At 67.6% G+C, this 41012-nt stretch carries 34 protein-coding genes (1 of these 34 cut by a window edge); 17 read left to right on the top strand and 17 right to left on the bottom strand.

Annotated features, from left to right (window positions below):
* On the bottom strand, positions 1-262 hold a 262-nt coding region (locus BMZ38_RS09050), incomplete at its 3' end, for a transposase family protein (RefSeq protein ID WP_175484749.1).
* A gap of 188 nt (positions 263-450) precedes the next feature.
* On the opposite strand from BMZ38_RS09050, the gene BMZ38_RS09045 reads away from it, so the two are divergent.
* The 5 genes from BMZ38_RS09045 to gyrA all read left to right on the top strand — a co-directional run bounded on the left by BMZ38_RS09045 (position 451) and on the right by gyrA (position 6689).
* Entirely contained in the window at positions 451-1296 is an 846-nt protein-coding gene (locus tag BMZ38_RS09045; RefSeq protein ID WP_091336517.1) for a poly(R)-hydroxyalkanoic acid synthase subunit PhaE, read from the top strand.
* A gap of 8 nt (positions 1297-1304) precedes the next feature.
* Positions 1305-2372 (top strand): class III poly(R)-hydroxyalkanoic acid synthase subunit PhaC, encoded by a 1068-nt coding sequence (phaC, locus tag BMZ38_RS09040; RefSeq protein ID WP_091336515.1) that lies wholly within the window; start codon positions 1305-1307, stop codon positions 2370-2372.
* Between the two features lie 125 nt (positions 2373-2497).
* Complete coding sequence (mtnA, locus tag BMZ38_RS09035) at positions 2498-3526, top strand: S-methyl-5-thioribose-1-phosphate isomerase (RefSeq protein ID WP_091336513.1); 1029 nt, start codon at positions 2498-2500, stop codon at positions 3524-3526.
* 20 nt (positions 3527-3546) lie between these two features.
* Positions 3547-3933 carry a GtrA family protein gene (locus tag BMZ38_RS09030; RefSeq protein ID WP_091336578.1) on the top strand — a complete coding sequence of 129 codons (387 nt, stop codon included), beginning with the start codon at positions 3547-3549 and terminating at the stop codon, positions 3931-3933.
* Positions 3934-4082: 149 nt separating this feature from the next.
* On the top strand, positions 4083-6689 hold the full coding sequence (gene gyrA, locus BMZ38_RS09025; protein WP_091336511.1) for a DNA gyrase subunit A: 2607 nt from the start codon (positions 4083-4085) through the stop codon (positions 6687-6689).
* A 71-nt stretch (positions 6690-6760) separates the two neighbouring features.
* Here gyrA and BMZ38_RS09020 read toward each other — a convergent pair whose 3' ends face one another.
* Both BMZ38_RS09020 and BMZ38_RS09015 read right to left on the bottom strand, forming a co-directional pair.
* The gene (locus tag BMZ38_RS09020) at positions 6761-7174 is read right to left on the bottom strand and encodes a DoxX family protein (protein ID WP_091336509.1); all 414 of its coding nucleotides are present in this window, start codon (positions 7172-7174) and stop codon (positions 6761-6763) included.
* A gap of 117 nt (positions 7175-7291) precedes the next feature.
* Positions 7292-7807: a peroxiredoxin gene (locus BMZ38_RS09015; protein ID WP_091336506.1), complete on the bottom strand. Its 516-nt coding sequence runs from the start codon at positions 7805-7807 to the stop codon at positions 7292-7294.
* A 127-nt stretch (positions 7808-7934) separates the two neighbouring features.
* Between BMZ38_RS09015 and BMZ38_RS09010 the strand changes: the two genes are divergently transcribed.
* Both BMZ38_RS09010 and BMZ38_RS09005 read left to right on the top strand, forming a co-directional pair.
* Complete coding sequence (locus BMZ38_RS09010; RefSeq protein ID WP_091336504.1) at positions 7935-8438, top strand: Hsp20/alpha crystallin family protein; 504 nt, start codon at positions 7935-7937, stop codon at positions 8436-8438.
* A gap of 88 nt (positions 8439-8526) precedes the next feature.
* Positions 8527-9426: a DnaJ C-terminal domain-containing protein gene (locus BMZ38_RS09005; RefSeq protein WP_091336502.1), complete on the top strand. Its 900-nt coding sequence runs from the start codon at positions 8527-8529 to the stop codon at positions 9424-9426.
* Positions 9427-9563: 137 nt separating this feature from the next.
* Here BMZ38_RS09005 and pilH read toward each other — a convergent pair whose 3' ends face one another.
* The 8 genes from pilH to BMZ38_RS08965 form a co-directional block, all read right to left on the bottom strand.
* A complete protein-coding gene (gene pilH / locus BMZ38_RS09000; RefSeq protein WP_091336500.1) occupies positions 9564-9929 on the bottom strand; it encodes a twitching motility response regulator PilH in 366 nt (121 codons plus the stop codon).
* Positions 9930-9996: 67 nt separating this feature from the next.
* Positions 9997-11001, bottom strand: a complete 1005-nt coding sequence (locus tag BMZ38_RS08995) for a YhdH/YhfP family quinone oxidoreductase (protein ID WP_091336498.1) — start codon at positions 10999-11001, stop codon at positions 9997-9999.
* 20 nt (positions 11002-11021) lie between these two features.
* Complete coding sequence (locus BMZ38_RS08990) at positions 11022-11618, bottom strand: LOG family protein (protein ID WP_091336496.1); 597 nt, start codon at positions 11616-11618, stop codon at positions 11022-11024.
* Between the two features lie 125 nt (positions 11619-11743).
* On the bottom strand, positions 11744-13171 hold the full coding sequence (gene lpdA / locus BMZ38_RS08985; RefSeq protein ID WP_091336494.1) for a dihydrolipoyl dehydrogenase: 1428 nt from the start codon (positions 13169-13171) through the stop codon (positions 11744-11746).
* Positions 13172-13315: 144 nt separating this feature from the next.
* The gene (gene odhB / locus BMZ38_RS08980) at positions 13316-14518 is read right to left on the bottom strand and encodes a 2-oxoglutarate dehydrogenase complex dihydrolipoyllysine-residue succinyltransferase (protein ID WP_091336493.1); all 1203 of its coding nucleotides are present in this window, start codon (positions 14516-14518) and stop codon (positions 13316-13318) included.
* Positions 14519-14594: 76 nt separating this feature from the next.
* A complete protein-coding gene (locus tag BMZ38_RS08975; RefSeq protein ID WP_091336491.1) occupies positions 14595-17429 on the bottom strand; it encodes a 2-oxoglutarate dehydrogenase E1 component in 2835 nt (944 codons plus the stop codon).
* A 325-nt stretch (positions 17430-17754) separates the two neighbouring features.
* Positions 17755-19809: a response regulator gene (locus BMZ38_RS08970; protein ID WP_091336489.1), complete on the bottom strand. Its 2055-nt coding sequence runs from the start codon at positions 19807-19809 to the stop codon at positions 17755-17757.
* Positions 19810-19824: 15 nt separating this feature from the next.
* Complete coding sequence (locus BMZ38_RS08965) at positions 19825-25176, bottom strand: hybrid sensor histidine kinase/response regulator (RefSeq protein ID WP_217638731.1); 5352 nt, start codon at positions 25174-25176, stop codon at positions 19825-19827.
* A 439-nt stretch (positions 25177-25615) separates the two neighbouring features.
* Between BMZ38_RS08965 and BMZ38_RS08960 the strand changes: the two genes are divergently transcribed.
* The 3 genes from BMZ38_RS08960 to BMZ38_RS08950 are packed head-to-tail and all read left to right on the top strand — an operon-like array spanning position 25616 to position 26502.
* A complete protein-coding gene (locus tag BMZ38_RS08960; RefSeq protein ID WP_139202399.1) occupies positions 25616-25957 on the top strand; it encodes a hypothetical protein in 342 nt (113 codons plus the stop codon).
* Positions 25958-25960: 3 nt separating this feature from the next.
* On the top strand, positions 25961-26239 hold the full coding sequence (locus tag BMZ38_RS08955) for a DUF5985 family protein (protein ID WP_175483697.1): 279 nt from the start codon (positions 25961-25963) through the stop codon (positions 26237-26239).
* On the top strand, positions 26236-26502 hold the full coding sequence (locus BMZ38_RS08950; protein WP_091336482.1) for a DUF5985 family protein: 267 nt from the start codon (positions 26236-26238) through the stop codon (positions 26500-26502). The genes BMZ38_RS08955 and BMZ38_RS08950 overlap by 4 nt, the downstream gene beginning before the upstream one ends.
* Before the next feature lie 17 nt (positions 26503-26519).
* On the opposite strand, the gene BMZ38_RS08945 is transcribed toward BMZ38_RS08950, so the two are convergent.
* Genes BMZ38_RS08945 through BMZ38_RS08935 form a run of 3 tightly spaced genes read right to left on the bottom strand, consistent with a single transcriptional unit; the run spans position 26520 to position 28994 of the window.
* Positions 26520-27023, bottom strand: coding sequence for a DUF7931 domain-containing protein (locus tag BMZ38_RS08945; protein ID WP_091336481.1), 504 nt, complete (start codon positions 27021-27023; stop codon positions 26520-26522).
* On the bottom strand, positions 27020-28207 hold the full coding sequence (locus BMZ38_RS08940; protein ID WP_091336479.1) for a ribosomal protein uL16 3-hydroxylase: 1188 nt from the start codon (positions 28205-28207) through the stop codon (positions 27020-27022). The genes BMZ38_RS08945 and BMZ38_RS08940 overlap by 4 nt, the downstream gene beginning before the upstream one ends.
* 37 nt (positions 28208-28244) lie before the next feature.
* Positions 28245-28994: a sulfite exporter TauE/SafE family protein gene (locus BMZ38_RS08935; protein WP_091336477.1), complete on the bottom strand. Its 750-nt coding sequence runs from the start codon at positions 28992-28994 to the stop codon at positions 28245-28247.
* Between the two features lie 158 nt (positions 28995-29152).
* On the opposite strand from BMZ38_RS08935, the gene BMZ38_RS08930 reads away from it, so the two are divergent.
* From BMZ38_RS08930 to sat, 4 genes are read left to right on the top strand one after another with little or no spacing between them, the layout of a single operon-like run.
* Entirely contained in the window at positions 29153-30970 is a 1818-nt protein-coding gene (locus BMZ38_RS08930) for an assimilatory sulfite reductase (NADPH) flavoprotein subunit (RefSeq protein ID WP_425431865.1), read from the top strand.
* A gap of 1 nt (position 30971) precedes the next feature.
* On the top strand, positions 30972-32666 hold the full coding sequence (gene cysI / locus BMZ38_RS08925) for an assimilatory sulfite reductase (NADPH) hemoprotein subunit (protein ID WP_091336472.1): 1695 nt from the start codon (positions 30972-30974) through the stop codon (positions 32664-32666).
* On the top strand, positions 32663-33385 hold the full coding sequence (locus tag BMZ38_RS08920) for a phosphoadenylyl-sulfate reductase (protein WP_091336470.1): 723 nt from the start codon (positions 32663-32665) through the stop codon (positions 33383-33385). The genes cysI and BMZ38_RS08920 overlap by 4 nt, the downstream gene beginning before the upstream one ends.
* 47 nt (positions 33386-33432) lie before the next feature.
* The gene (gene sat / locus BMZ38_RS08915) at positions 33433-34650 is read left to right on the top strand and encodes a sulfate adenylyltransferase (protein WP_091336467.1); all 1218 of its coding nucleotides are present in this window, start codon (positions 33433-33435) and stop codon (positions 34648-34650) included.
* Positions 34651-34696: 46 nt separating this feature from the next.
* Here the strand turns inward: sat and BMZ38_RS08910 are convergent, their stop codons facing one another.
* Complete coding sequence (locus BMZ38_RS08910) at positions 34697-35689, bottom strand: LysR substrate-binding domain-containing protein (RefSeq protein WP_091336465.1); 993 nt, start codon at positions 35687-35689, stop codon at positions 34697-34699.
* Between the two features lie 254 nt (positions 35690-35943).
* Here BMZ38_RS08910 and cysG point away from each other — a divergent pair, with 254 nt between their 5' ends.
* Both cysG and cysK read left to right on the top strand, forming a co-directional pair.
* Complete coding sequence (gene cysG, locus BMZ38_RS08905) at positions 35944-37443, top strand: siroheme synthase CysG (protein WP_217638732.1); 1500 nt, start codon at positions 35944-35946, stop codon at positions 37441-37443.
* Positions 37444-37492: 49 nt separating this feature from the next.
* Entirely contained in the window at positions 37493-38476 is a 984-nt protein-coding gene (gene cysK, locus BMZ38_RS08900; RefSeq protein WP_091336463.1) for a cysteine synthase A, read from the top strand.
* 162 nt (positions 38477-38638) lie between these two features.
* Here cysK and BMZ38_RS08895 read toward each other — a convergent pair whose 3' ends face one another.
* Positions 38639-39034 (bottom strand): winged helix-turn-helix transcriptional regulator, encoded by a 396-nt coding sequence (locus BMZ38_RS08895; protein ID WP_091336461.1) that lies wholly within the window; start codon positions 39032-39034, stop codon positions 38639-38641.
* Positions 39035-39181: 147 nt separating this feature from the next.
* Here BMZ38_RS08895 and gstA point away from each other — a divergent pair, with 147 nt between their 5' ends.
* A complete protein-coding gene (gstA, locus tag BMZ38_RS08890) occupies positions 39182-39808 on the top strand; it encodes a glutathione transferase GstA (protein ID WP_091336459.1) in 627 nt (208 codons plus the stop codon).
* Between the two features lie 201 nt (positions 39809-40009).
* On the opposite strand, the gene purB is transcribed toward gstA, so the two are convergent.
* Positions 40010-41012 carry the 3' portion of an adenylosuccinate lyase gene (gene purB / locus BMZ38_RS08885; protein WP_091336458.1) on the bottom strand. Its footprint extends 365 nt past the window's final position, so 1003 of the gene's 1368 nt are visible here — the last part of the coding sequence; the start codon falls outside the window, past its right edge — the gene reads right to left on this strand; the stop codon is at positions 40010-40012.

Raw genomic sequence — 41012 nt, 5'->3', positions numbered from 1 at the left:
CGCCGCAGCGATCGCACCATACCCGTCGGCGCGGCACCACGAGCACGACCCGAAGCGCAAACAGCGGAAGGTCACGCACCCGGCGAACGGTCGTCTCATGGACCTGCCGGCATCGGTTGCCGCAATGCGCGCAATGCATCGTTTTGGCGGACGGCTTCAGGTGGATCATCACCGTGCGGCTCTCGCCCTCCGGCCACACGACCCGCTCCACCCGGTATCCCTTCCAGCCACCCAGCGCCTCGATCGTCTTCCGATCCAGCATGGAACGTCCCTTAGACCTCTCTCGAAAGGTCTAAGTTATCGATGCTAGGGAAAACGCTCCACGGAAACCTGCGAAGAACCTTTTTTTTGCGTCGCACTGCTTCGACCAGTGACGGGCTGCGACGACAGGGCTGAAGCCGAAGCTGCGGGTTTTGCTACGATCCCACCGATCCCCCGCAAGGCACGCCCGTGACCGCGCAAAACCCCTTCACCGACTTCGAGACCCTGGGCCGCCAGGTTTGGGAGGCATGGAGCCGCCAGTGGGCCGGACCCGCCGCGCCGCCGGCGGCCAACGCATCCTTGCCGGGCGTCGAGGGCCTCAAGAGCTATCTCGACTGGATGCAGCAGACCGCCGCCATGGCCGGGCAGGGCGGCCACGTTTCCCCGCCATCGCCTTTCGCCGGTTGGACCATGCCTGGCATGGGTACGCCACCGATGGGCCTCGACGCCCTGCGCAGCCTGCTCGGCACGCCGGCCTTCGGCCCTGGCCGCGAGCAGCAGGCCCAGCAGCAGGCGCTCATGCGCGCGCTGCTGGATCACCAGCAGGCGAACGCGCGCTACCAGGAACTGCTCGCCCGTGCGCAGGCCCAGGGTACGCAGCGCGTGCAACGCAAGCTGGCCGAGCCCGGCTTCCAGGTCGATTCGCTCAAGGCCATGTACGACCTGTGGGTCGACGCGCTGGAAGATGCCTACGCAGAGATCGCCCTGTCGGACGAGTTCCGCGAAGCCTACGCTGCGCAGGGCAACACGCAGATGCGCGTGCGCCAGTTGCAGCAGCAGCAGGTGGAACAGTGGTGCCGCGACGCTGGCCTTCCGACCCGCAGCGAAGTGGCCACACTTGGCCAGCGGCTGCAGGAACTGCGCCGCGACGTGCGCCGCATGCAAGCTGCGAAAGAAGCGGTTGCCGCCACATCCGCCGCGGCAAAGGCCGTAAAGACGGCCAAGCGCCGTGCTTCCGCCAAGCCTGCCGGCAGCACCATGGACAGGCCTGCCACCAGGGCAGCCACCCGCCGCGCACCGCGCAAGCCGCGCTGAGGACCATCATGCACACCCCGTGGCCCGCGGACCCTACCCGGATCCTCGAAGAAGTCGCCGCCTTCCAGCGCAAGCTCGCCGCCGGTGCGGTGAACCTGCAAAGCCTGGCGGAACCCGGCTATGCCGGTACCCCGCGGGAACTGGTCTACCGCGAGGACAAGCTCACGCTCTGGCGCATGCGCGCAGAGCATCCGCCGACCTCCAGGACACCCTTGCTGATCGTCTACGCGCTGGTCAATACGGTATGGATGACAGACCTTCAGACCGACCGCTCGCTGGTGCGAAACCTGCTCGCCCAGGGCGAGGACGTGTACCTGATCGACTGGGGCTACCCGGACGGTGCCGACCGCTGGCTCACGCTGGAGGACTATATCGACGGCTATCTCGACCGCTGCGTCGACGTGGTGCGCGCGCAGGCGGGCGTGGCGGCGATCGACCTGCTCGGTATCTGCCAGGGCGGCGCGTTCTCCCTGTGCTACGCGGCGCTGCACCGGGAAAAGGTCCGCAACCTGATAACCATGGTCACGCCGGTCGACTACCACACGCCGGACAACATGCTCTCGCACTGGGCACGCGACATCGATGTGGACCTGTTCGTCGACACGCTGGGCAACATCCCGGCGGCGCTGATGAACTGGGTCTACCTCACCCTCAAACCCGTGCGCCTGCTGCAACAGAAATACGTGAACCTGGTTCAGATCCTGGACAATCCGCGGGAGCTGGAGAACTTCCTGCGCATGGAACGCTGGATCTTCGACTCGCCCGACCAGGCCGGCGAGGCGTTCCGCGAGTTCGTCAAGGCATTCTTCCAGGCCAACAAACTGGTCAGGGGCGGGCTCTCGATCGGCGGCAAACCCGTCGAACTGGCGAACATCACCCAGCCGGTGCTCAACATCTACGCCGAGCAGGATCATCTGGTGCCGCCGGATGCATCGCGCGCACTGGGCCACCACATCGGCAGCGGCGACTATACGGAACTGGCGTTCAAGGGCGGCCATATCGGCATCTACGTCTCTGGCCGCGCCCAGCGCGAAGTACCGCCCGCCATCCACCGCTGGCTGCGCGAGCACGGGTGACCGCAGGGCGGGTCGGGCCTGCCAGGTCATCATCGCAAGCCCAATGGTCGGCTGAAGCCCACCCTACGCAGCGTGTGCGTTGACGCATGCTAGGCTTTTCGATCATTCCCCGTGATTGCACGCTTATGAACACCTCGACCGAACCGGATCGCGAGCACGACACCATCCGCGCCGTGCAGTGGCGCGGCGATCGCCTGTGCCTGCTCGACCAGCGGCTGCTGCCCGGTGAGGAACGCTGGATCGAATGCCGCGATGCCGACCAGGTGACGCAGGCGATCCGCGACCTTGCGGTGCGCGGCGCACCGGCGATCGGCATTGCTGCCGCCTGGGGCGTTGTGCTGGCGGCACAGCAAGGCGCGCCGCTGGATCCGGTGCTGGCCATGCTGCGGGCCGCACGGCCGACCGCGGTCAACCTGATGTGGGCGCTCGATCGCATGAAGGCGCGCATCGTCGCGGGCGTGGGCGCCGCCGCGCTCGAGCGCGAAGCGCAGGCGATCCAGGACGAGGATCTGGCCGCCAACCGCCACATGGGCGAGCTGGGCGCCGCGCTGATCGCGCCCGGCTCGGGCGTGCTGACCCATTGCAACACCGGCTCGCTGGCCACCGCCGGCTACGGGACTGCACTGGGCGTCATCCGCGCGGGGGTCGCAGCCGGGCGGATCGACGAGGTGTTCGCCGGCGAGACACGTCCCTGGCAGCAGGGCGCGCGCCTGACCATGTACGAGCTGATCCGCGACAAAATTCCTGCGCACCTGATCGCCGACTCGGCGGCCGCGCACCTGATGCGCTCGGGCAAGGTGCAATGGGTGATCGTGGGTGCGGACCGGATCGCGGCCAACGGCGATACCGCCAACAAGATCGGCACCTACCAACTGGCCATCGCCGCGCGCCACCACGGCGTGAAGTTCATGGTGGTGGCCCCGTCCTCGACGGTGGACATGGCCACGCCCAACGGCGAGGCAATCGAGATCGAGCTGCGCCACGCCGACGAGCTGCTGTCCACCGGCGGGCGCCGTACGGTGGTCGAGGGCGCGCAGGCCTGGAACCCGGTGTTCGATGTCACCCCCGCGGAGCTGATCGACGCGATCGTCACCGAGCGCGGGGTGATCGAACGGCCGAACGAGCCGGTCATGCAGGCGGTCTTCGGCCGGTGAGATTGCGCCGCGAGATCGGCATGTTCGCCATCGGTGGCGTGCTCGGCCTGGTCGTCGACGCCGGCACCGTGCAGGCGCTGGTCGTATGGGGCGGCTGGAATCCCTACCTGGCGCGAGTGCTTTCGTTTTTGCTGGCGGCCACGGTGACCTGGGCCTGGAACCGCCGGCATACCTTCGCCCATCGCGACAGTGGCCATTCGGCCGCCGCCGAATGGCTGCACTGGCTCGCGCTGATGGGCGTGGGTGCATGCGTCAACTACGCCATCTACGCGGCGCTCCTGCTGGCCTTCGAACCGCTGCGGCGGTGGCCTGCATTGCCCGCCGCGGCCGGGTCGGCGGTCGCGGCGCTGGTCAATTTTTCGACGGCGCGCGGCGTGCTTTTCCGTCGGCCAAAACGTGCCGTCTAACGTCTTGTTTTAAAAGACAAAAATAAGGGCTTTCCTGGCGCATTCGTGGTACAATTTCACGATTGCTTGAGGGCCGCGCAACCGCGTGCACGAAGCGCGGGCTGCGCGGCCTTTTTTGGTTCCATGGAAGCCGACTGGGAAGCCGATTGATGGCAGAACTCGCCAAAGAAGTCATCCGCGTCAACATCGAAGACGAGATGCGCCAGAGCTACCTCGATTACGCCATGAGCGTGATCGTGGGACGCGCCCTCCCTGACGTACGCGATGGCCTGAAGCCCGTGCATCGCCGGGTTCTGTTTGCGATGAACGAACTGGGCAACGCCTGGAACAAGCCGTACAAGAAGTCCGCCCGCGTGGTCGGCGACGTGATCGGTAAGTACCACCCGCACGGAGACGCGTCCGTCTACGACGCGATCGTGCGCATGGCCCAGCCGTTCTCGCTGCGCTACATGCTGGTCGATGGCCAGGGCAACTTCGGTTCGGTCGACGGCGACAATGCCGCGGCGATGCGTTACACCGAGGTGCGCATGTCGCGCCTTACCCACGAGCTGCTGGCGGACATCGACAAGGAAACGGTCGACTTCGGGCCGAACTACGACGAGAGCGAAAGCGAACCGCTGGTGCTGCCCACGCGCGTACCGAACCTGCTGATCAACGGTTCGGCCGGCATCGCGGTGGGTATGGCCACCAACGTTCCGCCGCACAACCTCAACGAGGTGATCGCCGGCACCATCGCGCTGATCGACGAGCCTTCGCTCTCGGTCGATGAGCTGATGCAGTACATCCCGGGGCCCGATTTCCCGACAGCCGGCATCATCAACGGCGCCGCCGGCATCGTCGAGGCCTACCGCACCGGCCGCGGCCGCATCCTCGTGCGGGCCCGCACGGAGATCGAGACCGAGGCCAACGGCCGCGAGACGATCCTCGTCCACGAGCTGCCGTATCAGGTGAACAAGGCCCGGCTGATCGAGAAGATCGCCGAGCTGGTCAAGGAGAAGAAGCTCGAGGGCATCAGCGAACTGCGCGACGAGTCCGACAAGGACGGCATGCGCATCGTGATCGAGGTGCGCCGCGACGCGATGGCCGACGTGGTGCTCAACAACCTGTTCCTGCAGACGCAGCTGCAGGTGACGTTCGGCATCAACATGGTGGCGTTGCTGGACGGCCAGCCGCGCCTGCTGAACCTCAAGGAGATCCTCGAGGCCTTCATCCGCCACCGCCGCGAGGTGGTGACCCGGCGCACCATCTTCGATCTGCGCAAGGCGCGCGCCCGCGCGCACATCCTCGAAGGCCTGACCGTCGCGCTGGCCAACATCGACGAGATGATCGAGCTGATCAGGAACTCCGCCTCGCCGGCCGAGGCGCGCGAGCGGATGCTTGCGCGCAAGTGGCAGCCGGGCATGGTCGGCACGTTGCTGGCCGCCGCGGGCGCCGAAGCCTCGCGGCCGGAGGACATGGACCCGCGCGATGGCCTGAAGTCCGATGGCTACCAGCTCTCGGACGTGCAGGCACAGGAAATCCTGGCGATGCGCCTGCACCGCCTGACTGGGCTGGAGCAGGAGAAGCTTTCCGACGAGTACCGGCAGATCCTGGAGACCATCCGCGGCCTGATCGAGATTCTCGAAAACCCGGAAGTGCTGCTGAAGTTGATCCGCGAGGAACTGGAGGTCATCAAGGCCGAATACGGCGACGCGCGCCGTACCGAGATCCAGCACTCGCAGGAGGACCTGAACGTCCTCGACCTGATCGCGCCGGAAGACATGGTGGTCACGCTATCGCACACCGGCTACGTCAAGCGCCAGCCGGCCAGCACCTATCGCGCGCAGAAGCGCGGCGGCAAGGGGCGCTCGGCCTCCGCGCTGAAGGACGAGGATTTCGTCGAGCAGCTGTGGGTGGTCAACACCCACGACACGCTGTTGACCTTCACCAGCACCGGCCGCGTCTACTGGCTCAAGGTCTACCAGATGCCCGAAGCGGGCCCCGGCGCCCGCGGCAAGCCGATGGTCAACCTGCTGCCGTTGGGCGAGGGCGAGAAGGTGCAGGCGGTGCTGCCGATCCGCGAGTACAGCCCCGAGTGCTACGTGTTCTTCGCCACCAAGGGCGGCACGGTGAAGAAGACGCCGCTCACCGAATTCGCCTTCCAGCTGCAGCGCGGCAAGATCGCGATCAACCTGGATGAGGGCGATGCGCTGGTCGACGTGGCGATCACCAACGGCAACAGCGACATCCTGCTGTTCGCCTCCAACGGCAAGGTCAACCGCTTCGACGAGAACACCGTGCGCTCGATGGGCCGTACCGCCACGGGCGTGCGCGGCATGCGCCTGGCCGACGGTGCCGAAGTGGTTTCGCTGATCGTGGCCGCCGAGGGCGACATCCTCACCGCCACCGAACGCGGCTATGGCAAACGCACGCCGCTGGAGGAGTTCACCAAGAAGGGTCGCGGCACCCAGGGCATGATCGGCATCCAGTGTTCCGAGCGCAACGGCCCACTGGTCGCCGCGGTGCAGGCCACCGAAGGGCACGAGCTGATGTTGATCTCCAACCAGGGCACGCTGGTACGCACCCGCGTCGGGGGGATCTCCCAGCTTGGCCGCAATACCCAGGGCGTCACCCTGATCCGCCTGCCGGCCGATGAAAGCCTGGTCAGCGTAGTGAGGCTCGATGCCGAGGAAGGCAACGGCGAAGATGCAGAGCTGGGCGAAGGCGTTGCCCCGGAAGGCCCGACGCCGGTCCAGGAAGGAACGGGCGAAGCCTGACCAGTCGGTCGCAAAAAGCCCCGGGTTACCGGGGCTTTTTTTATTATGGAGGACGCCGCTCGGCCGCGATGCTAACGCCGATCGAGCGAGTATTTTCCGGGCCCCGTGACGTACAACAGCAACAGGCCGCCCATGATGGCGAGGTTCTTGTAGAAATTGATCGCGTTGGCCATGCGGTCGGCACCGGCCATCGTCCAGAAGTGATGCCCGATCAGCGCCGTCCCTAGCGTATACAGGGCGAGCAGCAAGGCCAGCGGCCGCGTGTAGAAGCCGAGCACGAGCGCCAATCCAACGAAGAACTCCATAAGGACGACCACGGCCGCCACCAGCGTGGGGAGCGGCAGGCCCTGGCTCGCCATGTAGGCGGCCGTCCCGGAGAAATCGGTCAGCTTGCTCCAGCCGAACAGGACGAACAGGGCCATCATCAGGATGCGGGCCAGCAGGAGCAGCCCGTCGTCGTACTTGCTGGAATACGAGTCATGCATGGCAGCTTTCCTCCTTGCGATCGGGTTGTGTGCGGAGCAGGTGTTGCGGGTGTCGCGTACTACGGAAAGTCCTCGTCGCTTCGACTCGCGCGCAACCGGCGCAGAGGATGGTGCGGGTCAGCCCATCGTTGCCGGCGTATCGGTGCCTGGCGTAAGTGCCTGCAGCATCGCCTCGGCTGTGGATACGCGGAATTCCCCCGGTGCCTCGACGTGCAATTGGCGCACGACTCCGTGTTCGGCGTACAGCGCGAAGCGGCGGGCGCGCACGCCCATGCCGTAGGCGGTGCCATCGAACTCCAGGCCCAGCGCGCGCGTGAAGCTTCCGTTGCCGTCAGCCAGGAGCCTGAGGCCTTGCGGCACCTGTTGGATGGCCGCCCACGCCTGCATGACGTAGGCATCGTTCACGGCCATGCCGAACACCTCGATGCCGCGTTCGCGAAAGTCGCGGAAATGCTGCACGTAGCCTGGCAGGTGGTGATCCGAACAGGTCGGCGTGAAGGCGCCGGGCACGGCGAACAGCACGACCCGGGGACCGCCGAGCAGGCTGGCGGAGGGCATGCGCCGGACGGGGGCGCCGTCCTCGATCACGGCCACTTCGAGGTCCGGCAGGGGCTGGCCGATCTGGATGCTCATGGGCTTTGTCCGAGGGTGGGCAGGCATCGTAAACCCCGCCGCGCCAGCTGTCGCCTTGAATCAGCGCCGCTTGCACCTACTTTTGGGACAAGCGGCGCTCGCCGTGACTTTTCTGGAGGAATCAGCCATGAGTTCGAACCGCAACCTGAGGTGGAATGCCGCCGGCGCGTTCCCCGAGGAGATCCGCCATGCCTTCGACCGCTTTTTCCAGCAGGACGAGAGCGACCCGTCCAACGTGGTGACCAGCCAATGGGCGCCGCGCGTGGACATCAAGGAAGAGGACCGGCGCTTCGTGATCTTCGTGGACGTCCCGGGTGTGGACCCAGCGGACATCGAGGTCAGCATGGAAAAGGGCATCCTCACCATCAAGGGCGAGAGGACCGTGCAGAACCAGGAGCAGACGGGGCGTTTCACCCGCATCGAGCGCGCGCACGGCACGTTCCACCGCCGATTCGCGCTGCCGGACAGCGCCGATCCTGACGGTATCACCGCGGTCGGCCGGCACGGCGTGCTGGAGATCGTGATCCCCAAGCGTGCCGAGACCACACCCCGGCGCATCTCCATTTCGACGGAGCAAGGCGGCAGCAGCGCCAGCGGGTCGGGCAGCGGCAATCCGTCCGGCAGCCACTGAGCGGGCCTCTTAGCTTGTCCCGGGCGGCCCCTCGCGGAGCGTATCCGCGGCGGGTCGCCCGTCTGCGCAGTCTTGCCGAGGAAGGGCAGTGGAATTCAAAGACTATTACGACATCCTCGGGGTGAAACCTGATGCCAGCGAGACCGAGATCAAATCGGCGTACCGCAAGCTGGCGCGGCAGTATCACCCGGACAAGAACAAGGAGCCGGGTGCCGAAGAGCGCTTCAAGGCCATCAACGAAGCCAACGAGGCCCTGCGCGATCCGGAAAAGCGCCGCGCCTACGATCAGCTGCGCGCGGGCGGTTACCGCGGCGGCGAGCAGTTCCGGCCGCCACCGGGGTGGGGGCAGGGTGGCGGTTTCGAATTCGGGGACAGTGGCGACGGCGACTTCAGCGACTTCTTCGAGAGCCTGTTCGGCCGTGCCGCCGGCGGCACCCGTGGCCAGCCGCGGCCGCGTCGCGGCCGCGATGTGCAGGCGCAGGTGCAGATCGACCTGCAGACCGCCTTCGATGGGGGACGTACGCGCCTTGCGCTACAGGACAACAGCGGCCACGAGCGGGTGCTGGAGGTGAAGATTCCGGCCGGTATCCTGCCCGGGCAGGTGATCCGCCTGGGCGGCCAGGGCCAGCCAGGTGCCGCCGGTGGGCCGAATGGCGACCTGCTGCTGGAGGTGGCGATCCGCGATGATCCGCGCTTCAGGCTCGAGGGCAGGAACGTGTTGCACGTGTTGCCGCTGGCGCCGTGGGAAGCCGCCCTGGGCGCGACCGTGCCGGTGCCGACTCTGGCGGGCGCGGTGGATCTGCGCATCCCGGCGGGTTCGCAAGCCGGACGTAAACTGCGCCTGAAAGGACGGGGCCTGCCCGGCAACCCGGCCGGGGATCAATTGGTGGAACTGTCCATCCGTGCGCCGGCGGCCGAAAACGAGGCCCAGCGCGAGGCGTACGAGACCCTGCAAAAGCAGTTCGAGGGCTTCGACCCGCGGGCCTGATCTTGCTCCTCTCCAAGGCGAGCGGGCCTGGGTGAGGGCAGCTTGCGGGGGAGCCTGCAGGTCGGGCTTTGAGAACCGGAAATGCGCCATGCCGGCTCCTCGCCCCCCTGCCCAGAGGGCGAGGGCCAAGGGGCGTATCAGGTCGGCAGCAGCGGCTTGATCGTGGCAACCAGTTCGTCTTCCTTGATCGGCTTGGTCACGTAAGCCTTGGCGCCCTGGCGCATGCCCCACACGCGATCGGTTTCCTGGTCCTTGGTGGTGACCAGCACCACCGGGATGTGCGCGGTGTCCGGGTCCTTGCTGATGATGCGTGTGGCCTGGAACCCATTGAGGTTGGGCATCACCACGTCCATCAGAATCAGATCGGGACGCTCGCGCTTGGCCGCCTCGACGCCCGCGGCGCCGTCCTCGGCGGTCAGCGACTCATGGCCGAGTTTTTCGACGATGCGCTTGAGGCCCAGCAGCTGCGACGGGGAATCGTCGACGATCAGGATTCGTGCCATGGGGTAAGGGTTCCTTGTAATTGTCGTGGATTCTATGCCGCGCCGAGAGCGCTTCCAAGCGTGGGTTTCATGCGCCGCCGACGCGCACGAGGGTGCGTCCGAAGGATTGGCCGGCCAGCATGCGCTCGAACACGGCCGGCAACTGGTCGAGGGTGACCTCGTCGGTGGCGATGCGGTCCAGGTGGCGTGGTTTCCAGTCGCTGCCCAGGTGCTGCCAGATTCGTTCGCGCAGGTCCCGTGCGGTGCCGGCCGAGGCGATGCCGAGCAGGCTTACGCCGCGGATGATGAAGGGCATGACGGTGCCGTCGAAGGCGATGCCGCCGGCGTTGCCGCAGAGCGCCACGTTGCCGTAGGGCGCCACCAGCGGCAGCAGCCCGGCCAGCATCGGCCCGCCGACGTTGTCCAGTGCGCCGCCGAAGCGTGCCGAGTCCATCGGCTTGCCGCTGAAGGCGAATTGGTGGCGGTCGATGCATTCGGCGGCGCCCAGGCTTTGGAGCAGGCCGAAGTGATCCACCTTGCCGCTGATCGCGTGCACCTTGTAGCCGGCGCGGCTGAAGATGTCGATGGCGAGTTGCCCCACGCCGCCGCTGGCACCGGTAATGGCGATCGGGCCGAGGTCCGGACTCTGGCGGTTGTCCTGCATGCGCAGCAGAGCCAGCGCCGCGGTAAAGCCGGCGGTGCCCAGGATCATGCTTTCACGCAGGGACAGATCGGCGGGCAGCGGCATGGTCCAGCGCGCATCGAGCCGGGCGTACTCGGCATAGCCGCCGTCACGGATTTCGGAAAGGCCGCTGCCGGTGCAAAGCACCTCGTCGCCTTCCCTGAACGCCCGGTCGGTCGAGGCCACGACATGACCGGCCAGGTCAATGCCGCCGTTGAGCGGGTAGTGGCGCAGGATCTTGCCCTTGCCGGTACCGGCCAGCGCGTCCTTGTAGTTGACCGAGGACCAGGCGACCTTCACCAGAATTTCGCCAGGCGTGAGCGCATCGGCAGCCATCGTTTCGATGCGGCCGCGGTAACCGGCCTCGTCGTTGCGGATGCGTACTGCGCGGAACGCGGTCGGGTCGCTCATGCTTGCCTCCTTGCCTGCGCTCAGGCGTCGATGCTGCGGTCGTCTACCCACTTGGGCAGGTAGCGGCCTTCGTAGCTTGCCATCCAGTCGAACAGCGCGGCCATGTCCGGACCGAACCAGACGTCCTTGCGCTGCTCCGGGCGGACGAAGCGCTCTGCCACCATGTGGTCCATCATCGCGCGCAGTTGCGTGTAGTAGCCGCGCACGTCGAGGAAGGCGCAGGGATAGCGGTGCAGACCCAGCTGGGCCCAGGTCAGCATCTCGAACATCTCGTCCATGGTGCCGAATCCGCCGGGCAGTGCGACGAAGGCATCGGACAGCTCGTACATGCGCGTCTTGCGCTGGTGCATGGTCTCGACCACCACCAACTCGCTGAGGTCCGGATGGGCAACTTCCAGGTCCACCAGCTGGCGCGGGATCACGCCGATCGCCCTGCCGCCGGCGGCCAGCACGGCGTCGGCCACGGTGCCCATCAGCCCGACCTTGCCGCCGCCGTAGACCAGTGCGATGTCCCGCCGGGCCATCTCGGTGCCGAAGGCGCGCGCCTGTTCGACGTACTCGGGGTGGCTGCCGCTGCTGGAGCCGCAGTAGACGCAGAGGGCGGTGGGTTGGGGCATGCGGGTGTCGCTCGGCAGGGCAAAGCAGAAGAGCGTCGTATGGAGCGGTCGTTTTCGGCGCTGCCGGAAACGACGCGGCCCGCCCATGTCGCCACGAGCGGGCCGCGTCGGCCTTTGCAGGGCGGTCAGTTGCCCTTGTGGATGGCGCGCTTGTCGACCGACAGCGCAGCCTCGTGCACGGCTTCGGAAAGTGTCGGATGCGCATGGACGATGCGGGCCAGATCCTCCGAGGAGCCCTTGAATTCCATCGCCACCACGCATTCGGCGATCAGCTCGGAGACACCAGGGCCGACCATGTGCACGCCCAGGATGCGGTCGGTCTCGGCGTGAGCGAGCATCTTCACCTGGCCGATCGCCTCGTTCATCGCCACGGCTCGGCCGATGGCGGCGAACGGGAAGGTGCCGATCTTGTACGGCACGCCTTCGTCCTTGAGCTGCTTCTCGGTCTTGCCGGCCCAGGCGATTTCCGGCTCGGTGTAGATCACCCACGGTACGGTGTCGAGGTTGATGTGGCCGGCCTTGCCGGCGATCCACTCGGCGACCGCCACGCCTTCCTCGGAGCCCTTGTGCGCGAGCATGGGGCCGCGCACGGCGTCACCGATCGCCCACACGCCGTCGACGCCGGTGTGGTTGTGTTCGTCGACCACGATGCGGCCGCGTTCGTCCAGCTTGACGCCGGTATCGGCGGCCAGCAGGCCGTCGGTGTAGGCGCGGCGGCCCACGGCGACCAGCAGCTTGTCGACCACGAGCTGCTGCTCGCCGTCCTTGTCCGAATACGTCAGGTGCACGCCGTCCTTCTTCACCTCGGCCTTGGAGACCTTGGCGCCGAGCTTGATGGCCAGGCCCTGCTTGGTGAACTCCTTCAGCGCGATCTTGGCGACGTCCGCATCGGCGGCACCCAGGAAGTCGGGCAGCGCTTCCAGCACGGTGACGTCGGCGCCCATGCGCTTCCACACGCTGCCGAGCTCCAGGCCGATCACGCCGGCGCCGATCACGCCCAGGCGCTTGGGCACTTCAGTGAAGTCCAGCGCGCCGGCGTTGTCCACGATCGCCTTGCCGTCGAACTTGGCGAACGGCAGCTCGATCGGCACCGAACCGGAGGCCAGGATCACGTTGGTGGCGCTGAGGGTCTGCTTGGAACCGTCCTTGCCGGTCACCTCGACCTGGTTGCCCTTGAGCAGCTTGCCCTTGCCGTAGAACGCGGTGACCTTGTTGGCCTTGAACAGCTGGCCGATGCCGCCGGTGAACTGCTTGACGATCTTGTCCTTGCGGCCGATGAAGGTGCCCAGGTCGACCTTGGCGCCCTCCACGCTGATGCCGTGGACCGGGAAGTTGTGCGAGATGTTCCAGAACTGGCGCGAGGAGTCGAGCAGCGCCTTGGACGGGATGCAGCCCACGTTGAGGCAGGTGCCACCCAGCGCCTGCTTGCCGTCCTTGCCGGTGAAGTCGTCGACACAGGCGGTCTTCAGGCCCAGCTGCGCGGCGCGGATCGCGGCCACGTAGCCAGCCGGGCCGGCGCCGATGACGATGACGTCGAATTGTTGGTCACTCATGCGAGGTTCCTTGCTGGCGAGCCCTGCTCGCTGGTGAAGCGGAAGATGGGCGCTGGTGCGCCGGAAACAACCAAACTGGCGTGGTTTCAGTCGAGTCCGGGCAGCAGAGCTTCGTTACCTGTTTTCTGATCGCCGGGGCGGCGATCAGAGACCCAGCAGCATCCGCTGCGGGTTCTCCAGCTGGTCTTTGATGTCGACCAGGAACAGCACCGCGTCCTTGCCGTCGATGATGCGGTGGTCGTAGGAGATGGCGATGTACATCATCGGCGCGGCGATGACCTGGCCGTTCTCGACGATCGCGCGCTCCTTGATGGTGTGCATGCCCAGGATCGCGCTCTGCGGCGGATTGACGATCGGCGTGGAGAGCAGCGAGCCGAAGGTGCCGCCGTTGGTGATGGTGAACGTGCCGCCCTGCAGATCCTCCAGCGAGAGCTTGCCGTCCCGCGCCTTCTTCGCGTAGTCGGCGATGCCCTGCTCGATGTCGGCGAAGCCCATGTCCTGCACGTCGCGCAGCACCGGCGTCACCAGGCCCTTGTCGGTCGACACCGCGATGGAGATGTCCTGGTAGCCGTGGTAGATGATGTCGTTGCCGTCGACCGAGGCGTTGACGATCGGGTGGCGCTTGAGCGCCTCGGCGGCGGCCTTGACGAAGAAGCTCATGAAGCCGAGCTTGATGCCATGGGTCTTCTGGAACTGCTCGCCCAGCGACTTGCGCATCTTGACCACCTCGGCCAGGTTCACCTCGTTGAAGGAGGTGAGCATGGCGATCGAGTTCTTCGACTGCATCAGGCGCTCGGCGATCTTGGCGCGCATGCGGGTCATCGGCACGCGCTCTTCCGGACGCTCGCCCGGCGTGGGCCTGGCGGCAGGTGCGGGGGCCGCGCCACCCTTGCCGTAGTTGACCAGGTCTTCCTTGGTCACGCGGCCGTCGCGGCCGGTCCCGGCGACCTTGGACGGGTCGATGTGCTCTTCGGTCGCCACGCGGCGGCCGGCAGGGGAAAGCTCGTCCACGCCCTTGCCCGAAGCCTTCGATGCTTCGGCCTTGGCCGGAGCGGGAGCGGCGGCCTTCGGCTCTTCCTTCGCGGCAGGCGCGGGAGCCGGCGCGGCGGCGCCTTCTTCCAGGATCGCGATGACCTGCTGGCTGTTCACCGTGTCGCCGGCCTGGTGCTTGATTTCCTTCAGCACGCCGTCGACCGGCGAGGGCACTTCCAGCACCACCTTGTCGGTTTCAAGGTCGACCAGGTTCTCGTCGCGCTTGACCGCATCGCCGACCTTCTTGTGCCAGCTGGCGATGGTGGCGTCGGAGACCGACTCGGGCAGGACGGGGACTTTGACTTCGATGGACATGACGGGTCCTTAAAGGTGGGCGCCGTTCCTGGCGCGGCACGTAGCGGCCGTCCTGGCCGCATTGATCCGAAAGAGTTTACTCGGCCGAGTGATCGTCGCCGACCGCCGCGACCAGCGCCTGCTCGACGAGCGCCGCCTGCTCGGCGGTATGGGTGTTCAGGTGGCCCGCGGCCGGGGCCGGCGAGCGGCCGCGGCCTGCGTACGACAGGCTGTGCTTCGGGCCGGCGCACGCCTGCAGGTGGTGGCGGATCTGGAACCAGGCGCCCTGGTTCATCGGCTCCTCCTGGCACCAGATCACTTCCTTGGCCGACGGGTACCTGGCCAGCTCCTCGGACACCTGCGGACGCGGGAACGGGTAGAGCTGCTCGACGCGCACGATGGCGACGTCGGCCAGCCCGCGCTTCTCCGCCTCCTCCAGCAGGTCGTAGTAGACCTTGCCCGAGCACAGCACCACGCGCTTGACCTTCCTGGCGGCAAGCTCGCGATGCTCGCCGATCACCAGCTGGAAGCCGCCGGAGGCCAGCTCGTCCAGCGAGGACACCGCCAGCTTGTGGCGCAGCAGCGACTTGGGCGTCATCACGATCAGCGGCTTGCGCACGGGGCGCACCATCTGGCGGCGGATCATGTGGAAGGCCTGCGCCGGGGTGGTCGGCACGCACACCTGCATGTTGTCCATCGCGCACAGCTGCAGGAAACGTTCCAGGCGGGCGGAAGAGTGCTCCGGGCCCTGGCCTTCGTAGCCGTGGGGCAGGAACAGCGCCAGGCCGCACAGCCGGTTCCACTTGGCCTCGCCCGAACTGATGAACTGGTCGATCACCACCTGCGCGCCATTGGCGAAGTCGCCGAACTGGGCTTCCCAGATGTCCAGCGTGTAGGGGTCGGTGGTGGCGTGGCCGTACTCGAAGGCCATCACCGCCTCTTCCGACAGCAGCGAGTCGATCACTTCGACGTCGGCGCCCGCGCGCACGGTGGCCAGCGGCATGTAGGTATGGCCGTCCTTCTGGTCGTGCAGCACCGCGTGGCGATGGAAGAAGGTGCCGCGACCGGAATCCTGGCCGACCAGGCGTAGGTTGTAGTCCTGGTCGATGAGCGTGGCGTAGGCCAGGTTCTCGGCGAAACCCCAGTCGGCCGGGTGTTCGCCGGCGGCCATCTTGCGGCGGTCGTCGTAGATCTTGGCCACGCGCGGCTGCAGCGTGACGTCCGAGGGCAGGTCGAGGATGCGGTTGGCCAGTTCCAGCAGCTTCTGCTTCGGCACGCCGGTGTCGACCTGGGTGGACAGCTTGCCGCCGATGAAGCGGCTCCAGTCCACCTGCACGTCGCGCCTGGGATCGGGGTCGAGCTCGGTCATCGAGCCGCCGGCCTCCAGGCGGTCGCGATAGGCATCCAGCTCCTTCTGCCCCTCGCCTTCGGCCAGCACGCCTTCCTTCACCAGCTGCTGCGCATAGAGATCGCGCGTGGTCGGGCGTTTCTTGATGACCTGGTACATCACCGGCTGCGTGGCCGAGGGCTCATCGGCCTCGTTGTGGCCGTGGCGACGGTAGCAGACCAGGTCGATCACCACGTCCTTGCGGAAGGTCTTGCGGAACTCGTAGGCCAGGCGGGTGACTTCGATCACCGCCTCGGGGTCGTCGCCGTTCACGTGGAACACCGGCGCGTTGACCATCTTGGCCAGGTCGGTGCAGTACATGGTCGAACGCGCGTCCTGCGGGTTCGACGTGGTAAAGCCGACCTGGTTGTTGATCACGATGTGCAGGCTGCCGCCGATCTTGAAACCGCGCGCCTGCGACATCTGGAACAGCTCCATGTTGACGCCCTGGCCGGCGAAGGCCGCATCGCCATGGATCAACACCGCCATCGACTGGGTGTGCTCGCCGTCGTGGCGGCGGATCTGCCGCGCGTGCACGGAACCGGCCACCACCGGGTTGACGATTTCCAGGTGCGAGGGATTGAACGCAAGCGCCACGTGCACGCCGCCACCATTGGGCGTGCGCACGTCGGCGGAGAAGCCCATGTGGTACTTCACGTCGCCGGAGTGGGCCGGGTCGTCCGGATGCTCGAACTTGCCCTCGAACTCGTTGAACAGGGTCTTGGGCGGCTTGCCCAGGATGTTGACCAGCACGTTGAGCCGGCCGCGGTGGGCCATGCCGATGACCAGGTCCTTCACGCCGTTGTCGCCGGCGGAGGTAACCACGTCGTCGACCATCGGGATCAGACTGTCGCCGCCCTCCAGCGAGAAGCGCTTCTGGCCGACGTACTTAGTGTGCAGGTAGCGCTCCAGGCCTTCGGCGGCGGTCAGGCCCGCCAGCACGCGCTTCTTGCCCCTGGCGTCCAGGCCGGCGCTGCCGTTGGCCTGCTCCAACCGGCTGTAGATCCACGCACGCTGCGCGTGGTCGGAGATGTACATGAACTCCGCGCCGATGGTGCTGGCGTAGATCTTCTTCAGCCGCGAAAGCAGTTCGCGCAGCTTCATGCGCTGGCCGCCGCCGGCGAAGGTGCCGCAGTCGAACTCGGTGTCCAGGTCGGCGTCGGACAGACCGTGGAAGGCCAGCCCCAGGTCTGGCGCCTCCATCTTGCCGGCCAGGCCCAGCGGGTCGAGGTCGGCGGCCAGGTGGCCGCGCGAGCGGTAGGCGGTGAGCAGCCGCAGCACGCCGGCCTGCTTGCGAGCGTGCACGTCGTCGACCGGGGCACCGGCCACGTGGCGCTGCTTCTGCGCGGCCTCGATGCGGGCGATCGCGGCCGAATGCGGGGTGTCGCTGCCACGCCCCTTGAAGGATTCGAAGTATCCGGCCCAGTCGGCCGCTACCGACGCTGGGTCGGTCAGCCAGGACTCGTACAACTGTTCGACGTAATCGGCGTTGCCGCCAGCGAGTTGGGAGGACTCGGAAAACTCGCGAATCAGGTTCGTGCTCACGTCACCACCGGCAGGGAAGGGAGGCTTGCGACCGTCCGCCTGGGGAAGGGCAAAGGGCCGTATGCAATCTTAACGATTATACGCCGGGCCTGCTGCGCCGCGGCAAGCCGGACAACGCATTGGAGGTCGCGGTGGCGAGGCCGATTTCAAGGCGGTGCGGGGGTAGATCGGCATCGCACCGTGTCTGCGGGCGATCAGGGCGGCGATCTTGCCATGTCCGATGGACCAGCCTTCGTTCAGTTGGCTGCCATGTTCTTCCCGGCAGGAGCGGGGGAGCGATCGCCGCAGCGGCCTCCCGCCAGCTCGCGGGTAGAACCGGGCAACGTTACGGGTTGACGTGCGAGGCGGCCGCGATGGCGTCCTGCAACTGCGCCGGCGTGAAGGGCTTGGCCACCACGATCACGCCTTCGGGAGCACCCGAGATGGCCGCCGTGTCGGCATAGCCGCTGATGATGATGCCCGGCAACCCCGGCTTGACCGAGCGCAGCTTGCGAATGACCTCCGAGCCCGACACCAGCGGCATGGCGTAGTCGCTGATGATGAAGTCGATGGCGCTCAGATGCTCGCCCTGGATCAGCTTGCAGACGTGCTCGCCATCGGTAGCCGTGGTCACACGGTGGCCGAGGTCCTCGAGCATGGCCGCGGTGGTGGCACGCACGCCATCATGGTCGTCGACCAGCAGGATATGGCGGGCCCGGTTGCGTTCGGCCGGGTCACTGGTCGCGGTGCTGGCCGGCGGACGGCGGAGCGCTTCGGGCGAGCGTGGCAGCCAGAGTTCGACCGTGGTGCCCTGGTCCAGCCGGCTTTCGATACGCATGGTGCCGCCGGACTGCTGGGCGAATCCGTACACCATGGAAAGCCCCAGGCCGGTGCCCTTGCCGACCGCCTTGGTGGTGAAGAACGGTTCGGTGACGCGCTCGAGCATCTCCGGCGGAATGCCGCAACCGGTATCGGAGACCGCCAGAACCACGTAATCGCCCGCGGGAGCATCGCCGCCGGGTGACAGGGTCGCGTTGCGGCACGCGATGCAGATCTTGCCGCCCTCGGGCATGGCATCACGCGCATTGATGGCGAGGTTCATCAGCGCCAGCTCGAGCTGGGTCTCGTCGGCGTAAGGCGACCACAGGTCGCCCTCCAGCTCCCAGTCCAGCGCGACCAGTCCACCCAGCGTATGCGCCAGCAACTGGCTGACCGTGCCGGACAGGTTGGCGATATCGATCCGCGCCGGCTCGAGCTTCTGCTTGCGCGCGAAGGCAAGCAGCCGCGAGACCAGTTCCGCGCCCTGCTGGGCGGCGTGGCGGGTCATTTCCAGCACCTTGCGCTGGTCGTCGGCCAGGGTTACGCGCCGCTCGATCAGGCCCAGTCCGCCGAGCACGGCCGCCAGCAGGTTGTTGAAGTCGTGCGCGATGCCGCCGGTGAGCTGGCCGAGTGCGTCCATCTTGCGCACGTGCAGCAGCTGCGTCTCCAGATCCTTGCGTTCGGTGACGTCGAGCAGGGTGCCGGCGTATTCGAGCGGGCGGCCGCCGGCATCGCGCAGCAGCACGGCCTGGTCGAGGAAGTGCTTGTACGTGCCATCGGCGCACTGCCAGCGGTATTCCACTGCGTAGCCGCGGCCCTCGCGCCGCGCGCGCAGCGCGGCGGTGACACGCTCGCGGTCGTCCGGGTGCAGCCGATCGAACCATAGCGTCGGTGTGGCCATGACGTCTTCGAAGGTGAAGCCGGTGACCGCCGCAAAGTTGCCGCTGACGAACTTGGGCAAACGCGGCGCTGCCTCCAGATCCTCCAGGTACAGCACCAGCGGCAGCGACTGGATGATCGCCGCCTGGCGCTGCTCGGCCAGGCGCAATTCCTGCTCCGCGCGCAGCCGTTCGGCGTTGGCGCGCAGGTTGGCGTCGAGCAACTCCTGCTCCTGCCTGGCCTGGCGGCGCACCTCGCGGGTCATCATGTACAGGTCGACGAACACCGCCGCCTTGGAACGCAGCACCACCGGTTCGACCGGCTTGAACACGTAGTCCACCGCGCCCATCGAGTAGCCGCGGATCAGGTGCTCGGTCTCCTTGTTGACCGCCGAGAGGAAGATGATCGGGATGCGCTTGGTCTGTTCGCGGGCGCGGATGATCTGTGCAGTCTCGTAGCCGTCCATGCCGGGCATATAGACGTCCAGCAGGATGACCGCGAACTCGCCCTTGAGCAGCTGCCGCAGCGCATCCTCGCCCGAGCGGGCGAGCACTACGTCGGCAATGTCTTCCAGCACCGTGCGGATGGCCAGCAGGTTGCGCTCGTCGTCGTCGACGATGAGGATGCGCGCGCGCCCGGAAGGCTCGGCCGGGCGACCGCGCCTCAGGGCGGACAGGGTGTGGCGGGAAACAGGCACGTTCATGGGTTCATGGCTCAGCTACGGCGCAATCGCCGGCGCGCGCTCGCGCGAGCGGGCCAGCCACACGCGCAGCAGCGCCAGCAACAGTTCGATGTCCACCGGCTTGGCGATGTAGTCCGAAGCGCCCGCATCCAGGCATTTCTGGCGGTCGCCCTTCATCGCCTTGGCGGTTACGGCGATCAGTGGCACCTCGGCCAGCGCCCGCTGCGCGCGGATCTGCTCCATCGTCTCGTAGCCGTCCATCTCGGGCATCATGATGTCGATCAGCGCGATATCGATCCCGGGCGTCTGCTCCAGGATCAGGATGCCCTCGCGCCCGCCCTCGGCATGCATCACTTCCACGCCGTGGCTTTCCAGCACGCTGGTCAGCGAATAGATGTTGCGGATGTCGTCATCGACGATGAGGATCCGCGCGCCGGCCAATTCCGGCACCGGGGGGATGCCGCTGGCCGGTTCCACCGGCGGGTGCCGCGTGGGCGACCGGCGGATGTGGCCTGCCAGGCGGGTGAATACCTCGGCCAGCTGTTCGGGTGAGGCCGGTTTCTCGGTCACGCCGAACGCGCCCAGGCCGATGGCGGAACCGAGCTTGTCGGCGCCGGAAATGACCTGGATCGGCATGTGTGCGGTCTGCGGGTCGTGCTTGAGCAGGTCCAGCAGCACGAAGCCGTCGATGTCGGTCAGGCCGAGGTCCAGCGTGATCGCGTGCGGCTGCAGCTTGCGCGCCATTCCCAGCGTGCCGGCGCCGGCAGTGGAGACCACGCCCTTCAGGCCGGCGTCGCGGGCGATGTCGAGCAGGATCGAGGCGAAGGTCGGGTCATCCTCGACGATGAGGACGAATGGCGAGTCGCCGAGTGCGTCGCGGTCGTCGGTGACCTCCAGCTGGGTGGGCAGCGCACCGGGCACCGTGGCGCCGCTGTTGTCGTAGCGCGCATTGCTGCTCCCCAGCGGCAGGGCGACCGGCGTGACCGCCTCCAGCGGCACGAACAGGGTGAAGGTCGAACCCTCGCCCGGGGTCGAGCGCACCTGCAGTTCGCCGCCGATAAGTCGCGCGATCTCGCGGCTGATCGACAGGCCCAGGCCGGTGCCGCCGTACTTGCGGCTGGTGGTGCCGTCGGCCTGCTGGAACGCCTCGAAGATCAGCTTCTGCTTGTCCTTCGGGATGCCGATGCCGGTGTCGGTGACGGCGATCTCGATCGCCCGCTCGGCATAGCGCAGCACCGGGTGGTTGGAGCTCCAGCCGCCCGTGACCGGGCGCACCGCCAGCGTGACGCCGCCCTCGTCGGTGAACTTGAACGCGTTCGACAGCAGATTCAGCACTACCTGCTGCAGGCGTTTCTCGTCGGTGCGGATGGCCGCCGGCAGCTGCGGGTCGAAGTCCACCTTGAAGTCCAGGTTCTTGTCGCTGGCCAGCTGGCGGAGGGTGCGTTCCATGTGCTGCTTGAGGCTGCTGAGCGGCATGTCGCCGAGCTCGATCGAGACCGTACCCGATTCGATCTTGGACAGGTCCAGGATGTCGTTGATCAGGCTCAACAGGTCCGAGCCTGCCGAGTGGATGGTGCGTGCGAACTCGGTCTGTTTCTCGCTGAGGTTGCCCTGCGGGTTGTCCGCCAGCAGGCGCGAGAGGATCAGCAGCGAGTTGAGCGGGGTGCGCAGCTCGTGGCTCATGTTGGCGAGGAACTCGGACTTGTACTTGGAGGTGAGGGCCAGCTGCTCGGCCTTTTCCTCGACCGCACGGCGGGCCATCTCGATCTCGAAGTTCTTCGCTTCCACCTGCTTCTTTTCGTTCTCCAGCAGCTGGGCCTTTTCCTGCAGTTCCTCGTTGGTGGTGTGCAGCTCTTCCTGCTTGGTGGTCAGTTCGGTCTGTCGCGCCTGCAGCTCGGTGGTGAGCAGCTGCGACTGCTTGAGCAGGCCCTCGGTGCGCATCGTGGCGGCGATCGTGTTGAGCACGATGCCGACCGATTCCATCAGTTGGTCGAGGAAGCTCTGGTGCGTCTCGTTGAAGTGATTGAACGAGGCCAGCTCGATCACCGCCTTGACGTCGTCCTCGAACAGCGCCGGCAGGATCGCCACGTTGGCCGGCGCCGCGTGGCCCAGGCCCGAGCCGATGCGGATGAAGCCGTCCGGGATGTCGGTCAGCAGCATCGGTCGCTTGTCGGCCGCGCACTGGCCGACCAGGCCCTCGCGCAGCTTGAAGGTGGGCTTCAACTGGTCGCGGCTCTCGGCGCCGTAGCTGGCGACCAGGTCAAGCACGGTTTCGTTGTCCTCGCGGCGGGCGACGTAGAACACGCCGTACTGCGCGTTCACCAGCGGCGCCAGTTCCGACATGATCAGGTTGGACACGGTTGCCAGGTCGCGCACGCCCTGCAGCATGCGCGAGAAGCGCGCGAGGTTGGTCTTGAGCCAGTCCTGTTCCGCGTTCTTCAAGGTTTGGTCCTTGAGGTTGCGGATCATCTCGTTGATGTTGTCCTTCAGCGCGGCCATTTCGCCCGAGGCAGCCACCGCGATCGAACGCGAAAGGTCGCCCTTGGTCACGGCGGTCGCCACGTCGGCGATCGAGCGCACCTGGTTGGTCAGGTTGGCCGCCAGCTGGTTCACGTTGTCGGTGAGGTCGCGCCACAGGCCGGCGGCGCCGGGCACGCGCGCCTGGCCGCCGAGCTTGCCCTCGATGCCCACCTCGCGTGCCATGTTGGTCACCTGGTCGGCGAAGGTGGCGAGCGTCTCGATCATGCCGTTGATGGTGTCGGCCAGCGCTGCGATCTCGCCCTTGGCGTCCACCTGCAGCTTGCGCTTGAGGTTGCCCTGCGCCACCGCGGTCACCACGTCGGCGATGCCGCGCACCTGGTTGGTCAGGTTGGTGGCCATCAGGTTCACGTTGTCGGTGAGGTCCTTCCAGGTGCCGCCCACGCCGGGCACCTGCGCCTGGCCGCCGAGCTTGCCCTCGGTACCTACCTCGCGGGCCACGCGGGTCACTTCCGAAGCGAAGCCGTTCAACTGGTCCACCATCACGTTGATGGTGTCCTTGAGCGCCAGGATCTCGCCCTTGACGTCCACCGTGATCTTCTTGGAAAGGTCGCCACGCGCCACCGCAGTGGTCACGTCGGCGATGTTTCGCACCTGGCCGGTGAGGTTGTCGGCCATCAGGTTGACGTTGTCGGTCAGGTCCTTCCAGGTGCCGGCGACGCCGCGTACCTGCGCCTGGCCGCCGAGCTTGCCTTCGGTACCCACCTCGCGCGCCACGCGCGTCACTTCCGAGGCGAAGGAGTTCAACTGGTCCACCATCGTGTTGATGGTGTTCTTGAGCTCGAGGATCTCGCCCTTGACGTCCACGGTGATCTTCTTGGAAAGGTCACCCAGCGCCACCGCGGTGGTCACCTCGGCGATGTTGCGCACCTGGCCGGTCAGGTTGGCGGCCATGGCATTGACGTTGTCGGTGAGGTCCTTCCAGGTGCCGCCCACGCCGGGCACCTGCGCCTGACCGCCCAGCTTGCCCTCGGAGCCCACTTCGCGCGCCACGCGGGTGACTTCCGAGGCGAAGCCGTTGAGCTGGTCCACCATCACGTTGATGGTGTTCTTCAGCTCGAGGATCTCGCCCTTGACGTCCACCGTGATCTTCTTGGACAGGTCGCCACGCGCCACCGCAGTGGTCACCTCGGCGATGTTGCGCACCTGGCCGGTCAGGTTGCCGGCCATCAGGTTCACGTTGTCGGTGAGGTCCTTCCAGGTGCCGCCCACGCCGGGCACCTGCGCCTGGCCGCCGAGCTTGCCCTCCGAGCCCACCTCGCGCGCCACGCGGGTCACTTCCGAGGCGAACGAGTTGAGCTGGTCCACCATCACGTTGATGGTGTCCTTGAGCTCGAGGATCTCGCCCTTGACGTCCACGGTGATCTTCTTGGAAAGATCGCCGCGCGCCACCGCGGTGGTTACCTCTGCGATGTTGCGCACCTGGCCGGTCAGGTTGGCCGCCATCAGGTTTACGTTGTCGGTGAGGTCGGCCCAGGTGCCGGCGACGCCGGGCACCTGCGCCTGGCCGCCGAGCTTGCCCTCGGTACCCACCTCGCGCGCCACGCGCGTCACTTCCGAGGCGAAGCCGTTGAGCTGATCCACCATCACGTTGATGGTGTTCTTGAGCTCGAGGATCTCGCCCTTGACGTCCACCGTGATCTTCTTGGAAAGATCGCCCGACGCCACGGCGGTGGTCACCTCGGCGATGTTTCGCACCTGGCCGGTCAGGTTGTCGGCCATCAGGTTGACGTTGTCGGTGAGGTCCTTCCAGGTGCCGGCGACACCGGGTACCTGCGCCTGGCCGCCGAGCTTGCCTTCGGTACCCACCTCGCGCGCCACGCGGGTCACTTCCGAGGCGAAGGAGTTGAGCTGATCCACCATCACGTTGATGGTGTTCTTGAGCTCGAGGATCTCGCCCTTGACGTCCACGGTGATCTTCTTGGAAAGATCGCCCGACGCCACGGCGGTGGTCACCTCGGCGATGTTTCGCACCTGGCCGGTCAGGTTGTCGGCCATCAGGTTGACGTTGTCGGTGAGGTCCTTCCAGGTGCCGCCCACGCCGGGCACCTGCGCCTGGCCGCCGAGCTTGCCCTCGGTACCCACCTCGCGCGCCACGCGCGTCACTTCCGAGGCGAAGGAGTTCAACTGGTCCACCATCGTGTTGATGGTGTTCTTCAGTTCAAGGATCTCGCCCTTGACCTCCACCGTGATCTTCTTGGAAAGATCGCCCGAAGCCACCGCGGTGGTCACCTCGGCGATGTTGCGCACCTGGCCGGTGAGGTTGGTGGCCATCGCGTTGACGTTGTCGGTGAGATCCTTCCAGGTGCCGGCCACGCCCTTCACGGTCGCCTGGCCGCCGAGCTTGCCCTCGGTGCCCACCTCGCGCGCCACGCGGGTCACCTCGGAGGCGAACGAGGCGAGCTGCGCCACCATCGTGTTCACTACCTTGCCGATGCGCAGGAACTCGCCGCGCAGCGGTCGGCCATCGATCTCCACCGTCATGGTCTGCGACAGGTCGCCCTTGGCCACCGCGCCGATCACGCGGGCGACCTCGGCGGTGGGCTGCACCATGTCCTCGATCAGTTCGTTGACCGAACGTATCGCGCTTTCCCAGCCGCCGGTCGCCGCCTTGACGCGGCCGCGCTGGTTGATGCGGCCTTCCTTGCCCACGACGATGGACAATCGCTCGAGTTCTTCGGTGAGCTGCCGGTTGAAACCGACCACCTCATTGAACACCCGTGCCATCTCGACGTCGGCACCTGGACCGCTTTCGGGCAGGCGCACGCTGAAATCGCCGCTGCGCAGGCTGCGCAAAGCGGCGATGAGCTGGGAGCGGTCCAGTAGTTCCTGGCGAATTTCGGCGTTCACATGAGTCTCCTGTGGTGACAGCATGATCCTGTCCAGGTGGAATCATGGTTAGCGGGCTGACGCCCTGGCGATCGAGGCAAGCCGCCGAGCTTGCGCGTGTCACGCTGAACCCATGCTTCAACCCACCAGGCAGAAGGAGCTGCAGCCCCGATGCGACGAACCGGCACGACCGTGCCGGTTACGTGGCACGGGCCACGCCAGTCCGGGTTCCACGTTTCCCCACGCGTCCATGCCTCATGCCGCGTCCGGCCTTCCGGCGCGGAACCATATCATGGCGTCGGGTTGGCTTCCCGCGAAAGAGTCCATAGAATGCGGGCGGTTATGTGCGTCAGGTCGCTCCGCTTGGGATCGGCTTTGGGAGGAAGGCGAGGCCCGCGGTGATCCGCCAGAAGAGGGGGCGATTTTCGGAATGCCATTGGAGAAGGATGTAGCCGGTTTCTTGCGGTCGACATTCCGGTCCATCTGGTCGATGGAGCTGCTGTTCCTGCTGCTGCGCGATCCCGCGCGTTGCTGGTCCTCGCCGGAACTGGTCAACGCGCTGCGGGCGAGCGAACTGGTCGTGAGCCAGGCCGTGGAATCGCTCCACGCCGCCGGCCTGATCGTGCACGAAAGCGACGACCTGGTCCGCTACGGTCCCGCGTCGGAAGACCTTCACGAGCTGGTCGAAGAAGCCCAGGCGCTATATGTGCGCTCGCCCGATGCCGTGCTGCGCCTGATCATGCGATCCCGCTCCGACAACCTCGTCGCGTTCGCCGACGCCTTCCGATTCCGCAAGGACTAGAGCGTGTCCCATTACTTCGCACCTGCGGTGTACCTGTTGTGCTTCCTGGCCAGCACGGTCTGTGCGGTCATGCTGGGCCGAAGCTTTCACCGCACCCGCGCCGGGCTGTTGTTCTGGAGCGCGCTGTGTTTCCTGCTGCTGGCGGTAAACAACCTGCTGCTGGTGCTGGACCTGATCGTCTTTCCCAGTTCCGTCGATCTGGCCGTGCCCCGCGCCCTCGTGTCGCTTGCGGCGGTGGCGACATTGCTGTTCGGTTTCATCTGGAACGGAGAAGGGGAATGACGCTGCTGATCTACTTTCTCTCCGGCGCCGTCACGTTCGGCTTCTTCGTCGCGGGGCTGTTCTTCCTGCGCTTCTGGCGGCGCACCCGCGACAACCTGTTCCTCGCGTTCTCGCTGGCGTTCGGGTTGCTGGGTCTGGCACAGGCGGTCATCGCCATGACCAACGTCTACTTCGAGGACCGCAGCGTCGCCTACCTGATCCGCCTCGCTGCTTTCGCGGTCATCATCGTGGCGATCGGGCGCAAGAATCGCAAAGTGATGTAAGGGCGTCCGGGCCCACCCTACAGGTCCAGCGGCTGCAGCATCCGCGCCCGCTCGGCGCGTTCCCACATCTCGTCGAATTGCTGCCGAAGCGGCGCCCAGGCTGGGCGATCGGCAAGCGCGGCGCGGCCCTGCGGGCGTTCGGCGTCGGGCTGGAACAGGTAGCCGCCGGCGTCGGTGAGCAGGCAGGCGGAGGGATTGCCCAGATCGGTTTCCTCGACCGGCACGCGCACCTGGATCGCGCTCGGCAACCGCTGCATCAGCAGGATCAGCCGATGGCCGTCGCGCAAGGCGGACGCCGGATCGTTCAGCAGCACGCGGATGTGCGCGCCGCGGCCGCTGGTCGCCAGCCTGCGGAGCTGCTCGATTTCCCCCAAACCTGCATAGTGCGAGTCGTCGAGGCGCGGCAGGCGGATGTCGACCTGGCGGCGGGCCCCGCAGAGCAGGGCCAGCCGCGCGGCGGCCAACTGTTCCGCGTCGCCTGCCGGCAGCGGCCCATCCGGCACGGGCCCGTCCAGCGTCAACGGCGAGGCGCCTTGTGCAGCACGAGGTGGCCGTCGTTGAGCAGCGCGAGCAGCACATCCAGCGTGGCATCGTCCGGCATGCCATCGAAAGCCAGCGTGCGTTCGGCGCAGAGCCGGCGCGCCAGTTCCATCGGTGCCGCGTACGCCTGGCCGTTGGCGAACAACGCCGTGCCTCGACGGCCGCGGCTCCAGGCCAGCCGTGACCAGGGATGGCGCAGCAGTACCGCGCCGCCATCCAGGCGCTTGCGCAGACCGGGCAGGGCCAGCGGCTTGCCCGGCGGTGCGGGCGTCTGCGCGTTGCGGTAGCGGGTGATGAAGCGCCCGAACCAGTCGCGCAGGGTGTCCTCGTCCAGCGCACCGACGAAGGGCAGGGCTGTGCGCAGACGGGCGAGGGCGGCCGCGTCGATCTCGCCCGCCGCGCGCGCCGGGGCCAGATCCGCGTCGGCGTAGCGCTGCGATTCGTCCAGCCGCTCGGCGAGGTAGTCGGCCAGATCGCCCGTCAGCTCGGCTTGCGAGGGCGCACGCATGCCGATCGAGAAGGTCATGCACGGACCACCGAAGGCGACGCCATCGTGCGGCACGCCCGGCGGCAGGTAGAGCATGTCGCCCGGTTCGAGCAGCCACTCGTGGGTGGGCTCGAAGTGCGCCAGCTGCTTGAGCTCGATGTCCGGGCGGAAGTCCTTCGGCGCGGAGGGGTCGGTGCTGATCGCCCAGTGCCGCTGGCCCAGCCCCTGCAGCAGGAATACGTCGTACTGATCCACGTGCGCGCCGACGCCGCCGCCCGGCTCGGCGTAGGACACCATCACGTCGTCGACGCGCCAGCTCGGCAGGAAGTGGAAGTGCTCCAGCAACTGCGCGACGTCGGCGTCCCACTTGTCCACGTCCTGCACCAGCAGCGTCCAGTTGCTGTCCGGCGTGCGGGCGAAATCGGCTTCGTCGAGCGGGCCGGTTTTCACCGACCACCGGTCGCGCTTGTCGTCGTGCACGATCAACCGCGACAGCGCGCCTTCCTCGCAGGCCAGGCCGCCCAGGTCGTCCGGCTGCAACGGCGGCTGGAAATCGGGGAAGGCGTTGCGTACCAGCAGCGGGCGCTTCTGCCAGTAATCGCGCAGGAATTGCGCGGGCGTCATGCCCAGCGGCTGCCTTGCCGAGCCGCGGACTTCAATGGGAAGGGTGTCGGTCATCCGCGCATTGTACGGCCGCGGAACGGGTACCCGCAGTTCAGCCGAACGCCCTGACCACGTTGCTGACGCCCACCCCCAGTACCGCGATCGCCGCCAGTACCGTCACCACCCGCGGCGGCATGCGCCGCGCGAACAGCGCACCCACGGGCGCGGCCAGCACGCCTCCTGCGATCAGGCCAAGCACCGCCGTCCCATGCCCCAGGCCCGCCAGCAGCAGGAAGCTGATGCTCGCGGCCACGCTCACCACGCACTTGGCCAGGTGTGCGGTGCCGATCACGCTCCGTGGTGTGGCGCCGCGGGCGACCAGCGTGGTGACCGTCAACGCGCTCCAGCCGCCGCCGGCCACCGCATCGGCGAAACCCGCGGCCAGGCCCAGCACCGGCGTGCCACGCGGCAGGTCTGCCTCGGGCGGACGGCCGGGCGCCCCACGCAGCAACAGGAACATGCCGATGCCCAGCAGATAGGGTGTCAACGCCAGCCGCATCCATGCAGCGGGCACGTGCACCACGACCGTCGCGCCGATCACCGCGCCGATTGCGCCGGGAATCACGAGCATCCAGAACAGCGGCCAACGCACGTTGCCGGCCAGCCAATGGCTCAGGCCCGACGCGCCGCAGGTGAACGCCTCCGCCTGGTGCACGCCCGCGGTGGCGGTCACCGGCGGTACGCCCAGCCCCAGCAGCATGGCTGCCGAGGCCACGCCGTAGGCCATGCCCAGCGCACCGTCGACGAGCTGTGCCAGCCCGCCGACGATAGCGAAGGTGAGGAACTCGGAGCTTGGAACCATGGCGCGGCCCGGCGGAGAGGAGCCGGGAGTATCCGCAGCGCTGGCTGCAGGCAGAAATAAGGGCTCGGCATATCCACATGCCCAGGTGTCCTTTCCCAAGCGGGCGGCCGCCGCCTAGATTGGCCGAACCCATTTGGACGTCCAAAGGACACGACGACGTGAATGCACTGGTCGCTCCGGAACCGTTGCCCGTTGCCCTGAGCGCGGAGAAGGCTGCCTTGCTCGCCAGGCTGGCCGAAGGGCTGGCGCCGGAGGAGCTGTACTGGGTGGCAGCCTGGAGCGCGGCGCGTGCGGGCCATTCCCAGCGCGGCGTGCGGCTGGCCGACGCCGCACCTGCCGGTGCGCCGGATGCGCCGCGGCTGACCATCGTCTACGGCAGCCAGACCGGCAACGCCAAGCGGTTGGCCGAGCAACTGGCGGCGCGCAGCGAGTCGGCGGGTCTGGCCGTACGACTGGTGCGCGCGGACGCCTATCCGCAGCGCGAACTGTCGAAGGAAACCCACCTGCTGTTGGTGATCAGTACCCAGGGCGAGGGCGAGCCGCCGGACGACGCCCGTGGCTTCGTCGAATTCGTTGCCGGCAAGCGCGCACCGCGGCTGCCGGGGCTGCACTATGCGGTGCTTGGCCTGGGCGACTCGAGCTACCCGCAGTTCTGCGCGATCGGCCGCCAGCTCGACGCGCGCCTGGCCGAGCTCGGCGCCACGCGTTTCGCTCCGCTGGGCGAGGCCGACGTGGACATCGACGAGGTGGCTTCGCCGTGGTCGGTCAGGGCGCTGGAGCAGGCGCGCGGGGCGCTGGGCAACGCCGCTCCCGCGGCCACGCGTAGCGCCACCGTGCACGCACTGCCTGCACGCAGCCCGCATTCGCGCGAACAGCCGTTCCACGCCACCGTGCTGGCCAACCAGCGCATCGTATCGCGCGACAGCGAGCGCGCCGTGCACCACGTGGAACTGTCACTGCAAGGCTCGGGCCTGCGCTATGCGCCGGGCGATGCCATCGGCCTCTGGCCGACCAACCCGCCGGTGCTGGTCGAGCAGTGGCTGCAGGCGGTGCGCCTGGATGGCGCGCAGGAGACCAGCCACCAGGGCCGCACGCTGCCGCTGGCGCAGTGGCTTGGCCGCGAGCGTGAACTGACGCGGCTCACCCGCGGTTTCGTTGCGGCACACGCCGCCGCCAGTGGTCACGCCGACCTGATGCGCGTGTTGCGCAAGGAGAACGCCACCGCGTTCGCCGAACTGCTGTCGGGCCACCAGCCGATCGATCTGTTGCGCCGCTACCGCGCGGCCTGGCGGGCGGAGGACCTGGTCGCTGCACTGCGTCCGCTTACGCCGCGGCTCTACTCGATCGCCTCCAGCCCGCGTGCGGTGGGCGAGGAAGAGGTGCACCTGACCGTCGCGCGGGTCGAGTACGAGGCATTCGGCACGCCACACTGGGGCGCCGCCTCGACCTTCCTCTCGATGGTGGACGAGGACGCCACGGTGCCGGTGTTCGTCGAGTCCAACGACCGCTTCCGGCTGCCGGCGGACGGCGCCCGCGACATCATCATGATCGGGCCCGGCACCGGCGTGGCGCCGTTTCGCGCCTTCACGCAGGACCGCCGCGAGACCGGCGCACGCGGCCGCAACTGGCTCGTCTTCGGCAACCGCCATTTCACCCGCGATTTTCTCTACCAGCTCGAGTGGCAGGAGGCGCGCAGGAGCGGAGCGCTGCATCGCCTGGACCTCGCCTTCTCGCGCGACACCGCACAGAAGGTCTACGTGCAGGATCGCCTGCGCGAACAGGGCAGGGAGCTCTACGCCTGGCTGCAAGGCGGCGCGCACCTGTACGTGTGCGGCGATGCCAACCACATGGCCAGGGACGTCCATGCCGCGCTCCTCGACATCGCCGTGGCGCATGGCGGCCATGCCCCCGACGCAGCCAGGGCCTGGCTCGCCGATCTCCTCACCCAGGGCCGCTACGCCCGCGACGTGTACTGACATGACCACCAGGCTGTCCGAACTCGAACACATCAAGCAAGAGAGCCGGCAACTGCGCGGCTCCATCGCCGAGGGGCTGGCCGATTCGGTCACCGGCGCCATCGGTGAGGCCGACACCAAGCTGCTGAAGTTCCACGGCAGCTACCAGCAGGACGACCGCGACCTGCGCGAAGAGCGCCGCAAGCAGAAGCTCGAGCCGCTGTATGCCTTCATGCTGCGCGCGCGCCTGCCTGGCGGCGTGGTCACGCCGGCGCAATGGCTGGTGTTCGACCAGCTCGCGCGCGACCACGCCAGCAGCGGGCTGCGCATCACCACGCGTCAGACCTTCCAGTGGCACGGTATCTTCAAGCACAACCTCAAGCCCACCATTGCGGCGATCAACGCCAGCATGGCCAGCACCATCGCCGCCTGCGGCGACGTGCTGCGCAACGTGGTGAGCACCCCGTTGCCGGTGCAGTCCGCCGCGCACGCCGAGGCCCATGCCTGGGCAGTGCGCCTGTCGGAGGAGCTGGCGCCAAAGACCACCGCCTACCACGAGCTGTGGTTGGACGGCGAAAAGCTGGTCGGCGAACCGGAACCCGAACCGCTCTATGGCAGGACCTACCTGCCGCGCAAGTTCAAGATCGGGCTGGCCATCCCGCCGCTCAACGACATCGACGTGTTCGCGCAAGACCTGGGGTTGATTGCCATCGAGGAGAGCGGGCAGCTGGCCGGCTTCAACCTGGCCGTCGGCGGCGGCATGGGCGCCACCCAGGGCGATCCCTCCACCTACCCGCGGCTGGGCGACGTGATCGGCTTCGTGACGCCCGAGCAACTGCGAGAGGCGGCCGAGCAGGTGATCGCGATCCAGCGCGACTGGGGCGACCGCGGCGAGCGCAAGCACGCACGGCTGAAGTACACGCTCGACAACCGCGGCACGGACACGTTCGTGGCCGAGCTGGAGCGCCGCCTGGGCTTCGCGCTGCAGCCAGCGCGGCCGTTCCGCTTCGACCACAACGGCGACCGCTATGGCTGGCTGCAGGGCGCTGATGGCCGCTGGCACCTTACCTTGCATATCGAGTCGGGGCGGCTGCTCGATCGCGGCGACAAGCGCCTGCTCACCGGCATGCGCGAGCTGGCCCGGGTGCACACCGGCGACTTCCGGCTCACCTGCAACCAGAACGTGATCGTCGCCAACGTCAACGCTGCCGATCGCGAGCGTATCGACGCGATCGTCGCTGCCCACGGCCTCGATGGCTACCGCCGGCAAAGTGCGATCCGCCGCCACGCGATCGCCTGCGTGGCGCTGCCCACCTGCGGCCTGGCGATGGCCGAGAGCGAGCGCTACCTGCCAGGCTTTCTCGAAAGGCTGGAAGCGCAGCTGGAACGCCACGGCCTGCTCGACGCGCCGATCCTGCTGCGCCTGTCCGGCTGCCCCAACGGCTGCTCGCGGCCGTACCTGGGCGAGATCGCGCTGGTCGGCCGCGCACCCGGCCGCTACGACCTGCGCCTGGGCGCCGACTTCGCCGGCCAGCGCATGAACGTGGTCTACCGCGAGAACGTGGACGAAGCGGCCATCCTGGAAGCACTCGAGCCGCTGTTCGCAAGCTACGCCGCCGGGCGTGCGCCGGGCGAGGGTTTCGGCGACTTCCTGCTGCGCGGCGGTGTACTGGTGCTGCCCGTGCGCCGGCGCATCGCCGCCGAGGTGGTGGCATGAACGCGGTGCCCGTTCCGCAACCGGCCCGCGAGCCGCGCGACCTGGACCGGACCAACGCCCTGCTGGGCGGGCTCGGCGCCGAGGAACGCGTCGCCTGGGCGCTGGAGAACGTGCCGGGCGAGCACGTGCTGTCCTCCAGCTTCGGCGCGCAGGCAGCGGTGTCGTTGCACATGGTGAGCCGTCAGCGGCCAAGCATCCCGGTAGTGCTGATCGATACCGGCTACCTGTTTCCGGAGACCTACCGCTTCGTCGACCAACTCGCCGCGCGGCTCAGGCTCAACCTGAAGGTCTACCGGGCAGCCCTGACTCCCGCCTGGATGGAAGCCCGTCATGGCCGCCTCTGGGAGCAGGGTGTGGAAGGCATCGACCGCTACAACCAGATGCGCAAGGTCGAGCCGATGCAGCGCGCGCTGGCCGAACTCGGCGCGGTGGGCTGGTTTGCCGGCCTGCGCCGCAGCCAGGCGCGCACCCGAGCGGGCATCGAGTTCGCCGGCTACCGCCACGGCCGCTGGAAATTCCACCCGCTGGCCGATTGGAGCGATCGCGACGTGGGGCTGTACCTGAAGCGGCACGACCTGCCGTACCACCCGCTGTGGGAGCACGGCTACACCTCCATCGGCGACGTGCACACCAGCCATCGCTGGGAGCCGGGCATGGCTCCGGAGGACACCCGCTTCTTCGGGCTCAAGCGTGAATGCGGCCTGCACCACATCGCCTGAGGCTTGGACTAGCCTTTGGGCGCAGCGCGACGGGAGGAAAGAGCGACATGAGCGTGACCGCACTCGCTACCGAGACAGGCGCCACCGACCAGCTGATCGCACCGCACGGCGGCCTGCTCAAGGACCTGTACCTGCCGCCGCTGGAGGCCGAGGCGCTGAGGCGACGCAGCGAGGATCTGCCCTCGCTGGAGCTCAACACACGCCAGCTGTGCGACCTGGAACTGCTGCTCAGCGGCGGCTTCTCGCCGCTGGAGGGTTTCCTCGGCCGCGTCGACTACAACGGCGTGGTCGAGGGCATGCGGCTGGCCGACGGCACGCTGTGGCCGATGCCGATCACGCTGGACGTGAGCGAGGCCTTCTCGGCCAGCCTTTCCTGTGGCAGCGAGGTGGTATTGCGCGACGGCCAGGGCGCACCATTGGCAGTACTGGAAGTGCACGATATCTACTGGCCAGACCGGCTGCGTGAAGCGAAACAGGTACTCGGCACCAGCGACCGCGCGCACCCTGGCGCGGCCGAGCTGCTCGATCGCACCGGCCCGGTCTACCTGGGCGGCCGCGTGCGCGGCATCCAGCCGCTCGCGCATCAGGACTTCCCCGAACTGCGTGACACCCCGCGAAGCCTTCGCGCGTGGTTCGAGGCCAAAGGCTGGACCCGCATCGTCGCCTTCCAGACGCGCAACCCGATGCACCGCGCACACCGCGAACTGACCCTGCGTGCAGCCGAACAGGTCGGCGCCAGGCTGCTGATCCAGCCCTCGGTCGGGCGCACCAAGCCGGACGACGTCGACTATCACACCCGCGTGCGCTGCTACCGCGCGCTGCTGTCGCATTATCCCGAGGGCCAGGCCAGGCTATCGCTGCTGCCGTTGGCCATGCGCATGGGCGGTCCGCGCGAGGCGATGTGGCACGCGATCATCCGCAAGAACTACGGCGCCAGTCATTTCATCGTCGGGCGCGACCATGCCGGCCCGGGCAAGGACGCCAGCGGCAGGGCCTTCTACGGACCGTACGAAGCGCAGCAGTTGCTGCAGCAGCACCAGGCGGAACTCGGTATCCAGGTCGTGCCGTTCCCGGCGATGGTCTATGTGGTCAACCGCGATACCTACGTCCCGTCGACCGAGGTGACCCCGACGGACGTGGTGCGCGAGATCTCCGGCACCGAATTGCGGCAACACCTGCGCGAAGGCACCGAGATTCCCGACTGGTTCTCCTTCCCCGACGTGGTGGAGATCCTGCGCGAGCGGCATCCCGCCAAGGCGCCGTAACACGCTCTTGGCTCCCTTTCTTCCGAGGGAGCGGGAGCCAAGTGCATCAAGCGGCGTCTGGCAATGCCACCGCACGCTCGCGCCAGTGCGGCGCCTCGGGCCACCCGCCAGGGATCTCCTCCCCGGCCAGCGCGCGTGCCACGCCGCGCCGGTCCAGGTGCGGCGCGAACTGGCCGATGAACTCCAGCACGAACTCCCGCACCACCGCTTCCCGCCGCAGCACGATCCAGGTCGTGCATTGCGGGAACAGGTGGTCGGCCGGCAGCACGTGCAGGTCCGCGTCGGCCGCCAGCATGGCCATCTCGGCCAGCACGCCGACGCCGAGGCCGGCGCGCACGTAGGTCTTGATGAGGTCCGCGTCGCCGGCGGTCATGGCGATCTGCGGTTCGAGCCCGGCCATCTCGAACACCCGCCGCAGCGACGACTCCGGCCTGAGCGAGGAGTCGTAGCTGATCAGCTGCTCGGCGGCGAGCTCGGCCAGCGTGGGCGGCAACGCGCGCCGCGCCAGGGCATGGCCGGTCGGTGCGACGACCACGCGGTGCCAGCGGTAGGCGGGCAGGGCGATGCCGGTGGACGGCGGTGCGCCGGCCGTGCTGATCACGGCCATGTCCACGCGCCCGGCCTCCAGCTGCGCCAGCACGTCGGCATCCTGGCCGGGCTGCAGGTGCACGCTCACTTGCGGATAAGCCAGGTTGAGCGCGGCGATGGAGGCGGGCAGGGCAAAGCGCGCCTGGGTGTGGGTGGTGGCAATGCGCAGTTCGCCGTGCGCCTCGTTGCGCAGGTTGGCGGCGATCGCGCGGATGTTGGCCGCCTCGGCCAGGATCGCCCGGGCCCGTTCGAGCACCTGGCGGCCGGCGTAGGTCACCGCATCCAGGCTCTTGCCCTTGCGCACGAACAGCTTGAAGCCGAGCTCGTCCTCGAGCTGCTTGAGCTGCTTGCTGAGTCCCGGCTGGGTGGCGTGCACGCGCTCGGCGGCGAGTGTGATGTTGAGTCCGGCGTCAGCGATAGCGACCAGGTAGCGGAGTTGGACCAGCGTCATGGCGGAGTGTCCGTGTTCGTTCGTCAGTAGGGGCGGGTGCGGACGGCACACGGGTACATCGTTCGGGGCGGCGCGCCCGCCCTGCGGTCGGGGCGTCGTTGTCGTTTTTTCATATTTGGACGTCTATACGTCCGATATGGCTGACTGTCAAGGAAAGCGCGTCGCACCGGTGGCACATAACGCGGATGCATAAGCTCGGGGCGACAAATCATTTGCCGCCCATGGCCGGTCGACCTAGCGTGACCGGACTCCTCATGCAGGTCCGCGCCTTGAAGCTCTACCCGTTGTTCGTCGACCTTTCGCACCGTGCCGTACTCGTGGTGGGCGGCGGTGCCGTGGCCGAGCGCAAGGTGGCCGCCCTGATCGAGGCCGGGGCGCAGGTGACGGTAAATGCGCCGCAGCTGACTTCGACGTTGCGCGGCTGGGTGGAGCAGGGACGTGTCGCGCATCGACCGGAGCCATTCCGCGAGAGTTGGCTGGATCGGGTCTGGCTGGTGGTGGCGGCCACGTCCGACCAGGCGACCAATGCCCTGATCGCCGAGTTCGCCGGGCTGCGGCGCCTGTTCGTCAATGTGGTGGACGATGCGCAGCTGTCCAGCTTCCACGTACCCGCGGTGGTCGACCGAGCGCCACTGACCATCGCCATCTCCAGCGGCGGCCAGGCGCCGATGCTGGCAAGGCTGCTGCGCGAGCGGCTGGAGACCCTGCTTGACCATTCCCTGGGCGCGCTCGCCATGTTGGCGGCACGGCTGCGTCCGCGCATCCGCCTGCGCTTCCGGCAACCGGTCGCGCGGCGCCGCTTCTACGAGCAGTTGTTTGCCGGCCCGGTGGCTGCCCTGCTGCGCCAGGGCAGGGACGACGAGGCACGCATCGCGGCCGAACGGGCGCTGGGCGGCGAGTCCGCCGACACCCCGGGTTCGGTGGCGCTGGTCGGAGCCGGCCCGGGCGATCCCGGGCTGTTGACGCTGCGCGGCCTGCGTGCGCTCAACGAGGCGGATGTGATCCTGCACGATCGCCTGGTCAGCGCCGAGGTGCTGGCCTTGGCACGACGCGACGCCGAGCGCATCGAGGTCGGCAAGCAGGCTGGCAACCACCACGCCACGCAGGGGCAGATCCATCGGCTGATGCTCGAGCACGCTCGGGCCGGACGCCGGGTGGTGCGGCTCAAGGGCGGGGACCCCTTCGTGTTCGGCCGAGGCGGCGAGGAACTCCAATTCCTGCGCGCCCATGGCATCGGCTACGAGGTCGTCCCAGGCATCACCGCGGCGCTGGCCTGTGCCGCTTATGCCGGCGTGCCGCTGACCCATCGCGACCATGCCCAATCGGTGCGCCTGCTCACCGCGCACTGCCAGGCGTCGCGAGACACGCTGGACTGGGTGGCGCTGGCGCAGGAGCGGCAGACGCTGGCCGTCTACATGGGCGTGGGGGAACTGTCAGGGCTGCGGTCCAGGCTGCTCGAATACGGCCGTGCACCGTCCACGCCGTTCGCGCTGGTCGAGAACGGTTCGCGTGCGGGCCAGCGCGTGGTCATCGGCACGCTGGCGCAGCTGGTTGAACGCGCCACCGCCCATGCGGTCCGTTCACCTGCGCTGCTGATACTCGGCGAGGTCGCCGCGCTGGCCGGCCCGCTGGCGTGGTTCGGGGCGCCGCCGCTGGGTGCGACGGCCCACGACATCGGCGATGCGGGCAGGGCCGCCCGCGTTCGCCCGGCGATGCACCAGGACGACGTGCTTGCCGCGCTCCACCAGGCCTGAACCTTCCGCACCGGCGCGTCCGCCGGGACCTATTCCCAGGAGCACTCCCATGATCTACGACAGCATCCTCGATACCATCGGCCGCACGCCGGTGGTCAAGCTGCATCGGCTTGCACCCAAGAACGTCGAGCTCTACGTCAAGGTGGAGGCGTTCAACCCGGCCGGTTCGGTGAAGGATCGCCTGGCGCTGGCGATCATCCTGGACGCCGAGCAGCGCGGCGACCTCAAGCCGGGGCAGACCGTGATCGAGGCGACCTCCGGCAACACCGGCGTGGCGCTGGCGGCGGTATGTGCGGCGCGCGGCTATCCCTTCGTCGCGGTGATGACCGAAACCTTCTCGATCGAGCGACGCAAGCTCATTCGCGCCTATGGCGGCAAGGTGGTACTGACGCCGGCGGCGGTGCGTGGCACTGGCATGGTCGAGAAAGCCGCCGAACTGGCCAAGAAGCACGGCTGGTTCCTGGCCCGCCAGTTCGAGAACCCCGCCAACCCGGCTTATCACCGCCAGACCACCGCCGCGGAGATCCTTGCCGATTTCGCCGGTCGCCGGCTGGACTACTTCGTCAGTGGCTGGGGCACCGGCGGCACGCTCACCGGCGTGGGCGAGGTGCTCAAGGTGGCCCGTCCGGAGGTCAAGATCATCGGCGCCGAACCTGCCGGAGCGTCGCTGCTCGGCGGCAAGGAATGGCAGCCGCACAAGATCCAGGGCTGGACGCCCGACTTCGTGCCCGGGGTGCTCAACCGCAAGGTGGTCGACCAGTTGGTGACCGTCGACGACACGGTGGCACGCGACACCTCGCGGGCGCTTTCGCAACAGGAAGGCATCTTCGTCGGCCTGTCCTCCGGCGGCACGCTCGCTGCGGCGCTGGACGTGGCCAAGAGCGCGCCGGAAGGTTCGGTGTTGCTGGCGATGCTGCCCGACACCGGGGAGCGCTACCTGTCGACCTTCCTGTTCGAGGGGGTGAACGAGGGCTCGGACGATGTGGAACAGGGTACCTCCGCACTTGGGCAGCAGGCGGCGGCGGTCAGTTGAAGCGAGGGCTGTCCCAGGCCCTCCTATCAGCCCGTCGGCAGCTTTGCTGAAACGGGAAAGTGCCCCCTGCCGGCGCAGGTACGCCGGCAGGGCGGTCAAATGCGGCGGCGCCGTCAAGCGCAGGCAAGCGAATGGAGTGACCGCAGCGCGCGGCGGCCAGAACTAGGCTACTTTGCGCACCTTCGCGCGCGTCCGCGGCGCCCCCTTCCCCAGCTCCCACTGGTCGATCAGCTTGCGTCCCACGTTGGCCAGCGCCTCGATGGCGGGCAGCAGTTCGCGGCCCAGCGCGGTCAGTGCGTACTCGGCCGTTGGCGGCGAGGTATCCAGCACCCGCCGCGTGACCAGTCCGCGCGATTCGAGCTCGCGCAGCCTCGCGCTCAGCACGCGCGCCGAGATCCGCGGGATGTCGTGGCGCAGTTCGCCGAACCGCCGCGGCTCGGCGCTCAGATACCAGATCACGTTGGGCGCCCAGGCACCGCGCAGCAGCGCCAGGCTCTCGGTAAGCGGGCACGCCGGCGGTGGCGCGGCAACCTTGCTCTTGCGAAGCGGCAGGCCCATGGCGGGGATTCCTCGTGCATGCGGTAACCGCGGAGATACCACATTTTTGCACTAATTCCCGGTTAGGTGGTATCTAACGGTTACTTTGGACACTAGGATGCGCGAACGTCGTCGCAAGACACGTTCCCCCACCCCAAGGAGTGATCCATGAAGCTCTACTACATGCCCGGCGCCTGCTCGCTTTCCCCGCACATCGTGGCGCGCGAGGCCGGCATCGACCTCAAGCTGGTGAAAGTCGACGGCAAGACCAAGCGCACCGAGGACGGCGCGGATTTCCTGGCGATCAATCCCAAGGGATACGTGCCCGCGCTGGAACTGGACGACGGCCAGCTGCTGACCGAAGGCCCGGCGATCGTGCAGTACCTGGCCGATCTCAAGCCCGCCTCCCACCTGGCGCCGGCAAACGGCACGCTGGCGCGCTACCGCTTGCAGGAAGTGCTGGGCTACATCAACTCCGAGATCCACAAGTCCTACACCCCGCTGTTCAAACCGGACACGCCCGAGGCGACGCGGCAGGAACGCAAGGAGTACCTGCGCAAGCGTTACGCGCTACTGGAAACTGCACTGGCGAAGCAGCCCTGGCTGCTCGGCGAGCATTTCACTGCAGCCGATGCCTACCTGTTCACAGTGACCAACTGGGCGCGCCAGGTCGAGCTGGACCTGTCCGATTTCCCGGCGCTCCATGCGTTCCAGCAGCGCGTGCTCGAACGGCCGGCGGTACAGGCGGTGATGGATGAGGAAGGGCTGGCGCGCCGGGCGACCGCGGCGGCTTGAGGCATTAGGGACGGGCCTGAAAAAATACCCTCTCCCTCCGGGAGAGGGTGCCCGAAGGGCGGGAGGGGGCTCGGGCGGAGCGTACTGTCACATGCAGCCCTTCGGCCCCGGCCCTGCGGGCCTGCGCTTGCGGCAATCCGTTGGAGACAAGCCGCTCGCCCCGAGCGTAGCGAAGCGAAGTCGAAGGGTGCGCCGGGCGAATCAGATTTCCCGCGCCAACCTTTCGGCCAGTCCCACATACCCGCCCGGCGTCAATTCCAGCAACCGCTGCTTCGCCTCCGCCGGCAATGACAAGCCCTCGATGAACGCGCGCATCGACTCGCGCGTAATGCCTTGCCCACGCGTCAGTGCCTTCAACTGCTCGTAAGGCTCGGGCAGGCCGTAACGGCGCATCACGGTCTGCACTGCTTCGGCCAGCACCTCCCAGCTGGCATCCAGATCGGCAGACAGCCGCTCGGCATTCACCGTGAGCTTGCCCAGGCCCTTCTGCAGCGATTCGAGCGCCACCAGCGTGTGGCCGAAGGCCGTGCCCAGTGCACGCAGCACGGTCGAATCGGTGAGGTCGCGCTGCCAGCGGCTGATCGGCAGCTTCTCGGCGAAGTGCCCGAGCAACGCGTTGGCCAGGCCGAAGTTGCCCTCGGCATTCTCGAAATCGATCGGGTTGACCTTGTGCGGCATGGTCGAGGAGCCGACCTCGCCAGCTTTCAGCGCCTGCTTGAAATAGCCCAGCGAGACATAGCCCCAGATGTCGCGCGCCAGATCGATCAGGATGATGTTGGCGCGGCGTACCGCGTCGCAGTATTCGGCGACGCCGTCGTGCGGCTCGATCTGGGTCGTGTACGGGTTGAAGTCCAATCCCAGGCTTTCGACGAAACGCTGCGAAAAGGCACGCCAGTCGACCTCGGGGTAGCTGATCGCATGCGCGTTGTAGTTGCCTACCGCGCCATTGATCTTGCCCGGGATCTCCACGGCTGCCAGCTGCGCGCGCTGGCGTTCCAGGCGCGCCACCACGTTGGCCAGTTCCTTGCCGAGCGTGCTCGGCGAGGCCGTCTGCCCGTGCGTGCGCGAGAGCATCGGCAGGCCGGCATTGTCGTGCGCCATCTCGCGCAGGCGCGCAACGATTCGGTCGAAGATCGGCAGTAGCACGGCTTCGCGCGCGTCGCGCAGCATCAGGGCATACGACAGGTTGTTGATGTCCTCGCTG

It is taken from the genome of Frateuria terrea, from assembly GCF_900115705.1.
In the GTDB taxonomy this organism is placed as follows: domain Bacteria; phylum Pseudomonadota; class Gammaproteobacteria; order Xanthomonadales; family Rhodanobacteraceae; genus Frateuria_A; species Frateuria_A terrea.
The sequence above is the reverse complement of the archived record's forward strand: the minus strand, read 5'-3'. Positions and strand labels throughout refer to the sequence as shown.

What these genes read in the sequence shown, in the direction of transcription:
- BMZ38_RS09020 (WP_091336509.1), bottom strand. Translation starts at nt 7,174, where the DNA reads ATGCATGACTCGTATTCCAGCAAGTACGACGACGGGCTGCTCCTGCTG.
- BMZ38_RS08970 (WP_091336489.1), bottom strand. Translation starts at nt 19,809, where the DNA reads ATGAACGTGCCTGTTTCCCGCCACACCCTGTCCGCCCTGAGGCGCGGT.
- BMZ38_RS09015 (WP_091336506.1), bottom strand. Translation starts at nt 7,807, where the DNA reads ATGAGCATCCAGATCGGCCAGCCCCTGCCGGACCTCGAAGTGGCCGTG.
- BMZ38_RS08895 (WP_091336461.1), bottom strand. Translation starts at nt 39,034, where the DNA reads ATGGGCCTGCCGCTTCGCAAGAGCAAGGTTGCCGCGCCACCGCCGGCG.
- sat (WP_091336467.1), top strand. Translation starts at nt 33,433, where the DNA reads ATGAGCGTGACCGCACTCGCTACCGAGACAGGCGCCACCGACCAGCTG.
- phaC (WP_091336515.1), top strand. Translation starts at nt 1,305, where the DNA reads ATGCACACCCCGTGGCCCGCGGACCCTACCCGGATCCTCGAAGAAGTC.
- BMZ38_RS08990 (WP_091336496.1), bottom strand. Translation starts at nt 11,618, where the DNA reads ATGCCCCAACCCACCGCCCTCTGCGTCTACTGCGGCTCCAGCAGCGGC.
- BMZ38_RS08935 (WP_091336477.1), bottom strand. Translation starts at nt 28,994, where the DNA reads ATGGTTCCAAGCTCCGAGTTCCTCACCTTCGCTATCGTCGGCGGGCTG.
- odhB (WP_091336493.1), bottom strand. Translation starts at nt 14,518, where the DNA reads ATGTCCATCGAAGTCAAAGTCCCCGTCCTGCCCGAGTCGGTCTCCGAC.
- cysI (WP_091336472.1), top strand. Translation starts at nt 30,972, where the DNA reads ATGACCACCAGGCTGTCCGAACTCGAACACATCAAGCAAGAGAGCCGG.
- gstA (WP_091336459.1), top strand. Translation starts at nt 39,182, where the DNA reads ATGAAGCTCTACTACATGCCCGGCGCCTGCTCGCTTTCCCCGCACATC.
- BMZ38_RS08920 (WP_091336470.1), top strand. Translation starts at nt 32,663, where the DNA reads ATGAACGCGGTGCCCGTTCCGCAACCGGCCCGCGAGCCGCGCGACCTG.
- BMZ38_RS09010 (WP_091336504.1), top strand. Translation starts at nt 7,935, where the DNA reads ATGAGTTCGAACCGCAACCTGAGGTGGAATGCCGCCGGCGCGTTCCCC.
- mtnA (WP_091336513.1), top strand. Translation starts at nt 2,498, where the DNA reads ATGAACACCTCGACCGAACCGGATCGCGAGCACGACACCATCCGCGCC.
- BMZ38_RS08950 (WP_091336482.1), top strand. Translation starts at nt 26,236, where the DNA reads ATGACGCTGCTGATCTACTTTCTCTCCGGCGCCGTCACGTTCGGCTTC.
- BMZ38_RS09030 (WP_091336578.1), top strand. Translation starts at nt 3,547, where the DNA reads ATGTTCGCCATCGGTGGCGTGCTCGGCCTGGTCGTCGACGCCGGCACC.
- lpdA (WP_091336494.1), bottom strand. Translation starts at nt 13,171, where the DNA reads ATGAGTGACCAACAATTCGACGTCATCGTCATCGGCGCCGGCCCGGCT.
- cysG (WP_217638732.1), top strand. Translation starts at nt 35,944, where the DNA reads ATGCAGGTCCGCGCCTTGAAGCTCTACCCGTTGTTCGTCGACCTTTCG.
- pilH (WP_091336500.1), bottom strand. Translation starts at nt 9,929, where the DNA reads ATGGCACGAATCCTGATCGTCGACGATTCCCCGTCGCAGCTGCTGGGC.
- BMZ38_RS08940 (WP_091336479.1), bottom strand. Translation starts at nt 28,207, where the DNA reads ATGACCGACACCCTTCCCATTGAAGTCCGCGGCTCGGCAAGGCAGCCG.
- BMZ38_RS08995 (WP_091336498.1), bottom strand. Translation starts at nt 11,001, where the DNA reads ATGAGCGACCCGACCGCGTTCCGCGCAGTACGCATCCGCAACGACGAG.
- BMZ38_RS08910 (WP_091336465.1), bottom strand. Translation starts at nt 35,689, where the DNA reads ATGACGCTGGTCCAACTCCGCTACCTGGTCGCTATCGCTGACGCCGGA.
- cysK (WP_091336463.1), top strand. Translation starts at nt 37,493, where the DNA reads ATGATCTACGACAGCATCCTCGATACCATCGGCCGCACGCCGGTGGTC.
- gyrA (WP_091336511.1), top strand. Translation starts at nt 4,083, where the DNA reads ATGGCAGAACTCGCCAAAGAAGTCATCCGCGTCAACATCGAAGACGAG.